The organism is Bradyrhizobium sp. SZCCHNR1002 (assembly GCF_032381435.1).
Classification (GTDB): Bacteria; Pseudomonadota; Alphaproteobacteria; order Rhizobiales; family Xanthobacteraceae; genus Bradyrhizobium; species Bradyrhizobium aeschynomenes.
This window is the reverse complement of the sequence record NZ_JAUHIS010000007.1, coordinates 1-56,350: the sequence shown is the minus strand read 5'-3', so window position 1 is coordinate 56,350 and position 56,350 is coordinate 1. Positions and strand designations below refer to the sequence as shown.

At 65.9% G+C, this 56,350-nt stretch carries 51 protein-coding genes (1 of these 51 cut by a window edge); 18 read left to right on the top strand and 33 right to left on the bottom strand.

Annotation, left to right across the window (positions count from 1 at the left end; translation table 11 throughout):
• Window positions 1-346, bottom strand: partial view of a hypothetical protein gene (locus QX108_RS27710; protein ID WP_315783655.1) — the 5' portion only. 59 nt of this gene lie to the left of the window's left edge; 346 of the gene's 405 nt are visible here — the first part of the coding sequence; it begins with the start codon at window positions 344-346; its stop codon lies beyond the left edge, outside the window.
• Between the two features lie 268 nt (window positions 347-614).
• Between QX108_RS27710 and QX108_RS27705 the strand changes: the two genes are divergently transcribed.
• From QX108_RS27705 to QX108_RS27680, 6 genes are all read left to right on the top strand, one after another.
• On the top strand, window positions 615-1,667 hold the full coding sequence (locus QX108_RS27705) for an ABC transporter substrate-binding protein (protein ID WP_315783653.1): 1,053 nt from the start codon (window positions 615-617) through the stop codon (window positions 1,665-1,667).
• 103 nt (window positions 1,668-1,770) lie between these two features.
• Window positions 1,771-3,561 carry a glucan ABC transporter ATP-binding protein/ permease gene (locus tag QX108_RS27700; protein ID WP_315783651.1) on the top strand — a complete coding sequence of 597 codons (1,791 nt, stop codon included), beginning with the start codon at window positions 1,771-1,773 and terminating at the stop codon, window positions 3,559-3,561.
• A gap of 174 nt (window positions 3,562-3,735) precedes the next feature.
• On the top strand, window positions 3,736-5,169 hold the full coding sequence (locus QX108_RS27695; RefSeq protein WP_315722264.1) for a D-alanyl-D-alanine carboxypeptidase family protein: 1,434 nt from the start codon (window positions 3,736-3,738) through the stop codon (window positions 5,167-5,169).
• Window positions 5,170-5,364: 195 nt separating this feature from the next.
• Entirely contained in the window at window positions 5,365-7,053 is a 1,689-nt protein-coding gene (locus QX108_RS27690) for a long-chain fatty acid--CoA ligase (protein ID WP_315783649.1), read from the top strand.
• A 130-nt stretch (window positions 7,054-7,183) separates the two neighbouring features.
• On the top strand, window positions 7,184-7,669 hold the full coding sequence (locus QX108_RS27685) for a peroxiredoxin (protein ID WP_315783647.1): 486 nt from the start codon (window positions 7,184-7,186) through the stop codon (window positions 7,667-7,669).
• A gap of 266 nt (window positions 7,670-7,935) precedes the next feature.
• Window positions 7,936-9,093, top strand: a complete 1,158-nt coding sequence (locus QX108_RS27680) for an FAD-dependent oxidoreductase (protein WP_315783645.1) — start codon at window positions 7,936-7,938, stop codon at window positions 9,091-9,093.
• Between the two features lie 13 nt (window positions 9,094-9,106).
• On the opposite strand, the gene rnhA is transcribed toward QX108_RS27680, so the two are convergent.
• From rnhA to ispH, 3 genes are all read right to left on the bottom strand, one after another.
• A complete protein-coding gene (rnhA, locus tag QX108_RS27675) occupies window positions 9,107-9,571 on the bottom strand; it encodes a ribonuclease HI (RefSeq protein WP_315722267.1) in 465 nt (154 codons plus the stop codon).
• Window positions 9,568-10,542 (bottom strand): homoserine kinase, encoded by a 975-nt coding sequence (locus QX108_RS27670; RefSeq protein WP_315722268.1) that lies wholly within the window; start codon window positions 10,540-10,542, stop codon window positions 9,568-9,570. The genes rnhA and QX108_RS27670 overlap by 4 nt, the downstream gene beginning before the upstream one ends.
• Before the next feature lie 148 nt (window positions 10,543-10,690).
• Entirely contained in the window at window positions 10,691-11,659 is a 969-nt protein-coding gene (gene ispH / locus QX108_RS27665) for a 4-hydroxy-3-methylbut-2-enyl diphosphate reductase (RefSeq protein WP_172110147.1), read from the bottom strand.
• Window positions 11,660-11,941: 282 nt separating this feature from the next.
• On the opposite strand from ispH, the gene QX108_RS27660 reads away from it, so the two are divergent.
• Window positions 11,942-12,637: a DUF1013 domain-containing protein gene (locus QX108_RS27660; RefSeq protein WP_315722269.1), complete on the top strand. Its 696-nt coding sequence runs from the start codon at window positions 11,942-11,944 to the stop codon at window positions 12,635-12,637.
• 294 nt (window positions 12,638-12,931) lie between these two features.
• On the opposite strand, the gene QX108_RS27655 is transcribed toward QX108_RS27660, so the two are convergent.
• From QX108_RS27655 to QX108_RS27635, 5 genes are all read right to left on the bottom strand, one after another.
• Window positions 12,932-13,663: an OmpW/AlkL family protein gene (locus QX108_RS27655; protein WP_172110149.1), complete on the bottom strand. Its 732-nt coding sequence runs from the start codon at window positions 13,661-13,663 to the stop codon at window positions 12,932-12,934.
• A 193-nt stretch (window positions 13,664-13,856) separates the two neighbouring features.
• Complete coding sequence (locus tag QX108_RS27650) at window positions 13,857-14,129, bottom strand: hypothetical protein (protein ID WP_315722270.1); 273 nt, start codon at window positions 14,127-14,129, stop codon at window positions 13,857-13,859.
• 449 nt (window positions 14,130-14,578) lie between these two features.
• Window positions 14,579-16,483, bottom strand: a complete 1,905-nt coding sequence (locus QX108_RS27645) for a propionyl-CoA synthetase (protein WP_315783641.1) — start codon at window positions 16,481-16,483, stop codon at window positions 14,579-14,581.
• 120 nt (window positions 16,484-16,603) lie between these two features.
• Window positions 16,604-17,962 (bottom strand): tetratricopeptide repeat protein, encoded by a 1,359-nt coding sequence (locus tag QX108_RS27640; RefSeq protein WP_315783639.1) that lies wholly within the window; start codon window positions 17,960-17,962, stop codon window positions 16,604-16,606.
• 125 nt (window positions 17,963-18,087) lie between these two features.
• Complete coding sequence (locus tag QX108_RS27635; RefSeq protein ID WP_315784143.1) at window positions 18,088-18,816, bottom strand: tetratricopeptide repeat protein; 729 nt, start codon at window positions 18,814-18,816, stop codon at window positions 18,088-18,090.
• A gap of 326 nt (window positions 18,817-19,142) precedes the next feature.
• Between QX108_RS27635 and QX108_RS27630 the strand changes: the two genes are divergently transcribed.
• Entirely contained in the window at window positions 19,143-19,913 is a 771-nt protein-coding gene (locus QX108_RS27630) for a hypothetical protein (RefSeq protein WP_315783637.1), read from the top strand.
• A 111-nt stretch (window positions 19,914-20,024) separates the two neighbouring features.
• Here the strand turns inward: QX108_RS27630 and QX108_RS27625 are convergent, their stop codons facing one another.
• From QX108_RS27625 to QX108_RS27605, 5 genes are all read right to left on the bottom strand, one after another.
• The gene (locus QX108_RS27625; RefSeq protein ID WP_315783635.1) at window positions 20,025-20,825 is read right to left on the bottom strand and encodes an SDR family oxidoreductase; all 801 of its coding nucleotides are present in this window, start codon (window positions 20,823-20,825) and stop codon (window positions 20,025-20,027) included.
• Between the two features lie 19 nt (window positions 20,826-20,844).
• Window positions 20,845-21,219, bottom strand: coding sequence for a DUF1850 domain-containing protein (locus tag QX108_RS27620; protein ID WP_172110155.1), 375 nt, complete (start codon window positions 21,217-21,219; stop codon window positions 20,845-20,847).
• Entirely contained in the window at window positions 21,216-23,309 is a 2,094-nt protein-coding gene (locus tag QX108_RS27615; protein WP_315784140.1) for a TRAP transporter permease, read from the bottom strand. The genes QX108_RS27620 and QX108_RS27615 overlap by 4 nt, the downstream gene beginning before the upstream one ends.
• A gap of 157 nt (window positions 23,310-23,466) precedes the next feature.
• Window positions 23,467-24,429: a TAXI family TRAP transporter solute-binding subunit gene (locus tag QX108_RS27610; RefSeq protein WP_172110156.1), complete on the bottom strand. Its 963-nt coding sequence runs from the start codon at window positions 24,427-24,429 to the stop codon at window positions 23,467-23,469.
• Between the two features lie 193 nt (window positions 24,430-24,622).
• A complete protein-coding gene (locus tag QX108_RS27605) occupies window positions 24,623-25,102 on the bottom strand; it encodes a hypothetical protein (RefSeq protein WP_315722275.1) in 480 nt (159 codons plus the stop codon).
• Between the two features lie 177 nt (window positions 25,103-25,279).
• On the opposite strand from QX108_RS27605, the gene QX108_RS27600 reads away from it, so the two are divergent.
• Window positions 25,280-25,582 (top strand): hypothetical protein, encoded by a 303-nt coding sequence (locus QX108_RS27600; protein ID WP_315783633.1) that lies wholly within the window; start codon window positions 25,280-25,282, stop codon window positions 25,580-25,582.
• A 184-nt stretch (window positions 25,583-25,766) separates the two neighbouring features.
• Here the strand turns inward: QX108_RS27600 and QX108_RS27595 are convergent, their stop codons facing one another.
• Entirely contained in the window at window positions 25,767-26,933 is a 1,167-nt protein-coding gene (locus QX108_RS27595; RefSeq protein ID WP_315783631.1) for a hypothetical protein, read from the bottom strand.
• Between the two features lie 25 nt (window positions 26,934-26,958).
• Entirely contained in the window at window positions 26,959-27,588 is a 630-nt protein-coding gene (locus QX108_RS27590) for a CoA pyrophosphatase (protein ID WP_315722277.1), read from the bottom strand.
• A gap of 79 nt (window positions 27,589-27,667) precedes the next feature.
• Here QX108_RS27590 and QX108_RS27585 point away from each other — a divergent pair, with 79 nt between their 5' ends.
• The 3 genes from QX108_RS27585 to QX108_RS27575 all read left to right on the top strand — a co-directional run bounded on the left by QX108_RS27585 (window position 27,668) and on the right by QX108_RS27575 (window position 30,568).
• Entirely contained in the window at window positions 27,668-28,090 is a 423-nt protein-coding gene (locus QX108_RS27585) for a PaaI family thioesterase (RefSeq protein WP_172110161.1), read from the top strand.
• A gap of 152 nt (window positions 28,091-28,242) precedes the next feature.
• The gene (locus QX108_RS27580) at window positions 28,243-29,253 is read left to right on the top strand and encodes an aldo/keto reductase (protein ID WP_315783628.1); all 1,011 of its coding nucleotides are present in this window, start codon (window positions 28,243-28,245) and stop codon (window positions 29,251-29,253) included.
• 1 nt (window position 29,254) lies between these two features.
• Window positions 29,255-30,568, top strand: coding sequence for a tetratricopeptide repeat protein (locus QX108_RS27575; RefSeq protein WP_315783626.1), 1,314 nt, complete (start codon window positions 29,255-29,257; stop codon window positions 30,566-30,568).
• Window positions 30,569-30,574: 6 nt separating this feature from the next.
• Here QX108_RS27575 and QX108_RS27570 read toward each other — a convergent pair whose 3' ends face one another.
• Together QX108_RS27570 and QX108_RS27565 are read right to left on the bottom strand one after the other, a co-directional pair.
• Window positions 30,575-31,540, bottom strand: a complete 966-nt coding sequence (locus QX108_RS27570) for an NAD(P)-dependent oxidoreductase (protein ID WP_315783624.1) — start codon at window positions 31,538-31,540, stop codon at window positions 30,575-30,577.
• Between the two features lie 25 nt (window positions 31,541-31,565).
• Entirely contained in the window at window positions 31,566-32,867 is a 1,302-nt protein-coding gene (locus tag QX108_RS27565; RefSeq protein ID WP_315783622.1) for a Xaa-Pro peptidase family protein, read from the bottom strand.
• 158 nt (window positions 32,868-33,025) lie between these two features.
• Between QX108_RS27565 and QX108_RS27560 the strand changes: the two genes are divergently transcribed.
• Genes QX108_RS27560 through QX108_RS27550 form a run of 3 tightly spaced genes read left to right on the top strand, consistent with a single transcriptional unit; the run spans window position 33,026 to window position 35,673 of the window.
• Complete coding sequence (locus tag QX108_RS27560) at window positions 33,026-34,051, top strand: LacI family DNA-binding transcriptional regulator (protein ID WP_315784137.1); 1,026 nt, start codon at window positions 33,026-33,028, stop codon at window positions 34,049-34,051.
• Window positions 34,052-34,108: 57 nt separating this feature from the next.
• The gene (locus tag QX108_RS27555; protein WP_315722282.1) at window positions 34,109-34,927 is read left to right on the top strand and encodes a CoA transferase subunit A; all 819 of its coding nucleotides are present in this window, start codon (window positions 34,109-34,111) and stop codon (window positions 34,925-34,927) included.
• Entirely contained in the window at window positions 34,924-35,673 is a 750-nt protein-coding gene (locus QX108_RS27550) for a CoA-transferase (RefSeq protein WP_315783620.1), read from the top strand. The genes QX108_RS27555 and QX108_RS27550 overlap by 4 nt, the downstream gene beginning before the upstream one ends.
• A gap of 1 nt (window position 35,674) precedes the next feature.
• Here QX108_RS27550 and QX108_RS27545 read toward each other — a convergent pair whose 3' ends face one another.
• The 11 genes from QX108_RS27545 to QX108_RS27495 form a co-directional block, all read right to left on the bottom strand.
• Window positions 35,675-37,147: a D-aminoacylase gene (locus tag QX108_RS27545; RefSeq protein WP_315783618.1), complete on the bottom strand. Its 1,473-nt coding sequence runs from the start codon at window positions 37,145-37,147 to the stop codon at window positions 35,675-35,677.
• Window positions 37,148-37,370: 223 nt separating this feature from the next.
• Window positions 37,371-38,837, bottom strand: a complete 1,467-nt coding sequence (gene glgA / locus QX108_RS27540; RefSeq protein ID WP_315722285.1) for a glycogen synthase GlgA — start codon at window positions 38,835-38,837, stop codon at window positions 37,371-37,373.
• Entirely contained in the window at window positions 38,834-40,099 is a 1,266-nt protein-coding gene (gene glgC, locus QX108_RS27535; protein ID WP_315722286.1) for a glucose-1-phosphate adenylyltransferase, read from the bottom strand. Before glgC ends, glgA begins: the two co-directional genes overlap by 4 nt.
• Window positions 40,100-40,244: 145 nt before the next feature.
• Window positions 40,245-41,192: a carbohydrate kinase gene (locus QX108_RS27530; protein WP_315784134.1), complete on the bottom strand. Its 948-nt coding sequence runs from the start codon at window positions 41,190-41,192 to the stop codon at window positions 40,245-40,247.
• An 8-nt stretch (window positions 41,193-41,200) separates the two neighbouring features.
• Complete coding sequence (locus QX108_RS27525) at window positions 41,201-42,859, bottom strand: FGGY-family carbohydrate kinase (protein WP_315783616.1); 1,659 nt, start codon at window positions 42,857-42,859, stop codon at window positions 41,201-41,203.
• 29 nt (window positions 42,860-42,888) lie between these two features.
• Window positions 42,889-43,662 (bottom strand): SDR family NAD(P)-dependent oxidoreductase, encoded by a 774-nt coding sequence (locus tag QX108_RS27520; protein WP_315783614.1) that lies wholly within the window; start codon window positions 43,660-43,662, stop codon window positions 42,889-42,891.
• 47 nt (window positions 43,663-43,709) lie between these two features.
• Window positions 43,710-44,717 (bottom strand): ABC transporter ATP-binding protein, encoded by a 1,008-nt coding sequence (locus QX108_RS27515; protein WP_315722289.1) that lies wholly within the window; start codon window positions 44,715-44,717, stop codon window positions 43,710-43,712.
• Between the two features lie 14 nt (window positions 44,718-44,731).
• Entirely contained in the window at window positions 44,732-45,562 is an 831-nt protein-coding gene (locus QX108_RS27510; RefSeq protein WP_315722290.1) for a carbohydrate ABC transporter permease, read from the bottom strand.
• Between the two features lie 4 nt (window positions 45,563-45,566).
• A complete protein-coding gene (locus tag QX108_RS27505) occupies window positions 45,567-46,439 on the bottom strand; it encodes a sugar ABC transporter permease (protein ID WP_315783611.1) in 873 nt (290 codons plus the stop codon).
• A gap of 572 nt (window positions 46,440-47,011) precedes the next feature.
• Window positions 47,012-48,298, bottom strand: a complete 1,287-nt coding sequence (locus QX108_RS27500) for a sugar ABC transporter substrate-binding protein (RefSeq protein ID WP_315784131.1) — start codon at window positions 48,296-48,298, stop codon at window positions 47,012-47,014.
• A gap of 385 nt (window positions 48,299-48,683) precedes the next feature.
• Complete coding sequence (locus QX108_RS27495; RefSeq protein WP_315783609.1) at window positions 48,684-49,634, bottom strand: sugar-binding transcriptional regulator; 951 nt, start codon at window positions 49,632-49,634, stop codon at window positions 48,684-48,686.
• Window positions 49,635-49,946: 312 nt separating this feature from the next.
• Here QX108_RS27495 and QX108_RS27490 point away from each other — a divergent pair, with 312 nt between their 5' ends.
• Window positions 49,947-50,258: a hypothetical protein gene (locus QX108_RS27490; RefSeq protein WP_315783607.1), complete on the top strand. Its 312-nt coding sequence runs from the start codon at window positions 49,947-49,949 to the stop codon at window positions 50,256-50,258.
• Here the strand turns inward: QX108_RS27490 and QX108_RS27485 are convergent.
• Window positions 50,240-51,868, bottom strand: coding sequence for a hypothetical protein (locus QX108_RS27485; protein WP_315783605.1), 1,629 nt, complete (start codon window positions 51,866-51,868; stop codon window positions 50,240-50,242). The genes QX108_RS27490 and QX108_RS27485 overlap by 19 nt on opposite strands.
• Before the next feature lie 239 nt (window positions 51,869-52,107).
• Between QX108_RS27485 and QX108_RS27480 the strand changes: the two genes are divergently transcribed.
• Window positions 52,108-52,518, top strand: a complete 411-nt coding sequence (locus tag QX108_RS27480) for a flagellar basal body rod protein FlgC (protein ID WP_172110181.1) — start codon at window positions 52,108-52,110, stop codon at window positions 52,516-52,518.
• Between the two features lie 65 nt (window positions 52,519-52,583).
• On the opposite strand, the gene QX108_RS27475 is transcribed toward QX108_RS27480, so the two are convergent.
• Window positions 52,584-52,769 (bottom strand): hypothetical protein, encoded by a 186-nt coding sequence (locus tag QX108_RS27475; RefSeq protein ID WP_315722295.1) that lies wholly within the window; start codon window positions 52,767-52,769, stop codon window positions 52,584-52,586.
• A 667-nt stretch (window positions 52,770-53,436) separates the two neighbouring features.
• On the opposite strand from QX108_RS27475, the gene QX108_RS27470 reads away from it, so the two are divergent.
• The gene (locus QX108_RS27470) at window positions 53,437-54,747 is read left to right on the top strand and encodes a hypothetical protein (protein WP_315722296.1); all 1,311 of its coding nucleotides are present in this window, start codon (window positions 53,437-53,439) and stop codon (window positions 54,745-54,747) included.
• 269 nt (window positions 54,748-55,016) lie between these two features.
• Here QX108_RS27470 and QX108_RS27465 read toward each other — a convergent pair whose 3' ends face one another.
• On the bottom strand, window positions 55,017-55,628 hold the full coding sequence (locus QX108_RS27465) for a hypothetical protein (protein WP_315783602.1): 612 nt from the start codon (window positions 55,626-55,628) through the stop codon (window positions 55,017-55,019).
• A gap of 282 nt (window positions 55,629-55,910) precedes the next feature.
• Window positions 55,911-56,350: hypothetical protein (locus QX108_RS27460; RefSeq protein WP_315799616.1), on the bottom strand; the 440-nt coding region annotated here is incomplete at its 5' end.

Genomic DNA, 56,350 nt, shown 5'->3' with positions numbered 1-56,350 from the left:
CCTGGCCATAGCCATAGCCGCCGTAATAGGCCGGGCGGCCGTAGTAGTAGTGGTCCTCGTAATAGGAGCGGCGGTTCTGGGCCGCGGCAATCGCCAGGCCGGTGCCGACGATGCCGGCAAACGCCGCAGCTGCGGCCGCGCCGCCATTGCCGCGATAGTGCCGCCGGCGCGCGCTGACGTCGGTCAGGCCGCCATCATTGGCCGTCTTGGCGACCACGCCCTTATCAGCCGGGGCAGAGCCGGCGAAGGCGAGCGTCGGCTGAACGGCCGTCAAGGTCACCGCGGCCACCGTCGCCAGGACGGTAGCACGGCCAAAGCGTGAAAAACTTCCGCGCTGTGCGATCATGTGGATCCTCCGTACGATCAAATCTCGCGAACCAACTCCTCAACTGGGGTGACAGTTCCCCCGGCGAAACCAGGAGTCGAAGCCGCAAATCGCCGCAGGTCTTGCTCATGGACCGTTCAGATTCGATCGGACATGATCAGGCGCCCGCCGGCCCCAGCGCTCCGTCACGAAATTGACACGCGGGAGGCCGTGAACTGATTAGGATACCGGCGAGACAACGCCGGTGTAACCTCGGACGATGTGACCTCGTGCCTTCCTGCGTGACCTGATGCGTATGCGACGACCCGTCACCCTGCTCGCCCTGGCGCTGCTCGCAGCGGTCGTGGCACCTGCGTGTCTGTCGCAGAAGGCGTCCGCCGAGGAGACCAAGCGTGCCGTCGCCGTCATGTTCGCGCTCGACCGTCCGATCGACGGCAGCATGGCGCCAATCGTGCTCGCCGCCAGCCGCGGATTGTTCGGCACCGAGGGTGTGACCGTCACGACGACGATCGCCAAGGGCTCGCCTGATGCGATCGCCCGCGTCGCCGCGGGCGAGGCCGACATGGCGCTCGCCGACATCAACGAGCTGATCCGCTATCGCGACACCCAGGGCAGCCAGCCGGTGAAGGCCGTCTTCGTGCTGTTCAACAAGGCGCCCTACGCCATCATCGCCCGCAAGAGCCGCGGCATCAACGGGCTCGCCGACCTCGAGGGCAAGACGCTCGGTGTGGCCGAGGGCGACCTCTCGATCCGGCTTTGGCCGGCGGTCGTCAAGCACAACCACCTCAAGTCCGAGACGATCAAGCTGTCGCGTGTCGGCGCGGCCGTGCGCGAGCCGATCCTGTCGGCCGGCCAGGTCGATGCCGTCAGCGGATTTTCCTACCTCTCGGCGCTCAATCTGCGCGACCGCGGCGTACCCGCCGCCGATCTCGCGGTGCTGCGCTTCGCCGATTATGGCTGCGAGGCCTATGGCCACGCCGTGATCGTCAGTCCAGGCTTTGCCGCCAAGCAGCCCGCGGCCGTGAAAGGCTTTCTGCGGGCGCTGACCTCCAGCCTGCAGCTCGCGATCAAGGACCCTGCCGGCGCCGTCGCCGACGTGGTGGGCCGGATGGACGATGGTTCGCGCGAGTTGGAGCTGGAGCGGCTACAGACGGTGCTCGCCGACAACGTGCTGACCTCGGACGTCCGCCGCGACGGCATCGGCGGCATCGATCCCGCCCGCTTCGAGCGGGCCCTCGACCAGCTCGCGCTGGATGGCAAATTTCGCCACAAGCGGCCTCTGCCTGCGGACATCTTCGACGACGGCTTCCTGCCCCCCGCCGACAGCCGCCTCGTCAACTGAGCGCTCGCCGCAGCAGCCTTTCCCTTGCTAACATGCGCCCGCGCGCCAGCCGGCGCGATTCCACCTCTGCCGACACAAACACTGCCGACACAAAGCGCCCGCCATGTCCTTGCTCCGTATCTATGCCCGCGTGCTCCAGCTGCTCGGAAAGGAGGCGCGGCTGGGCTGGATCGTCGCAGTCGCCAACCTCGCCCTCGCGGTGGCGCAGTTTGCCGAGCCCGTGCTGTTCGGGCGGATTGTCGATTCGCTGTCGAGCAACGCCTCGACCAGCACCGCCTGGCCGCTGCTCGCGGCGTGGGCGGCGTTCGGGCTGTTCACGATCGGCGCCAGCGCGTGGGTCGCGCTTCAGGCCGACCGGCTCGCCCACCGCCAACGCCATGCGGTGCTGACCAGCTATTTCGAGCACATCCTGCAGCTGCCGCTGACGTTCCATTCCGGCACGCATTCCGGCCGGCTGATGAAGGTCATGATCAACGGCACCGATGCGCTGTGGAAGCTGTGGCTGTCGTTCTTCCGCGAGCATTTTGCAGCGATCATGTCGGTGCTCGTGCTGCTGCCGCTGTCGCTGTACCTGAACTGGCGGCTCGCGATTCTGCTGTTCGTGCTGTGCGTGGTGTTCACGGTTCTCACGACCCTCGTCGTGCGCAAGACCTACGGCATGCAGAGCGAGGTCGAGGAGCACTACAGCGATCTCTCGGCGCGCGCCTCCGACGCGCTCGGCAATGTCGCGCTGGTGCAGAGCTTCGTCAGGATCGATGCCGAGGTGCAGGGCCTGCGCACGGTCGCCGGACAGTTGCTGTCGGTGCAGATGCCGGTGCTCGGCTGGTGGGCGCTGGTGACGGTCATCACCCGTGCCTCGACCACCATCACCGTGCTCGCGATCTTCACGCTCGGCATCGCCCTGCATCAGGCCGGGCTGACCTCCGTGGGCGAGATCGTGATGTTCGTGTCGTTCGCGACGATGCTGATCCAGAAGCTGGAGCAGGTCGTGTCCTTCATCAACAACGTGTTCATGGAGGCGCCGCGGCTGGCCGAGTTCTTCACCGTGCTCGATGCCGTGCCGGCCGTCCGCGACAGACCCGACGCGATCGAGGTCAGCCGCCTGTCGGGCCTCGTCGAATTCAACGACGTGTCGTTCTCCTATGACGGCAAGCGCCCGGCCGTGGAGGATCTCACCTTCACCGCGCTCCCCGGCCAGACCATCGCGCTGGTCGGCCCGACCGGTGCCGGCAAGTCGACGGCGATCGCGTTGTTACATCGCGCGTTCGATCCGCAGTCCGGCTTCATCAAGATCGACGGCATGGACGTGCGCGGATTGAAGCTGGCGGCCTTGCGCCGGAACATCGGCGTCGTGTTCCAGGAGGCGCTGCTGTTCAATCGCTCGATCCGCGAGAACCTGCTGGTCGGCAAGCCCGACGCGACCGACGAGGAGCTGCGCACCGCCGCCGCCCGGGCCCAGGCGCTCGACTTCATCGATCGCGCCGAGCAGGGATTCGAGACCAATGCCGGCGAGCGCGGCCGCATGCTGTCGGGTGGCGAGCGCCAGCGGCTGTCGATCGCGCGCGCGCTGCTGAAGGATCCGCCGATCCTGATTCTCGACGAGGCGACCTCCGCGCTCGATGCCGTCACCGAGGCCAAGCTGAATGCCGCGCTCGACGAGGTGATGAAGGGGCGCACGACCTTCGTGATCGCGCACCGGCTTTCGACCATCCGCAACGCGACGCGCATCCTGGTATTCGAGAACGGGCGTGTGATCGAAAGTGGAACGTTCGATGAACTCGTCAGCAAGGGCGGACACTTTGCGGAACTCGCAAAAGCCCAGTTCATGGTGCAAGAGAAGGCTCGTGCGACTCTCCCCGCGTCGGACGGTGACGAGACCACCGTCAAGGCCTGATCGCGGGACGCTTTCATCGTGGAATTGAATGGCTCGCCCCTGTTCTGGAGCGTCGAGCCGGTATAGGTTCGCGGCCTGCCGCAACCGCAGCGGCGCCGGACACGCTTGAAACCCGTAAGCCCGTTTGCCCACCTCACGACGCGAGGCGGGTTCTCAAAGGACCGGACCAGACCAGTGCAGACGCTTCGCCTGTTGTTCCGCAATGCCCCGATCAAGATCGTTGCTCTCGCCGCTGCGCTCGTGCTTGCGCCTCGCTTGGCCGGCGCAGAAGCGCTGCTGCTCGTCGAAGCCGATACCGGAAAGGTGCTGGAGGCGCAGAACGCGACCTATCCGTGGTACCCGGCCTCCGTCACCAAGCTGATGACGGCCTATGTGACGCTGAAGGCCGTGAAGGACGGCAAGGCCTCGCTCGACACGCTGCTGACGGTCTCGCCGACCGCAGCGTCGCAGTCGCCGTCGAAGATGGGCTACCGGCCGGGCACGCAGGTCACGGTCGACAATGCGCTGAAGATGATGCTGGTGAAGTCGGCCAACGACATGGCGGTGGTGCTGGCGGAAGGCATCGGCGGCTCGATCGACGGCTTCTCGATCATGATGAACGAGACTGCGCAGAAGCTCGGCATGACCCAGACGAGCTACGTCAATCCGAACGGCCTGCCCGCCGATGGCCAGATCACCTCGGCGCGCGACCTCGCGATCCTGGCGCGCGCCATCATCCGCGATCTGCCGGAATACGAGTACTTCGTCCACATCCCCTCGATCCGCTATGGCCGCCGCGTCGTACAGAACTTCAACCGGCTGATCGGGCGCTATCCGGGTGCGGACGGCTTCAAGACCGGATTCATCTGCGCCTCCGGCTATAATCTGGTCGCCTCCGCCACCCGCAACGGCAAGCGCCTGATCGCGGTCGTGCTCGGCGCCAGCTCGGGCCAGATGCGCGCCGTGCGCGCGATCCAGATGCTGGATCGCGGCTTCAACACCAACCAGCTCACCTGGCTGAAGGCGCCGCTCGGCAATGTCGAGCAGCTCGTTCCGGTCGCCGCCACCCCGCCGAATCTGCGCGACGACATGTGCAATGGCCGGCGGCATCGCCCTGCGAGCGATGATGACGGCGAGGAGACGATCGCGGGGGCCGAAGGTGAAGCCACCGGCGGCACGCTGCTCGCCGGACTGCAGGCTCCGGCGCTGAAGCCGTCGGAGATCCTGGCGGCGGCGCCGGTGCCGTCCGAGCCGGTGCTCGTCTATACCGGCCCGACCCGCACCGGTGCGGCCCTCATCGCCGCCGTGGCGGCGGACGCCGATGCCCAGGCTTCGGCGAGACACCGCGGCAAGAAGGCGCATGCCGCTGCCAAGAAGGACGCCAAGCCCGCAACCCGGACCGCGGCCAAGAGCGACGGCGACGCCAAGGCCGGATCCAAGACGGCCGCCAAGCCCGGTGACGCGAAGGTGTCCGACGCCAAGCCAGCTGCCGCGCGCCCCGTCGCAGCCAAGCACGAAGCTGCCCCGAAATCAGCGGAAAAACCTGGATCCGACGCCGCCAAGCCCGGCAAGCCCAAGGCCGCCGCCAAGCCCAAGACCGCCGGCAAGCCGGCGCCAAAGGACGGCTGATACTGCGCCGCACGCCGGGCGGTTTAGCCGTCCATCGCCAGCGTCCGCAGCCTTTACCCTGCCTCTTTCGTCTACGCCCCGGCCGCTTGCCTTGCTCGGCCGGAAATTCGATATTGGCCGCCGAATGCCGCCCGGCTCTGACCGGAGCCGCAGACACGTCAAGCGACCATAAGAGACGATCAGAGAGGAAGGTTCATGGAGCGCATCTGGCTCAAGCACTACCCAGCCGGCGTTCCCGCCGACATCGATCCCAGCAAATACCAATCGCTGGTGGATCTGCTGGAGGAAAGCTTCAAGACGTTCGCTGACCGCCGCGCCTTCATCTGCATGGACAAGGCGATCAGCTACCGCGAGCTCGACGACATGTCGATCGCGATGGGCGCCTACCTGCAGGGCCTGGGGCTCGCCAAGGGCGCGCGCGTCGCGTTGATGATGCCGAACGTGCTGCAATACCCGATCGCGATCTCGGCCGTGCTGCGCGCGGGCTACACCGTCGTCAACGTCAACCCGCTCTACACGCCGCGCGAGCTGGAGCACCAGCTCAAGGACTCCGGCGCCGAGGCGATCATCGTGCTGGAGAACTTCGCTCACACGGTGCAGCAGGTGGTGGGGCACACCAGCGTCAAGCACATCGTCATCGCCAGCATGGGCGACCTGCTCGGCTTCAAGGGCGTCATCGTCAATCTTGTCGTCCGGCGCCTGAAGAAGATGGTGCCGGCGTTCTCGCTGCCGGGCGCGGTGCCCTTCAACGAAGCGCTGGCCGCCGGCCGCAGCAAGCGCTTCCAGAAGCCTGCGATCGGCCCCGACGACGTCGCCTTCCTGCAATATACCGGCGGCACCACCGGCGTCTCCAAAGGCGCCACGTTGCTCCATCGCAACGTCGTCGCCAACGTGCTGCAGAACGACGCCTGGCTGCAGCCGGTCATGGACCGGCCGCCGCATGTGGATCAGCTGCTGATCGTCTGCGCGCTGCCGCTCTACCACATCTTCGCGCTGACCTGCTGCTTCCTGCTCGCGGTGCGCGCCGGCGGCGCCAATCTGCTGATCCCCAATCCGCGCGACATTCCCGGCTTCATCAAGGAGCTGATGAAGTACCAGGTCAACACCTTCCCGGCGGTCAACACGCTGTACAACGGCCTGCTGCACCATCCTGATTTCAAGAAGCTCGACTTCTCCAAGCTGAAGGTCTCCAACGGCGGCGGCATGGCCGTGCAGCGCCCTGTGGCCGAGCATTGGAAGCAGGTGACGGGCTGCAGCATCGCCGAGGGCTACGGCCTGTCGGAGACCGCGCCGGTGCTGACCTGCAACGTGCCGACCTCGACGGAATTCACCGGCACGATCGGCCTGCCGCTGCCGTCGACCTGGCTGTCGATCCGCGACGACGACGGCAACGAGGTCCCGCTGGGACAGCCCGGCGAGATCTGCGCCAAGGGCCCGCAAGTGATGGCGGGCTACTGGAATCGTCCCGACGAGACCGCCAAGGTGATGACGGCGGACGGCTTCTTCCGCACCGGCGACGTCGGCATCATGGCCGCGGACGGCTCGGTCAAGATCGTGGACCGCAAGAAGGACATGATCCTGGTCTCCGGCTTCAACGTCTATCCGAACGAGGTCGAAGAGGTCATCGCCACCCATCCGGGCGTGCTGGAGACCGCCGTGATCGGCCTGCCGGACGAGAAGACCGGCGAGGTCGTCAAGGCGTTCATCGTCAGGAAGGATCCCAACCTCACGCCCGAGGACATCATCAAGCACTGCCACGAACAGCTGACCAACTACAAGGTGCCGAAGCTGATCGAGTTCAGGACCGAGCTGCCGAAGACCAATGTCGGCAAGATCCTGCGCCGGCAGCTGCGCGACGAGAAGAAGTCAGCCGCAGCAGCTTGAGACCATTGTCGCGGCAATGCCGGGCGTGCGATGACGGACACGTGAACACGGCGGACCGTTGCCGTTTGTGGCCCGCCGAATAGTGTGGTGCGTCTCGCGCACCACACATCCAGGGGAAGGAGTATTTCAAATGACCATTCAGGTAGGCGACAAGCTGCCGGCGGCTCAGTTCCGCGTCATGACCGGCGAAGGCCCGCAGGTCAAAACCACCGACGACATCTTCAAGGGCAAGAAGGTGGCGCTGTTCGCGGTGCCCGGCGCCTACACCGGCACCTGCCACAAGATGCATCTGCCCAGCATCTTCCTCAACGCCTATGCGATGAAGGACAAGGGCGTGGACACCATCGCGATCGTCTCGGTCAACGATGCCTTCGTCATGAACGCCTGGAAGCGCGACACCGACCAGCGCGACGAAGCCGTGTTCCTGGCCGACGGCAATGCCGAATTCACCAAGGCCATCGGCATGGAACTCGACGCCTCCGGCGCCGGCCTCGGCATCCGCTCCAAGCGCTACTCGATGCTGGTCGAGGACGGCAAGGTGACGAAGCTCAACCTCGAAGCCGCCCCCGGCAAGGTCGAGGTCTCCGGCGGCGACACGCTGCTCGGGCAGCTGTGATCCTGCTTTCCTGACCTGATCCGAAAGCCCGCGGCGCCCCCGCGGGCTTTTTTTCTCTGCTTGGATCGAGCCGGCGTCTACCACGAGAAGAGCACGGCAGCCGTCGCGGCGCCAATCTTCGATGAACAAAAGCCGCTCGGACGCGTTGTAGGCCCCGGTTCTTGGAACAAGGGGAGGCCAGCATCTTCAGCGAGCAGACCGAGCAACTGGCGCAGGAAGATGTCCGCAGCGCGCGCCCGCCATGGGCGGCTGCACCTTCGTTTCCGATGGCCGCCGTCGTTTCAAACTTCCGCTGCGACGTTCTGATCATTGGCGCCGGGATTACCGGCGCGATGATGGCCGAACGGCTGACCCGCCAAGGCCGGGACGTCGTCGTGATGGATCGCGAAAAGCCCTGCCGCGGCAGTACGGCTGCCAGCACGGCCATGCTGTTGTGGGAGATCGACCGTTCGTTGAGCGAGCTGTCGGTGATGATCGGATTCGAGCGCGCTGCGCGATGCTATCAGGCCAGTCTGCGGGCGGTGAACGAATTGATGCGCCTGGTCGGGGAGCGCAGGCTGCCTGGCGAGCTGCGGCCGAGACAATCGCTCTATCTTGCGCGAGAGGATGATTCCCGCTCGCTGCGGGAAGAACTGGAGCAACGCGTTCGGGCTGGCCTTCCCGGCACATTTCTCGATCACCGAACCCTGCTCGAGAATTTCGGGTTTGCCCGCGCCGGGGCGATCCTGTCTCCCGGCGCAGCCGAAGCCGATCCGGTCAAGCTCGCAAGCGGTCTGCTGTCCCTCGCGCTGTCGCAGGGCGCGCGGCTGGTCCATGGTAATGCGGTCGCCTTTGACAGCGGCAGGGCAAGTGCCACGGTCGGCCTCGACAGTGGACATGAGATCGAAGCCCGTCACATCGTCCTGGCGACAGGATATGCGATGCCCGCAATCATCCAGCCGACGATCCATCGCGTCGCGTCGAGCTGGGCCGTCGCCACCAAGCCGCAGCCACAAAATCTCTGGCGAGACGACGTGCTGATCTGGGAGAGCAGCGAGGACTATCACTATGGCCGGACCACGGCTGACGGGCGCATCATCTTCGGGGGAGAGGATGATGAGGAGCTCATCGAGCCCGAAGCGCGCGACCGCGCCATTCCGGACAAGTCGCGGCGGCTCGCCGCAGAACTCTCGGCGCTGTGGCCGCGCGCGATCGTCGATTTCGACTATCAGTGGTCCGGAACGTTTGATACGACCGATGACGGGCTGCCTCTGATCGGCCCTGTTCCGCGCGTTCCCAACATCTATGCAGCCTATGGATACGGCGGCAACGGGATCACCTTCAGCTATCTCGCCTCCGAGCTGATCGCTGCCTTGATCGAGGGCCGTAGTTCACCGCTCCTGGAAGATTTTGCCATCGAGCGGAGTTCGCCCGGGCATCCGTGATTGCGCCGCAACGTCAACCGCGCACGTTCTTCTGCATCCGCGCCATCGCCACGCCGTCGCGCGCCAATTGATCGGCGCGTTCGTTCTCGGGGTGGCCGGCGTGGCCCTTCACCCAGTGCCAATTGACCTTGTGCGGCTTCAGCGCGGCATCGAGGCGCTGCCACAGCTCGGCGTTCTTGACCGGCTTCTTGTCGGCGGTCTTCCAGCCGTTGCGCTTCCAGCCGTGGATCCAGCCGGTGATGCCCTGACGGACATATTGGCTGTCGGTGTAGAGCTCGACCTGGCACGACTTCTTCAGCGCCTCCAGCGCCGAGATCGCCGCCATCAGCTCCATGCGGTTGTTGGTGGTGTGCGGCTCGCCGCCCTTCAGCTCTTTTTCCTTGTCGCCGAAGCGAAGAATCGCGCCCCAGCCGCCCGGCCCCGGATTTCCCGAGCAGGCGCCATCGGTGTAGATGCTGACGACCGGGTGCTCACTCACGCGGCAGCTCCTCCAACGCCATAGTCGCGCACGCTGGTCACCGCTTGGTGGAAGCGCAGCTTGCGGACATATTCGAGCGGGTCCTTCGGCTTCACCAGCGCGCCTGCGGGCACGTTCAACCAGTCGACCAGGCGTGTCAGCAGGAAACGGATGGCGGCGCCGCGCGCCAGCAAGGGCAGCGCCTCCAGCTCGGCGTCCGATAGCGGCCGCGCGCGGCCATAGGCATTGAAGAAGGCGCGCGCCTTGGTGACGTTGAGCGAATGATCGGCCTCGAAGCACCAGGCGTTGAGGCAGATCGCGACGTCATAGGCGAGGATGTCATTGCAGGAGAACGGGAAGTCGATCAGCCCGGACAGCTTGTCACCGAGGAAGAACACGTTGTCCGGAAACAGGTCGGCATGGATGACGCCTTCCGGCAGGTGGGTCGGCCAGGAGCGCTCGAGATGGCCGAGCTCGGTCGAGAGCAGCACCGAGAGACCGGCCTGCACCGTGTCGGCGCGATCGGCCGCCTGGGCGAACAGCGACTTCCAGCCGGACACCGAGAGCGGGTTCTTGCGCACCAGCGGGAAATCACGGCCGGCCAGATGCATCCGCGCCAGCGCTTCGCCAACACCGGCGCAATGCGTAACGTTCGGCTTGCGCGGCCACATCCCTTCCAGGAAGTTGATGATCGCCGCCGGCCGGCCCGACAGACTCGAACAGACCGCGCCGTCGCGGTTGCGCGCCGGCTGCGGGCAGCTGACGCCGCGCTCGGCGAGATGCGCCATCAGGCCGAGGAAGTACGGCAAATCGTCCACCGCCACGCGCTTCTCGTAGAGCGTGAGGATGTAGGAGCCCTTGGTGGTGTGGAGCAGGAAGTTGGAGTTTTCGACGCCTTCGGCGATGCCCTTGTAGGAGAGCAGCTCGCCGATGTCATAGGTCTTGAGGAAGTCCGCAAGCTCGTCGGCGGCGACATCGGTGTAGACCGCCATGCGCTATCCCAGTGATCGAAGTTCGCCTGCCCCCGCCTCTCCGATGCGAACTTCGTCATCGAACAGGCCCGTTGCGCCCTTCATCGCGCATGCGGGCGCCGCGTTCAAGGCCAACGGGCCGTCGAGGGCGGAAAAGACGGCGCCCGATTTACTCGGCCGCAGCTTCCGGCCGCAGCGAGCGCGGCAGCGGGAAGAACTCGTTCTCCTCGGCAGCCGAAACGGTCTCGACGTGGAGCACGTAGCGCTCGGCGAAGGCGCCCATGATCTCCTCGACGATCACCTCGGGCGCCGAGGCGCCGGCGGTGATGCCGAGGCTCTTGATGCCCTCGAAGCGGGCCCAGTCGATGTCGGAGGCGCGCTGGGCCAGCACGGCGATCGGGCAGCCTTCGCGCTCGGCGACCTCGCGCAGGCGCTGCGAGTTCGACGAGTTCGGCGCGCCGACCACGATCAGCGCGTCGACCACCGGCGCCACCTTCTTAACCGCCAGCTGGCGGTTGGTGGTGGCGTAGCAGATGTCTTCCTTGTGCGGGCCCGAGATGTTCGGGAAGCGGCCCTTGAGCACCGCCACGATGTCGGCGGTGTCGTCGATCGACAGCGTGGTCTGGGTCACGAAGGCGAGGTTGTTCGGGTCCTTCGGCGTGAAGGTCGCCGCGTCCTCGGCGGTCTCGATCAGGGTCACGGCGCCCGCAGGCAGCTGACCGACAGTTCCGACCACCTCGGGATGGTGGGAATGGCCGATCAGCAGGATCTCGCGGCCACGCTTGAAGTGGATGGCGGCTTCGCGATGGACCTTGGTGACCAGCGGACAGGTCGCGTCCAGGGAGAAGAAATTGCGCGCCTGGGCCTCGGCTGGAACCGATTTCGGCACGCCATGGGCCGAGAACACCACCGGTGCGTTGGTACTGTCAGGAATTTCCGCCAGCTCCTCGACGAAAATCGCCCCCTTGGTCTTCAGGCTGTCGACGACGTATTTGTTGTGCACGATCTCGTGGCGGACATAGACCGGGGCGCCATAGATGGCGAGCGCCCGTTCCACCGTGTCGATGGCGCGGACCACGCCGGCGCAGAAGCCGCGGGGCGAGCAAAGCACGATTTTGAGGTCTGGTTTGGCTGCCATCGGGTGATCTGACATGGGCTGATCTATTGGCCTGATCTGTGCGGGCTTGTTGCGGCGACCGGAAAACCCCGGGCCGGCATGCGGGGACGGTCGAGACGTCACGGCTTGAGCTAGAGCTCGTTTGGGTAGGACTTGGGACTGCTTTCGAGCGCTGTCAAGGCCGTTCTGGTGAGGCCATTGCGCCCCGCCCCCGGGACGGCTTATATAGGGCCAATTCCCGTCATCGTCGATGACCGCAGGTTTCGCCTCCGAAGAGTGGGCGGAGCACAAAGGAGATTTGCCATGAGCAACGCCCCGCTGATGCCGAAGGCAACGGCCGTGTGGCTGGTCGACAATACCGCTCTGACCTTCGACCAGGTCGCCGATTTTACCAAGATGCACCCGCTGGAGGTGCGCGCCATCGCCGACGGCGACGCCGCCCAGGGGATCAAGGGCATGGACCCGATCTCGACCGGCCAGCTCACCCGCGAGGAGATCGAGAAGGCCGAGCGCGACCCGAATTACCGCCTGCGGCTGCAGGAGAGCAAGGTCGTGCTGCCGCCGCAGCCCAAGCGCAAGGGCCCGCGCTATACCCCCGTGTCGCGCCGCCACGAGCGCCCGAGCGCCATCCTGTGGCTGGTGCGGAACCATCCCGAGCTCAAGGACGCTTCGATCATGCGCCTGGTCGGCACCACCAAGAGCACCATCGCCAGCGTGCGCGACCGGACCCATTGGAACGCGCAGACGCTGACGCCGATGGACCCGGTGACGCTGGGCCTGTGCTCGCAGATCGAGCTCGATTTCGAGGTGCAGCGCGCCGCCAAGGAGAAGCCGCTCGACGCCAATTACAGCGGCGCCACCCTGCTGCCGGCCTCCGAGACCACCCGCAAGGACGAGTACGAGCCTGCGGGGCGCGACGAGGACGACCTCAACGTCGACGCCGTGTTCGCCAAGCTCAAGACCATCGGCGGCAAGAAGCAGGACGAGGACGAGGAATAGGACGCGCGCGTCGTTTTCTCAGGTCAATTCGCGGCCGCCCGCTCCAACAACAGCGTCGTCCCGGCGAACGCCGGGACCCATAACCACCGGCTTGCGTGACGGCCCGAGCTGGCTGTGACCCAGTGTTCCTGCCTCACTCCCGCTGCGGAGTATGGGTCCCGGCGTTCGCCGGGACGACGGCGGTGGGAAGGCGCGAGACTCGCGACAAGCGAAGCTTCGCGACAAACAAATCTCCCCAAAAAAATGGCGCCGGAAGTTCCGGCGCCATGGCAAGTCAGGGAGGAACGCAACAAATCAGAACTTGTAGGTGATGCCGGCGCCGACCAGCCACGGGTCGATGTTGGCGCGGCCGGTGACGGGAATCGCGCCGTTGACGGTCGCCGAGTAGTTCGGCTGCAGCCACAGCTTCTTGACGTCGACGTTGAAGCCCCAGTGCTTGTCGAGCATGTAGTCGAAGCCGAACTGGACCGCGGCGCCCCACTGGTTCGAGATGTGCAGGTTGGTGACGGCGAGGCCGTTGAACACCTGATTGGCCGCGCTCTGGTTGAAGAACACCGTGTAGTTCACGCCGGCGCCGACATACGGCTTGAACGCGCCGAAATCGGTGAAGTGATATTGCAGTGTGAGGGTCGGCGGCAGCAGCCAGGCCTTGCCGACATTGAGACCGTCCAGCGTGCCGGTGCCGCTGATCGAGTGACGCGTGACGCCGAGGATCAGCTCGGCGGCGATGTTCCTGGTGAAGAAGTAGCTGATGTCGAGCTCGGGCACGACCTGGTTGGAGATCTTCAGGCCTGAATTCGGCGACGACAGCGCTGGCACGCCGGTGACGTTGACGGTCGAGCCGCCGGCATCTGGCAGCACGCCCAGCGCGCGAACGCGGATCATCCAGGGATTCCAGGCTTCGACCACCGGCGCCTTCGTATAGACCGGCGCCGCCGGCAGGTCGGCTGCTTGCGCGGAGCTCATGGCTCCGCAGACCGCCGCCAGCACCAGCAGCGACGACGAGAGTTGGAATGTTCTATTCATCGAGGTCCCCATAGCCACACTTGAGCTACACTTCCGCTTGATCCGCGCAGCAAAGCCGCGCCTTGCGGTCACAGATGTGGCAGGGACGCCATCGGGTTGGATTTGATCTCAATCAATCGGCATTGTTGCAGCGCCGATGTCACGCAACTGTTGCAGTGAAGTCACGCGCCATGAGAGGCGCTTGCACTTGCGCTCAGGGGCGGTCGGGATGGTTCATCATGTATTCGCCGAGATCGCGCTGGCGACGGTCGGCACGCGCCTCGGCGCGCTGCCGCTGCACGTCGCGATCCTTGCGGCAGGCGACATATTCCGCCGATCCCGGCGCGACCTTGCCGCCGGCCTGGCAGACCGCATCGTCGTCGTCATTGCCGAGCGCCACTGCGGGACCCTGATTGCGCGAGGCGCAGGCCGTGAGTGAAAGCACGGCCATCAGCACCAGGGCCAAGCGGGCGGAGGTCTGTCGCATCGAATGGTCCATTCTCGTCATTGGCAGGCCGTTGCTTGACGGCAATGGACGCCCGGGTCAAGCCCGGTGCGGCAATCGCCTTTCACGTTACGTAGAAGCCTCTGCGTGCCGATGCACGGTGGACACGCGTCTGCATAAAGAATCACGCTGTCGTCCCGGCCTTGAGCCGGCACCCATACCCCCAGGGAGCTTTTTGAGGCACGCTGGCAATTGGCTTTGTGCTCATCACGACCGCTGCGGAGTATGGGTCCCGGATCGGCGCCGCAACGCGCTTTGCGCGTCGCGGCTTGTCCGGGACGACGGCGGTGGGGGAGGCGGGCGTCTCGAAGGACGAGGCCACAGCTTGGGCCTCATGGTTCGAGACACGTCGCAAGGGCGACGCTCCTCACCATGAGGGCAGGTGTCGAATCGGTGCTGCACATTGAGCAGCGTCCTCACGCAGGCAAACACTACACCCGGCTCTTCAGCGCCTCGCCGATCTCCTCGAGCACCTTGGGATCCTCGATCGTGGCCGGCATGCTCCACTGCTCGCCGTCGGCGATCTTCTTGATCGTGCCGCGCAGGATCTTGCCGGAGCGCGTCTTCGGCAGCCGGCCGACGGTGATCGCGAGCTTGAACGCTGCGACCGGACCGAGCTTGTCACGCACCAGCGCAACGATCTCCTTCTCGATCACCGAGGGGCTGCGTGACACACCGGCCTTGAGCACCAGGAAACCACAGGGCACCTCGCCCTTGATCGCGTCCTTGATGCCGAGCACGGCGCATTCGGCGACATCGGGATGGGAGGCCAGGATCTCCTCCATGCCGCCGGTCGAGAGCCGGTGGCCGGCGACGTTGATGATGTCGTCGGTGCGGCCCATCACGAAGACATAGCCGTCCTCGTCCTTGAAGCCGGCATCCGAGGTCTTGTAGTAGCCGGGGAACTCGCTGAGATAGGATTCCTTGAAGCGATCCTCCTGCTGCCACAGGGTCGGCAGGCAGCCCGGCGGCATCGGCAGCTTGATCACGATCGAGCCCATTGTATTCGCCGGAACGGGCTTCGCCGCCTCGTCGACGATGTCGACCTGATAGCCGGGCATCGGTACCGTCGGCGAGCCGTGCTTGACGGGCAAGAGGCCGAGGCCGACCGGATTGCCGGCGATGCACCAGCCGGTTTCGGTCTGCCACCAATGGTCGATCACCGGCACCTTGAGCTGCTGCTCGGCCCATTCCACCGTCGGCGGGTCGGCGCGTTCGCCGGCCAGGAACAGCGTGCGGAACTGCGACAGATCGTATTTGCGCAGGAAGGCGCCCTCCGGGTCATCCTTGCGGATGGCGCGAAACGCGGTCGGCGCGGTGAACAGTGCGACAGCCTTGTGCTGGCTGATGACACGCCAGAACGCGCCGGCATCCGGCGTGCCGACCGGTTTGCCTTCGTACATCACCGAGGTCGCGCCATGGATCAGCGGGCCGTAGATGATGTAGCTATGACCGACCACCCAGCCGATGTCCGAGGCGCACCACCACACCTCGCCCGGCTTGATGCCGTACAGGTTCTCCATCGACCATTTCAGCGCGACCAGATGCCCGCCATTGTCGCGCACCACGCCCTTCGGCTTGCCGGTCGTGCCGGACGTGTAGAGGATGTAGAGCGGATCGGTCGCCAGCACCGGCACGCAAGAAGCGAGCTTGCCGTTGACGAGCGCGGATTTGCGGAGCGCCGCCCAGTCATAGTCCCGGCCGGGCTTGAGCTCGCAGACATGCTCGGGCCGCTGCAGGATGATGCAGGCCTTGGGCCTGTTGTCGGCCAGCTCGATCGCCTGGTCGAGCAGCGGCTTGTACTGCACGATGCGGCCGGGCTCGATTCCGCAGCTCGCCGACAGCACGAGCTTCGGCGTCGCATCGTCGATGCGGGTTGCGAGCTCCTTGGCCGCGAAGCCGCCGAACACCACCGAATGCACGGCGCCGATGCGCGCGCAGGCGAGCATCGCGACCATCGCCTCGGGCACCATCGGCATGTAGAGGATGACGCGGTCGCCCTTGCCGACGCCGAAATCCTGCATGATGGCGGCGAGCGTCTGCACCTCCTTCAGCATCTCGGCGTAGGTGATCCTGGTGACGGAGTTCGTCAGCGGCGAATCATGAATCAGCGCCAACTGGTCACCGCGGCCGGCGGCGACGTGGCGGTCGAGCGCGTTATAACAGGTGTTGACGACGGCCCCGGCAAACCAGCGGCCATAGGCGCCCATCGAAGGATCGAAGATCTGCTTGGCCGGCTCGATCCAGTCGATCGCGCGGGCGGCCTCGGCCCAGAACCCTTCAGGGTCCTGCAGCGACCGGGCATGGACCTCGTGATAGCGGCTCGCAGCGCTCATGACGTCTCCCCAACTGTGTTTATTCCCGACTATTGTCACGGGACAAAGCGACAGTTCAAGCGGTCATGAATTGATCCAGATCAGGCGCAACCTGGGGTCACCGTCATTTTCCCGGCCAGATCAATGCGCTGCCTCGCGCAATGCGCCCAGACGGCGCTGCAGGGCTAGACGAAGGTCGTAGCCGGGCCTGCCGAAGCGGGCGTTCCGCTCGGCGATGAAGTCGCGTTGCGAGCTGCGCAGCTCGGCGGCGGTGCGGCCGCGCGAGGACTTCAGCAGCCGGGCGTAGCTTTCGGAAACGCCGAGATCCAGCACGGAAAGCTGGGGGTCCGCACAGATGACCTTCTCGACCTCGCGCACGGCGGTGGCGCAATCGAACGACGGGCCGCTGCGCTCCGACGGTGCGTTCAACGGACGCGGCGGCTCGGCGCCGAACTTCTTGATCTCGGCGATCATGATGCGACGGCCGTTGGCTGCGTTCTCGTTGCCGGGATCGAGGCGCAGCGCGGCTTCGTAGTCGGCCAGCGCTTTCGCCCGCTCACCCATCTTCTTGAAAAGCACCGCGCGGTTGTTGTAGGTGAGCGCAAAGCCGGGATCGAGACGCAGCGCGGCGTCGTAGTCGTTGAGGGCCGAGCCGAGCTCGTTCTTGAACTGATAGGCATCGCCGCGGTTGGTCAGGAAGTTGGGGCGCGGCTGCAGCCTGATCGCCTGATCATAGTCGGCGATCGCCTTGTCGTAGTCCTTCGTGGCGGCGTAGGTGAGGCCGCGATTGTCGTAATACTCCGGTACTTTCGGATCGCGTCGTATGGCCTCGCTGTCATCGGCGAGCGCCTTGTCCATCTCGCCGAGCTTCTTGTAGGCCGCACCGCGATTGGTGAAGGTGCGCGGACGGTCCGGATCGAGGCGGATGGCCTCGTCGTAGTCACGCACGGCTTTCTCGTTGTCGCCGCGCAGATAGAAGGCCACGCCGCGATCGGCATAGGCCTGCGCAAAATCCGGCTTCAGCCGGATGGCCTGATCATAGTCGGCCAGTGCGCGATCGAGCCGGCGCTGGCCGGTATAGACGATGCCGCGCAGCTCATAGGCTTCCGCATCATCGGGATCGAGCGAGATCGCCATGCTCAGATCCGCCGCGGCCTTGCCGGCATCACCGCCGGCCTCGCGCATGAGATCACCCCGCAGCCGATAGGCACGCGCATTCTTGCCGTCCAGCGCGATGGCGCGGTCGAGGTCCTTCAGAGCCTGGGTCAATCCACCGGAGGTGCGGGCATGCGCGTCGGCGCGCGCGACGAGCGCGATGGATTGATCCTTCGAGTTCGCAGCCTGCGCGATCGCGGCGGTGCAGACGCTGATCAGCTCGGATGGCGGCGCCTTGCTGCCCGAGGCGCAATCGGTGTCGGCGGCCGACGCCGGCATGGCTCCGAAGCTGAGGACAATTCCGGCTGCGAGACGGAGCGCGCGGTAAGATGAGCGGGGGGACATCGAATGAACGAGAGCGTGCATCGGCGTGGGCTCGGCTTTGTCTGCGATCGGAGCGGGTTGAGAGACGCAGGTCTCTCCCATTGTCGCCTTTCGCCGGAACCCGGTTCAAGCCGTGCGGTCGATGGTTAACGGCCGTCCGCTCCATTGAGCCGCCGCAGGCGCTCCTGCATCGCCCTCTTGAGATCATAGCCGGGCCGACCGAAGGCGGCGTTGCGCCGCGCGATGAAGGCGTCCTGCTCGCGCTGCAAAGCGCGTATCGCGGCCGGCCGTGTTGCCGCGTGAACGATCCGGGCCTGCGAGGCATCGATCTCCCGATCGAGGTTGGCGAGTTCGGGATCGGCGCAGATCGCCTTCTCGACGGCACGCCGCGCCGTCGCGCAATTGAAGCTCGGCCGTCCCGCCACCGCCATCTGTGCGCCGAGACGCTCGAGCTCGAGGGCGAGCGCATGGTAGTTGCTGCGCGCACTGGCGTGCTCGGGGTTCAGCCGCAGCGCCGCGGCGAAATCTGCCAGCGCCTTCGGACGATCGCCGTTCTTCCGATGCAGCTCACCGCGCGCATTGAAGATGTTGGCGAGCGCCGGATCGAGCTGCAGGGCGATGTCGTAGTCCGCGATGGCGCGATTGGTCTCGCCACGGGTGATGAAGATCGAGGCCCTCGCGATCAGCGCATTGATGCGATCACTTTTGGTCGCCTTGCCATTGTCGATGACCGCGTTGCATTCGGTGATCACCTTGTCCGCGTCATGTGCCTCGGACGCTGCGAGGCAGGCGCCTGCGTCGGCGACCGGCTCTTTGCCGGGCTCTGCGGCCCCCAGCGCATGCGCCGGGGTCACGGCCAGCCAGCCCAGCACCACGAGCACGGCAACAGAACCCGACCTGAGCCGGTGAACGGCTCTGGCAGCCGAGGAGGCGGACTCAGACAAGGCAAGCGCTTCTCTCAAAGGGGCGGCAATCGAGGTCAAATCCACGGGACATCCAACTATACAGCGGCGGCCCCGCCGCGACAGTCCTCTCCTGCAAGCAGCCCACGCCGAATCCTGCGCCGTCGCCGGAACCGACCGCCAGAATTGACGTGCAATTGAACGTCCTGCATGTCGCGCTCGCGGAGGTGGGACGGAGGCACCAAGGGCCGTACGAGCCGCCGCTTGAACCTCCTGCGGTTCCCGTAGACAGAATTCCCATGACGATTTTGACAGAGCATTCGCGCGCACGCGGCGTCATTGCGTCCCCGGCGCGCTATTTTTATTTCAACATGGCCCTGGCCTGCATGGCCACGGCGTTTCTCGGCTTCGTACCGACCTACTGGCTGCCGCTGGCGCGTGGTGCGTTCTCCGGTTCGCCCGTGGTTCATTTCCACGGCTTCCTGTTCTTCAGCTGGACCCTATACTTCGCGCTGCAGAGCTGGCTCGCTGCATCGGGCCGCACGGCCTGGCACCGCTCGTTCGGCATCGTCGGCGTGTCGCTCGCCACGGCGATGACGATTTTCGGCTTCCTCGTGGCGGTGGAAGCAATGAAGCGATCCGCCGCGATCGGGCAGACCGACGCAGGCATCGCCTTTTCGATCGTGCCGCTGAGCGGAATCGCCTTCTTCGCAACCGTCTTCGCGGCCGCCGTGATGCAAGCCAGGAAGCCGGAAATCCACAAGCGGCTGATGCTGCTCGCCGGCATCTCGCTGCTCGACGCCGCCGTCGCGCGCTGGTTTCTCACCTTCCTCGCGCCGCCCGGCCCACTCGGCCCGCCGCCGGTGTTCGTCACCATCCCGCCGGCCTTCGTCGCCTATCTGCTGCTCGTCGTCGCGATCGTCTACGACCGCCGTACATTCGGGCGCGTCCATCCGGTCTACCTTTATGGCGGGCTGGCGCTGATCGCGGTGAAGCTTCTCAATTGGCCGATCAGCATGACCTCGGCATGGCATGCGATCGCGGGCGGCATGCTGGCGATGGCGCAGTAGCCGCGCAATCGATCCCTCCTCCTGATTGCGAGGCGCCGGAGGCGACGAGCAATCCAGGGCCGCATTGACGCCCTGGATTGCTTCGCTTCGCGCGCAATGACGCGGAGACACCTAACTCCGGCAGGTCAATCCGCCATCGACCACCAGCATGATGCCGGTGACGTATTTCGATTCGTCGGAGGCGAGGAACAGCGCGGCATTGGCGACGTCGAAGGCGTCGCCCATATGGCCCATCGGCACCTGCGCATCGCGCTTCTTCCACATCTCCTCGACGTCGCCCTTGGCGTAGCTCGCAGCTAAGCCCGCGGAATGCTCGACCATCGGCGTCTTCATCAGGCCGGGCAGGATCGCGTTGACGCGGACGTGCTTGGGCGCGAACTCGACCGCGGTGGTGCGCGTCATCTGGTTCATCGCCGCCTTGCTGGCGCCGTAGCTGACATAGGAGATGCCGACCTGGCGGATCGAGGCCACCGAGGAGATATTGATGATGGAGCCGCCGCCCTGCGCGGTCATGACGGGAATGACGTGCTTCATGGCGAGATAGGCGCTCTTCAGGTTGACCGCGAACACGCGGTCCCACTCGGCCTCCTCGACGTCCACGACGCTGCCCATCTCGGCAATGCCGACATTGTTGTCGAGCACGTCGATCCGGCCATAGGCCGCCATGCAGGCCTTGACCATCGCCTCGACCTCGGCAGCCTTCGAGACATCGGCGGTGAATGCTTCGGCCCGGCCACCCTCACCGGTGATGATCGCCGCCGTTTCAGCCGCAGCTTCCCTGTTGCGGTCGACGCAGAATACTTTCGCGCCGTGACGCGCAAAGGTGACCGCCGTCGCCTTGCCGTTGCCCCAGCCCGGCCCGATCGAGCCGGCGCCCACCACCAGCGCCACCTTGCCCTCGAGACGTCCCATCGCGTTCTCCCGTTGCTTGTTATTCGCTGCAGGCGCTCATCGTGATCGTGGCGGCGCCGATGTCACGACCGAAGATATCCGAGATCGTCCGGCATTGCCCCTCGGCGCAGATCCGCCATTCGCCGGCGGCTCCGGAATTGCCGAGCACGATCCGCTGCAGCGGCGCGCGCTGTAGCTGCCATTGGAACCAGCCGTCGACCAGCCGCGCCTCGGGCGGCGGCTCCATGCCTGCGCCGGAGCCCTTGACACGCGCCTGCACCAACGCGAGGCCCTCAGGCGTCACCCGCCAGTCCTCCTGCCATGCCGTCTTCTCGACCGAATGGGTCCAGGCCAAGGTGAAGCCGGCCAACGCCAGCGCCTTCACCATGCCCGATGACGCCAGACAGAGGCTCAAGCGGAAGCCACCACGGCCGACGGCGGCCGCTGCCGCCACTGCCACGCCACAATCGCCACCGCCAGCACGAAGCCCACCACGTCGCTGTAGGGGAATTCGCCGAGCAGGCAGACCGATGCGATGAACGCCAGCAGGCGCTCGATCACGGTCATGCGCGTGAACAGGAAGCCGATCGCGACCATGCCGAACAGCGCGATCGCGACCAGCGCTTTCACGCCTGCATACGCGACCGCGCCGGCGAAGCCGAGATGCGCTTCCATCGGGTCGCCGGGTTGCAGCATCAGCGCGGGCGAATAGACGAACAGGAAGGGTATGACGTAGCCGGCGAGCGCGATCCGCATGGCCTCCCAGCCGATCTTGTCCGGGTTCTCCTTGGCGATCGGCGCGGCGGCCAGCGCCGCCAGCGCCACCGGCGGCGAAAGATCGGCCATGATGCCGTAATAGAACGCGAACATGTGGCTCGCGATCAGCGGCACGCCGAGCTTGGCCAGCGCAGGCGCGGCGAGGGCTGCGGTGATGATATAGGTCGGAATGGTCGGAATGCCGGTGCCGAGCAGGATCGACAGCAGCATGGTCATGATCAGCGCCGCGAACAGGCTGGTCTTGCCGAGGCCGATCACCCAACTGCCGAAGATCGATCCGACGCCGGTCTGGGTCATCATGCCGATGATGACGCCGACGATGGCGCAGGCCATGCCGACGGTCAGCGCGGACTTGGCGCTTTCGGCCAGCGAGTCGCGGCACGCATGCAGGGTGCCCATGCCGCCGCGCACGAAGCCGGTGATGACGACCAGCGCGAGGACCACGGAGGCGACCGGAACGATCTGCAGACCGTTGCGCGACAGCGCACCGACCACGAGCGCAAGCCCGATCCAGAACACGTAGCGCAACACCTGGTTGGAGAAGCCCATCGTGATCGAGGTGCCCAGGATCAGCGCCACCGTGAGCGCAAGGCCCATCGAGCCCGCATAGAGCGGCGTGAAGCCTTCGAACAGCATGTAGACCAGCGCGGCCAGCGGCAGCACGAGATACCAGCGCGCCACCAGTGCCTTCCAGGCGCTCGGAATCTCCGACGGCTTCATGCCGGTCAGGCCGTGCTTGCCGGCCTCCAGATGCACCATCCAGAACGCCGAAGCGAAGTAGAGAATGGCTGGGATCACCGCAGCCTTGACGATGACCGAGTAGTCGACGCCCAGCGTCTCGGCCATGATGAAGGCGACCGCGCCCATGACCGGCGGCATGATCTGGCCGCCCATCGACGCTGTCGCCTCGACGCCAGCCGCGAAGGCGCGGCGGTAGCCGAACCGGATCATCAGGGGAATCGTGAACTGGCCGACGGTGACGACGTTGGCGACACCGGAGCCCGAAATCGTGCCCATCATGCCCGAGGCGAACACCGCGACCTTGGCCGGACCGCCGCGGGTGCGGCCGAACAGGCCGAGCGACACATCGGTGAACAGCTGGATCATGCCGGCATGCTCGAGGAACGAGCCAAACAGAATGAACAGAAAGATGTAGGTCGCCGAGACGTAGATCGGCACGCCGTAGAAGCCCTCGGTGCCGAACGACAGATGCGTGATGATCTGGTCGAAGTCGTAGCCGCGGTGGTTGAGCGGCGCCGGCAGATACTGGCCGAAGAACCAGTACAGCAGGCAGACGCCGCACATCAGCGGCAGCGCCAGCCCCATCAGCCGGCGCGTGCCCTCGAAGATCAGCACGGCCAGCAGCGTTCCGACCACGAGATCCGCACGGGTCGGATCGCCGTCGCGCGCGATCAGGTCCGCGTAGAAGATCCACTGATAGAGCCCGCACAGGAAGCCGACGGCGCCGATGGCCCACCCCACGATGCGCCCCGCATCGGTCTTGGCGGTGAAGTTGCCGATCAGGCCGAAGGTGAGCAGCAGCAGGAAGCCGACATGAACGCCCCGCACGACCTGGCTCGGCAGATAATTGAAGGCGGCGACGTAGAGCTGGAACACCGCGAAGGCCAGGCCGATGCCGTAGGCGAGATAGCCCCAGCGACCCGGACCGAAGCCTTCGGGAAAGCCGTGCTCGAAATTGTCGAACTCGACCTTGACCGGCGTTTCCATGTTCACGGCTTCAATCGTCATGATCCCCCCACGCCCCATCAGGCGCTGCCGACCATGGCCGCAACCACCTGAACGATAAACTGCGCGGGAGGGTCTCCCGCGCAGCCGACTGCGAATGCCCGGGCTGCGAGGCAGGCCGGGCGATCGACGCCCTCCCCTACTTGAGGACGCCCTTCTCCTTGTAGTAGCGGATCGCGCCCGGATGCAGCGGAACCGGGCCTTCCTGCGCCGCCGTCTCGAGCTTGATCTCCTTGCCGGCGGCGTGCGCATTGACGAGCTCGGGCAGCGACTCGAAGATCAGCTTGGTCATCTGATAGGCGAGGTCGTCTGAGACCGCCGAGCTGGTGACAAGATAGTTGATCACGGCGGCGGTCGGCACGTCCTTGTCCTGGCCGGTATAGGTGTTGGCCGGAATGGTCGCGGCCACGAACGGGGGGCCGATCTTGTCCACGACCTCCTTCGGCACCGACACCACCGTGATCGGCGACGAGGTCGAAAGGTCCTTCAGCGAAGCGACGCCGAGCCCGGCCGATTGCAGCGTTGCACCCAGCTGCCGGTTCTTCATCAGATCGACGGATTCGGCGAACGGCAGATACTCCACCTTGCCGAGATCCTTGTAGCTCATGCCGGCTGCGGCGAGGATCGCGCGCGAGTTCAGCTCGGTGCCGGATTTCGGCGCGCCGACCGAGAGGCTCTTGCCCTTCAGATCAGCCAGCGTCTTGATGCCGGACTCGGCGGTTGCCACGATCTGGATGTAGTTCGGATAGATCGCGCCGATCGTGCGAAGCTTGTCCAGCTTGGTCTTGAAGCCGGCCTCCTCCTCGCCGTTCCAGGCCGATTTCAGCGAGTCGCCGAGGGCGAAGGCAAGCTCGCCACGGCCCTGCTGCAGCAGGATCAGGTTCTCGACCGAGGCTTTGGTGGCCTGGACCTGGGTCTTCACGTTCGGGATCTTGTCACCGTAGATCTTTCCGATCGCGACGCCCAGCGGATAATAGACGCCCGAAGTGCCGCCGGTCAGCACGTTGATGAAGCTCTGCGCATGTGCCGCGGGAGCTGCCAGCAGGCAGGCGGCGGCCAGGAACGATCCAGTTGCAGCGCATAAGAATTTCGAGAAATGCATGTATCCTCCCATTGATTTTACCGGCAAATTGGACGGATGCGGGCGCTGGGTCAACCCATCCGAAAGAAGGGCCGACCGCAACGTCCTCTTCCAGAGCCGCAGGACCGGGAGCAACGCGGCCACGCTCCCAACCTGGCATTGACGGTGTCGGACGACTGCACCTCAAGTGCGGCCACCGACACCACGCCGCGGCTCACTGGAAGGTCATGTCGAGGCATTTGGAGATGTCCGAGCCCAACCCGGACGAGATCGTGATGCAGCCGCGCACCTTCTGCTGCGTCGCGTCTGCCACCCAGATCGAATAGCCGCCATTTCCAAAGAAGGAATTGGTGTTTGCCGGCTCGGTCTCGGTGGCATCGAATTCGTATTTCGAGTCGGTGTCGAACACCCGCGGCTTCCTGGTGCAGCCACCATCGGCCTGGACGTTGATGACCTCCTTGTTGTCGCGGGTCAGTGACAGCGACACCTGGCAGCGAAAATACTCCGACGTCTTCACATTGAAGAGGTAGGCGTAGGACTTGCAGACGGCTGTGTTCAGCTTGCCGGCGGAGAGACCGCGGCTGCAGGCGATGCGCTGGTTGTTGGACAGCTTGAAGTCGTCGGCCCGCGCGGCGGATGCCAACGTCACCAGTGACAGCGCCGTAAACCAACCGATCTTCGTGGCGAGGCTCATCCGAATCATCCCCAAAGTGTTTTATTGGCCTATGCTTCTAAACCACGCTGCAGGATAATCACGAGATCAGCGAATGGAAAATCCGTAAGCGATCACATGCGCTGCGAACGGGCGACGTCGACGCCTTCGCTAGCGTTCGCGATTTGTTCGAACGATCGAGAATTGGAGGAGGAGGATATGAGCAGCCCGTTTCTGAAAGCCCTTATTGCACTCGGCGCGGTGTGCGCGCTGACCAGCGTCAGCCGCGCGGCCCCTCCCGAGCCGTGGGAGCTGAAGCCCACCATGGGCTACGCCTATGGCAAGGACGGCAAGACGCTCGCCTACAAGATGGGCACCAAGAACGCCGACATGCTGCTGAAGGGCGCCAAGAAGGTGCCAAAGGGAACGCTGTTCTTCGTCGGCCAGAACGGCCAGCTCTACATGCGGACGGCCCCCTATCTCGAAGGCGACGGCAGCTTCTCGTTCGGGGCGGACGAGTGAGCGCGAATCGTCAACGCCGTCGTCCCGGCGAAAGCCGGGACCCATAAACACCGTCCTCGCTTATCGGGTACGCTGGAGCAACGTTCGTCACAATCACAACGTCCTGAGATTCTGGGTCCCGGCTTTCGCCGGGACGACGCTGGGGCGTGCATCGCGCATCCGAACGATGCGCCAGGCGAGCCCCTCAGAACGCAGCCGCCAGCTCCTTGGCGCCGGGGAGATTGCTCAGCGAATCCATTCTGGCATCGGTGACCGCGAGCAGCTTCGCCACGGTGTTGTGGCGGACGGCGACGGGATTGCGCTCATAACCGCCGCGCTGGAAGAAGTTCGCGGTCGGGACCTGGTCGCGCATGTCCAGCGGCATCGTCACCATGTCGAAGCCGGTGCCGTCGCCGGTCAGGTTCATCATCTCGAGCTCGGCGGCCGAGAGCGGCCTCGTGTAGCCCTTGGCGCGCGCGAACAGCACCGACGTCAACAGCTTGTGCGTCTGCAGCATCGGCCCGACGTCGATATCCAGCACCATCGCATGCATCGCCCAGCCCTGCGGGGTATTGCCGATCTTCTCATGCGCCGACCATTCGTCCGGCACCGAGCGCGCGATCGCGACCATCTTCTTCAGGACGGCCAGCTTGTGCTCCATCGCACCGCGCGCCGGGCCCGACGTGTGCGCGACGCGCTCGCCGAGCAGACGGATGAACAGCGGCCCCTGCTCCGCCAGCAGCTCGACGCTGTTGGTCGTCAGCAGCTGATTGTAGCCGATCGCGGTCGAAATCGCCCGGTTGCCCTTGAAGCCCGATTGCGAGTCGTGCTTGCCGTTACCCCCGGTCTCGAAGGCATAGACGCGCACCGCCTGTTCCCGCGTGAGCCCGGCGGCGGCAGCGAAGCGTGCGTAGGCACGCTTGAAATCGATGTCGTTGTTCGGTCGCTGCGGCGACCATTGGAAATGCTCCTGCGCCGCCTTCACGAGGTCGGCGACGACAGGGATGTATTTGCGCTCCCGCGGCTCGCCTTCAGGCTCCGGCTCCGGATTCACGGGCCGCTTCGGACCGCTATAGACCGGCGGCTGCTCCAGCACATAATCGTCGAGCCCGATCGGCTGCCGGTCGCGACGCTTGGCGTTGCGCGTCCGGCGCTTGTCGGAGATCGCCTTCCAATAGGCTCCCGCCTCCTGGTCGAACGCGGCGCGGGCCTGCTGATATTCAGCGAGCTTGCGCTGGTACTCCGCAATCGCCGCGGGCGAGGCCATCTGGGCCAGCGCATCGCGCGGTGCTGCCGCGGGGCCGGGTTCCGCCAGCAGGGACGAGGCGCCTGCGACAATTAAGGCGAGCGTGCGAATCGGCTGATGAAGCATGTGGCCCTTGTAGCCGAAACGGCGGCTACTTCCAGGCAAACACCGGCTGTTCCAGCTCGTGGACGCGCGTGTCGCGGCCGGCCAGCACCTCGCGGAACTGATAGATCATGGCAGCGGTCGGCGCGTGAATCAGGCCCTCGCGGGCATGAAACCTGATCACGCGCCGCGTGCTCTCGGGGATCACGGTGAAATCGAACGCGTCGTCCGCCGCGATCGCATCGAGGCCGATTCGATGCACCGAGGCGACCTCGTCCGGATTCGGCCGGAGCGTGCGGCCATTCGCCGCCCATACGATGACGGGGGTAATCAGATAGCCCGACCGCGTCGGATAGTCGTCGAGCAGGCCGAGCACAGCGTCGGGCGCCAGCATCAGACCGAGCTCTTCCGCCAGTTCGCGCAAGGCCGCCTCCACCGGCGTCTCGCCGGCATCACAACGCCCGCCCGGCAGCGCCCATTGCCCGCCATGGCTGCGCAGGCCCGCGGCACGCAGGGTGAGCAGCAGCGCCGTGGTCCCGGTCTCGTGCTCCGGGGCGAGCGCGATCACCACGGCCGCAGGCTTCAGCGAGACCATCGGCTCCGCCGGGTCCCGTCGCACGAAATCGGCGCAACGGCTTGCGATTTTCCGCCTTGTGGCATCGTCGAACGGCATGGCCATGCAACTTGACTACACCAGGCCGGCGACCGATGAAACGGCCCGCAAGCCGAAGTGGCCAGGACAGGGAAGGTCGACAGAGATGACGAAATCAGCCGCGGCCCGGATGACAGCTGACGGCTGGGAGATCGTCGACACCTCGGGCTTCCTGCACCTGATCGGACCGCTGTGGCAGCGCGTCGTCGATGGCGTTCACGAATACGCCATCGTCACCGAGGACAAGCACCACAATCGTCGCGGCCTGGTCCAGGGGGGCGTGATCATGACGTTGGCGGACCGCAGCTGCGGCATGACGGCCCGCTATGCCGCCGGCAAGGAGCACATGGCGACGATCCAGTTCGATACGCATTTCGTCGAGTCCGGGAAGATCGGCGAGACGCTGGTGTCTCGGCCGCACGTGGTGCGGATCACACGCAGCCTGGTGTTCATCACCACCGAGGTCACCGCTGCTGACCGCGTGATCGCGATGGCCTCCGGCGTGTTCAAGATCTTGAGGAGCGAGTAGGCTTCTCCGCCGTCATTGCGAGCGCAGTGCGGAGCGAAGCAATGCTGAATCGCGCGCGCAGCCCTGGATTGCTTCGCTGCGCTCGCAATGACGCGCGGGGCGAGCTATCGTCCCTCAAATCCATGCTCGCTTATGGCAGGAATGAGGCTTCAATGAACTATCGCCAGCTCGGCCGTTCCGGCCTGAAAGTGTCGCCGATCTGCCTGGGCACGATGATGTTCGGCGGTCCTGCCGACGAGCCGACATCCGCCCGCATCATCAGCAAGGCGCGGGACGCCGGCATCAATTTCATCGACACCGCCGACGCCTACAACAAGGGCGCCTCGGAGGAGGTGGTCGGCCGCGCCATCGCGGGGGAGCGCGACCGCTGGATCGTCGCGACGAAGCTGGCCAATCCGATGGGCGATGATCCCAACCGCGCCGGCCTGTCGCGGCGCTGGGTGCTGCAGGCGGCCGAGGAGAGCCTCAAGCGCCTCGGCACCGGGCACATCGACATCTACTACCTGCACAAGGAGGATCACGCGACGCCGCTGGAGGAGACCGTGCGCGCGATCGGCGACCTCATGCGTGCCGGCAAGATCCGCTATTTCGGCGTCTCCAACTACCGCGCCTGGCGGCTCGCCGAGATCTGCAATCTCTGCGATGCCATGGGCATCGACCGCCCCGTGGTCAGCCAGCCCTACTACAACGCGATGAACCGGATGCCCGAGGTCGAGCACCTGCCCGCTTGCGGCTATTACGGCCTCGGCGTCGTCCCCTACAGCCCTTTGGCGCGCGGCGTGCTGACTGGGAAGTACAGCCCCGATGCGCCGCCCGACAAGGAGACGCGGGCGGGCCGCAACGACACGAGAATGATGCAGACCGAATGGCGGCCGGAATCCTTGAAGCTGGCGCAGGAGATCAAGCGCCACGCCGAGGCCAAGGGTTTTGCCCCCGGCCAGTTCGCCGTCGCCTGGGTGCTCAACTCGGCCTTCATCAGCTCGGTCATCGCCGGCCCCCGCACCGAGGCGCAATGGGACGACTACGTCCGGGCGCTGGACTATCCGTTTGCCGCCGACGACGAGGCGCTGATCGAGCGCCTGGTCGTGACCGGCCACGCCTCGACGCCCGGCTACAACGACCCGGCCTATCCGATCGAGGGCCGCAGGGCACGGGTGGGCTGAGATGGAGGAGGATCGCTACGGCCTGCCGCTGTCGACCGCCTCCGCCGAGGCGGCCGCCGCTTATCGCGAGGGCATGGATCTGCTGCTCGCCTTCTGGCCCGGCGCGATTGATGCCTTCGAGCGCGCGATCATGCTCGATCCGGATTTCGCGCTGGCGCACGCGGCCCGCGCGCGCATCCATGCCATCTATCAGCAGCGCGAGCCGGCGCTGCAGACCATCAAGCGCGCCCGCGACCTCGCGACCGCGAACGGTACGGCGCGCGAGCGGGGCCATATTGCGACTTTGGCGCTCGTCATCGAAGGCCGCGGCGCGGACGCGATGACCGCGACGCTGGCGCATCTGGCGAGCTGGCCGCGCGATGCCATGATCATGGCGCTGCCGCTCGGCGCGTTCGGCCTGCTCGCCTTCTCCGGCCGCGCCGATCACGACGCCGCCCGCCGCGACCTCTGCGACCGCTTTGCCGAAGCCTATGGCGAGGACTGGTGGTTCATGTCCAACCACGGCTGGGCACTGACCGAGGCCGGCGAGCCGGCGAAGGGCCGCGCCGTCACCGAGCGCAGCTTCGCGCTGCGCCGGCACAATGCCTACGCTGTGCATGCGCTGCTGCATGCGATGTTCGAGGACGGCGCGCTGGATGAGGCGGATGCCCTCGTCGAGGGGTGGATCGGCGACTACGACCGCACCGGCATGCTGCACGGTCACATCTGCTGGCACCAGGCGCTGGGCGCGCTGGATCGCGGCGATGCGGAGAAGGCGTTGGCGGTCTACACGGACGTGCTGGTGCCGACGATGGACACGGCGCCGCCGCTCAACACGCTGTCCGACTGCGCCTCTCTGCTCTGGCGATTGACGGCGGAACAGCAGCCGGTGCCGCCCAACGCATGGGCCGAGACGGCCGCTTATGCGAGCAATCGCTTCACGAGCTCGAGTCTCGCCTTCGTCGAGATGCACCTCGTGATGATCGCCGCCGCGACGCATGACGGCGCCGCTCTCAAGGGGCGCCTGGCCGCGATGGAGCGGCGGCTGGCGGAAGGCAAGCTCCCCGCAGGCCGCATCGTTCCGCACATGCTGCGCGGCCTGCGGGCCTTCGCCGACGGCAACTGGCGCGGCTGCACCCGCGAGCTCGCACCCGTGATGGGAGATCTCGCCCGCATCGGCGGCAGCCACGCCCAGCGCGAGGTGATCGAGGACACCTACATCCTGGCGCTGATCCGCAGCGGCGCGCTGGCGCAGGCCCGTGACGTGCTGGACGCCCGCCTGCACCGTCGTCCCTCAGCGCGCGATGCGCGCTGGCGGGCGCTCGCCGGCAACTGAGCGGCCTTACCCCTCCGTCTCCAGGCCGGTCGGCATCGGCACGTTCTCCGGCGCAAGCTTGAGGCCGGCGGCAAGCGCCACGGTCTCCAGCAGCGCGGCAAAGTCCTTCTCCAGATAGGCGGCGGGATCTGGCTGCAGCGAGGCGGCGCCGACATGGGCCTGCAGTGCCTCGCGGGTCGCAGCGGTCACCGGCATCGCAACGTCGAGCTGGCGCGCCGCCGACAGGCCGAGGTCGAGATCCTTGCGAAGCAGCGGCGGCGTGAAGGTCGTGGTCCAGTCAAGATTGACCAGCGCATTGCTCTTGTACCTGGTGAAGGTGGAGCCCATCACGCTCGCGTTCATGAAGTTCAGGAACGCGTGGCGCGGCACGCCGGCCTTCTGCGCCAGGATGGTGATCTCGGCGAGGTTCTGGATCACGACCCCGAGGAACACGTTGTGCGCGATCTTGCAGATTCGCGCCAGCTCGCCCTCGCCGACATAGGACACGCCGGAGACGGCGATCTTCGCGAGATAAGGCTCGATGATGTCGAACGCGGGCTTCGGTCCGGAGACCACCGACGACAGCTTGCCGGCCTTGACGCATTTGCCGTTGCCCGACACCGGCGCGCGCACGAACTCGCAGCCGAGCCGGTTCAATTTCGCAGCGATCGCCTCCGATTGCTCGATGCCGATCGATGAGCAGTCGACGAGGAATTTCGGACGCGGCCCGTCGCGCGAGGCGACGAGGCCGTTGTCGCCGAAATACACCTGCTCGAGATCCTTGCCGGTCGACACCATGGTGAACACGATATCGCATCCCGCAAGATCGCCCGGATGGTCGACGATGACACCGCCCTTCGCCGCCAGCGGCTCGGCCTTGGCGCGCGTACGGTTGAAGATCGACACCTTGTGGCCGGCCTTGAGCAGGCGCTCGGCCATCGGATAGCCCATGCGCCCCATGCCGATCCAGCCGAGCGAATGCGTCGCTGCCATCTGCGTTACTCCCTCTCAAATTCGCTCAGTAGCGGTTGGCGATCGGCAGCTCTTCCGCGGGAAACAGCGTGATCACCTGGCAGCCCTTGTCGGTGACGACGACCTCCTCCTCGATGCGCGCGGCGGAGAAGCCGTCGGTGGCCGGACAATAGGTCTCCAGCGCGAACACCATGCCGGTCTTGATCTCCATCGGATTGTCCAGCGACACCAGGCGCGAGATGATCGGCCGCTCGTGCAGCGCAAGACCGAGGCCGTGGCCGAATTGCAGGCCGAACGCCGCCATCTCCGAGGGAAAGCCGAACTCCTCGGCCTTCGGCCAGACCTTGGCGACGGTGTCGGTTGACACGCCCGGCTTGATCAGCGCAATCGCATTGTCGAGCCATTCGCGGCATTGCTTATAGGCATCGTGCTGCGCCGGCGTGGCGCGGCCGACGTTGAATGTGCGGTAGTAGCAGGTGCGATAGCCCTGATAGGACTGCAGGATGTCGAAGAAGGCCTGATCGCCGGGGCGCAGGATCCGGTCGGTGAAATTATGCGGATGCGGATTGCAGCGCTCGCCGGAGATGGCGTTGATCGCCTCGACGTCGTCGGAGCCCATCTCGTAGAGCATCTTATTGGCGAGCGCGACGATGTCGTTCTCGCGTACGCCCGGCTTCAGGTTCTCGTAGATCGAATGATAGACGCCGTCGACCATAGCCGCGGCCTGGTTGAGCAGCATGATCTCGTCGATGTTCTTGATCTCGCGGGCGTCCAGCATCACCTGCTGGCCGTCGACCACCTTCATGCCGGCCTTCTGCAACTCGAAGAACATGGCGGTCTCGGCGAGGTCGACGCCGACCGGCATGTCGGCGACGCCGGCGGCGCGCAACAGGCTCATGACCTCCTCGGCATGCGCCTTCATCAGCCCGACGGCCGGCGGCACCGTGCCGCGCATGCCCAGCATGCCGGCCCGGCAGTTCTCGGGCGCCAGCCAGTCGCAGAACATGCGGTGATGCACGGCGGCCGAGCCGAAATCCCATACGATCGGCTCGCCATCGCCGGCCAGCAGCGCGAAACGACACAGCTTGTCGCGCTCCCACTCGCCGATCTTGGTGCCCGAGACGTAGCGGATGTTGTTGACGTCGAACAGCAGCAACGCGCCGCAGCCCGAGTTCTTCAGGGCCATTCGCGCCCGGGCCAGCCGGTATCGCCTGAGACGATCGAAATCGACACGGCGCTCGAAGTCGACCGAGACGTGGCCATGCGAGGGAATCGCGCGGCTCCAGCGCCAATGCGGATCGAGATGCTCGGGGCTGACCAGATGCGGCTTCAGCGCGCTCGCTGTCATGTGGACGTTTCCCTGTGGGCTATTGCAATCGATTGCAGAGCCGGATTTATTGCACACACGTTAAGGGTGTCAAGGTAGGATCGGGCCAAAACGTCGCTGCGCTGCGACATCGGGGGCTGGACATGAAGCGGACGTTGCAATCGACGGTGGGCCGGCGCATGGCGGCAGCGTCGCGCCCAACGATCAAGGACGTTGCCGCCCGTTGCGGCGTGCACCCCTCGACGGTCTCGCGCGCCCTGAGCCCCGCGATGAAGCACCTCGTCGCCGACGATGTCGCCGACCGGATCAAGGCCGCCGCCAACGCGCTCGGCTACCGGCTCAACATGGCCGCCAAGGGCCTTCGCACCGGACGCAGCGGTCTGATCGGCGTGCTCGCCCCCGATATCGCCGACCCCGGCTTTCCGCCGGTGCTGTCCGGCATCACCGATCATCTCAATGCCGAAGGCTATGCGACGATTGTCGTCGACGTCGGCAGCAACGGCTCGGAGCAGGATCTCGTCGACCGTCTGATCGCCCGTGGCGTCGATGGCCTGGTGCTGGCGACGGTCACCTTGCACGACGAAGTCGTGAAGCATTGCCTTGATGCGGCGCTGCCGGTCGTGCTGGTCAATCGCGTCGATGCCGCCGGGCAGCTGCCTTCGGCCGCCAGTGATGATGCGGCGGGCATGCGTCTGGCTGTCGAGCATCTCGTCGCGCTCGGCCATCAGCGTATCGGTCATGTCGCGGGCCCGCAGCACGTCTCGACCGGCGCCCGCCGGCGCGCCGGCTTCGAGGCCAGCGTCCGCGACGCCGGCCTGTCCGCCCGCCACACGCCGGTCGAGACGGTCGAGGCCTATACGCGGGCGGCGGGCCGCGAGGCTGCGCTGCGCCTGCTCGCTCGCCGCATCAGGCCGACCGCCATCGTCGCCGCCAATGACCTGCTGGCGCTCGGCGTCTATGACGCGCTGGCCGTGCGCGGCCTCGCCTGCCCCCACGACGTCTCCGTCGTCGGTCACAACGACATGCCGTTCGTCGACATGGTCGCGCCGCCGCTCACCACCATACGTATCGCGCAGCGCGACATGGGCGAAGCCGCAGCGCGGCTGCTGCTGGCACGGATTGCCGGTCCCGAGGCGGCAAGCGAGCACATCGTGCTCGCGCCGCAGCTGATCATCCGGGGGTCGACCATCGCATGTGGCCACTGACAGCTCCGCGAAGCACGGCTACATTCGACGTCGAAGCAACAACAGGAGGACACGCCGATGACCGAGATGGTCGGCTTGCAGGCGCTCGTTGCGTCGATTGAACCGGGCCAGTCGGTGACGATCCCGGTGGACCGTGCCGGCGTCTCGATGGCCGCGACAGCAGCGATGATCGAGGCCGGCCTGACCGGGCTGCACCTGGTCTGCGTGCCGATCAGCGGGCTGCAGGCCGATCTGCTGATCGGCGCAGGCGTGGCGTCATCGGTCGAAACCAGCGCCGTCTCGCTCGGCGAAGCCGGCGGCGCGCCACGCTTCGCAGCGGCCATCCGCGCCGGCAGCATCAGGCTGCGCGACGCCACCTGCCCCGCGATCCATGCCGGCCTGTTGGCCGCGCAAAAAGGCGTGCCGTTCATGCCGATCGCCGGCATCATCGGCAGCGACCTGCTCGAGGTCCGTCCCGACTGGAAGGTGATCGACAGCCCGGTTGGCGAGCCCGGCAAGGTGGTGGTGGTGCCCGCGATCACGCCCGATGTCGCGCTGTTCCACGCGCCCGAAGCCGACCGCTTCGGCAATGTCCGCATCGGCCGCTATCGCGAGCTCGCGACCATGGCCTACGCCGCAAGGCGCACGCTGGTCACCGTTGAGCGCATCGTCGAGCGCGACCTGATGGCGACCGAGGATACCGCCGCCGGCGTGCTGCCGGCGCTCTATGTCGATGCGATCGCGGTCGCCGAGAACGGCGCCTGGCCGCTGCCGCTGTGGGACGAGTACGAGACGGATGGGGCCGAGCTTGCGCGCTACGCCGCGATGGCGCGCACGGACGAGGGGTTTCGCGCCTATCTCTCCGCCTTCCTGAGCCGCAGCAAGCAGGTGGCATGACCATGCAGGACGATCGCGCACGGAAAGAGCTGCTGATCACCGTCATCGCCGGGCTGCTCGACGGCATCCGCCATGTCGCCGTCGGCGCCTCCTCGCCAATTCCGGCCGCGGGCGCGATGCTGCTGCGGGCGCGCAACGAACAACAGGGCAAGCCGCCGGTGCGCATCTCGATCCTCGGCTCGAGCCGGCACAACTTCTTCACCAATGGCGGCGTCGAGCTGTTCGACTGCGCCGCGCAGGGCCGCGTCGATGCGTTCTTCCTCGGCGGCGGCCAGATCGACGGCGCGGGCAACATCAACCTGGTCGGCACCGGCGACTATCCACGCATGGACGTCCGCTGGCCGGGCTCGTTCGGCTCGGCCTATCTGTACCACCTCGTCCCGCGCGTGATCCTGTTCCGCGAGGAGCATTCGCCGCGCGTGCTGGTGCCGAAGGTGGATTTCGTCAGCGCTGCGGCAACGACGCCGGAGGTGAAGCGGCGCGGCGGCCCACACGCGCTGCTGACGAACCTCGCGCTGTTCGATTTCGACCGCGAGCGCGGCGGCTTCCGGCTGCGCTCGGTGCATCCCGGCTACTCCGCCGAGGACGTGCGCGACCGAACCGGTTTCGACTACGAGGTGCCCGAGATCGTGCCGCCGACCCCCATGCCCGACCGCGCGACGGTCGAGCTGATCCGCGGCCGGATCGTCGACGAGCTCGCCGAATGCTATCCGGAATTCGCGCGATCGATGGCCGCGGCGGCTTAGCTCACTGCACCTCCGCGCGCGTGATCACCTGGCCGGCACGCGCGTTCTGGTGCGCGCCCTGCCACCACGTCAGCGCGCCATTGACGATGACGGCCTCGATGCCGGCGGCGGGCACGCAGGGCTCATCATAGGTCGCGCTGTCGCGCACGCTGGCGGCATCGAAGATCGTGATGTCCGCGTGATTGCCGACCGCGAGCGTGCCGCGGCCCTGGATGCCGAAATTCTGCGCGGTCAAGCCGCTCATCTTCCACACCGCGGTCTCCAGCGAGAACAGCGCAAGCTCGCGGCAGTAATAGCCGAGCACGCGCGGGAACGTGCCCCAGAGGCGCGGATGCGGCCGCTCGCCGAATGGCAGGCCGTCGGAGCCGATCATGGTCGGCTCGAAGGCGAGGATGGTCTGCACGTCGGCCTCGTCCATCGCGAAATAGATCGCCGACGCCGGTTGCAGCCGCTTCGCCGCTTCCAGCCGATCGACGCCCCAGGCGGCGGCGATGTCGGCCAGATCGCGGCCCGCGACCTCGGGATGCGGGCCGGACGCCGCGACGACGACCCTGACCTGCAGCTTGGCCGGATCGGTGTGCAGCATCGTGGAGGAGGCATTGTAGGGGTAACAGTCGAGCGCGACGCATTGGCAGCTCATCGCCTTCGTGATCAGCGGCAGCGTTTCCTTGGTGCGGCCGAAATTGGCGGGTCCCACCACCTTGTGATGCGAGATCACGACCTGGACGTCGAGCGCCTTGCCGATCGCAAAGCTCTCCTCCAGCGATTTGACGACGTCGTCCGCCTCGTTGCGCATATGCGTCGCATAGACGCCGCCGCTGCCGGTGAGCGGACGGCAGACCGCGATGATCTCCTCGGTCGGCGCCGCCTCGGCCGGCGGATAGAACGTCCCTGTCGAGACGCCGATGGCGCCGGCATCGAGCGCCTCCTGCACAGAAGCGCGCATCTCGACGATCTCGGCTTCGGTCGCCGCGCGGCCGAGATCGCTCACGACCGACGCACGCAAGGAGGTGTGGCCGACCATCGGTGCGACATTCACGGCCGACGGCGCCGCGCGCAGAGCGGCAACGTAGTCGGCGAACGCGGCATATTCGACCACCTTCTCGCCGCCCGGCGACAGCAGGCCGAGCGGCATCGGGCGCGGCGAGCCTGGCTTCAGCGGCGCGATGCTGACGCCGCAATTGCCGGTGACGACCGAGGTGACCCCCTGCGAGATCTTGCAGGTCATGCCGGGATCGACCAGCACGGCGCTGTCGTCGTGCGTATGCGAGTCGATGAAGCCCGGCGCAACGATCCGGCCGGTGGCATCGATTGCCCGCACCGCGGTCCGGCCATCGAGATCCCCGATGGCGACGATGCGGCCGTCCTTGATGCCGACATCCGCGTCGAACCGCGGCGCCCGTGTGCCGTCGATGACGATGCCGTTGCGGATGATGAGATCGAGGGAATCGATTGGAGGCATGGTGTCGGTCATGGGGTCTCGCGGAAAGCTGTAGAAGGCTGCCGAGACTATCCGCATGCTGTCCCGATGCGTCCAGCGCGATCCACATGAGCCGCACGCTTGGCTGGGCTGCCTGAATGGCGGTTGGAGCCCGACGCTCGGGCCACACACGGTGCGCTCCCTCTCCTCGTTCGTACGGGGAGTGGGATGGCGGGCACGAACGGCGAGGTAAGGGCCGGGCCAGCCGAACGACGTGTCACCCCGCCGGTCGCCGTTGCGCGACGATCTGCCGGTACAGATCGGCATATCGGCCGGCGCGGTGCCGCCACGACACGTCGGTCAGCATCGCGTTGAGCTGCATGCGGGTCCAGTTCGAGGCGTTGCTGCGGGCGGCGTAGAACGCGGCGGCGGCGCGGCGAAGGGTCTGGTCGAGTGCTTCGGCGGTCACGGATGCGAACTTGAACCCGGTCGCGGCCATGCCGGCCTCGGTCTCGTCGATCACGGTGTCGGCAAGGCCGCCGACGGCGGTCACGATCGGCAGCGCGCCGTAGCGCAGGGCGCAGAGCTGGGTCAGGCCGCACGGCTCGAACCGGGAGGGCACGACCAGCGCATCGCAGCCGGCCTGGATGAGATGTGCGAGGCTCTCGTCATAGCCGATGACGACGCCGATCTGTCCGGGATGGCGCGCCGCCGCGGCGCGGAATGCCTCGCGCAGCTCGGCGTCGCCATCGCCGAGCAGCGCCAGCTGGATGCCGCTGCTCGTGACGGTGGGCAGGCAGGCCAGCAGGAGGTCGAGGCCCTTCTGCGAGGTCAAGCGGCTGACGACCCCGAGCAGGAACGTCTCGGGGGCCACCTGCAATCCCATCCGTGTCTGCAGCGCAGCCTTGTTGGGCGCGCGCGCCTCGATTCGCTCGATGCCGAAATGCGATGGGATGGCCGGATCGCTGCCGGGATCCCACACCGCCGTGTCGATCCCGTTGAGAATGCCCACGAGATCGGACGCACGCTGGCGCAGCAGGCCGCCGAGGCCCATGCCCTGCTCGTCGCTCTGGATCTCCCGTGCATAGGTCGGCGACACCGTCGTGATCTTGTCGGCAAATTGCAGCCCCGCCTTGAGGAAGCTGATGTCGCCGTAATATTCGAGGCCGTAGATCGAGAACGCTTCCGGCGGCAATCCGAGCGGCACCAGCAGATGGCGCGGAAAGCGGCCCTGGAACGCCAGATTGTGCACGGTCATGACCGTGCCGGGATGCGGCCGGTGGCTGTAGAGCAGATAGGCCGGCACCAGCCCGGCCTGCCAGTCGTGACCGTGAACGACATCGGGCACGAAGCCCGGCACCGTGCCGAGCCCGATATAGGAGGCCGCCCGTGCCAGCGCCGCGAAGCGGAAGGCGTTGTCGGGCCAATCCTTGCCGTCGGGCCCGAGATACGGATTGCCCTCGCGGTCATACAGATGCGGCGCGTCGAGCACGAACAGATCGAGCGCGCCATGGCTGCCGCCGAGCAGCCGGGCGTTGCCGCCGAAGAAGTTCGGCAGCGAGCTGATCTCGCTGACCTGCTCCAGCGCCGCCATGACCGCGGGATAGCCGGGGATCAGCGTGCGGACCTCGATGTCCTCGGCCATCAGGGCCCATGGCAGCGCGCCGACGACGTCGGCGAGACCGCCGGTCTTGACGATGGGATAGACCTCAGACGCAACCGACAGAACGCGCAGCGGCGTCATGAATTGAGCCCGTCGATCATCGGCTGGGTGATCAAGGTGACGCCGCTCTCCGTGGTCCTGAACCGCTTGGCATCGAATTCCGGGTCCTCGCCGACCACGAGCCCTTCCGGAATCTGCACACCGCGGTCGACCACGACGTTGGTCAGCCGCGCGTGGCGGGCGACGTTGACGTAAGGCAGCAGCACCGCGTTCTGCAGCTTGGCGTAGGAATGCAGGTGAGCCCCGGTGAACAGCAGCGAGCGCTGCACCTGCGCGCCTGAGACGATGCAGCCGCCGGAGACCAGCGAGCACGTCGCCTCGCCCCGGCGTCCGTCGACGTCGTGAACGAACTTGGCTGGCGGCGTGATCTCCGAATAGGTCCAGATCGGCCACGAGCGGTCATAGAGATCGAGCTCCGGGACGACGTCCGTCAGGTCGAGATTGGCGGCCCAATAGGCGTCGACCGTTCCGACATCGCGCCAGTAGCTGCGCGGATCATGGCCGGCGCGGACGCAGGAGCGCGTGAACTGGTGCGCGACCGCACGGCCGTTCTTGACGATATGGGGAATGATGTCGCGGCCGAAATCATGGTTGGAGTTCGGATCGGCGGCGTCGCGCTTCAATTCATCGAACAGGAATTTGGCGTCGAAGACATAGATGCCCATGCTCGCGAGCGACATGTCCGGTTTGCCGGGAATCGGCGGCGGATCGGCGGGCTTCTCGATGAAGTCCCGGATGGTCTCGTCCTCGTTGATGTGGATGATGCCGAAGCCCGAGGACTCCGCCCGCGGCGTTTCCAGGCAGCCCACGGTGACGTCGGCGCGCTGGTCGACATGCTGCTGCAGCATCAGCTCGTAATCCATCTTGTAGATGTGATCACCGGCGAGCACGACGATGTATTTCGTATTGTAGGTCTCGAGAATGTCGATGTTCTGGTACACGGCATCGGCCGTTCCGACGTACCACATCGTCTCCGAGACGCGCTGGCTCGCGGGAAGGATGTCGAAGCTCTCGTTGCGCTCGGGGCGGAAGAAGTTCCAGCCCATCTGCAAGTGCCGGATCAGGCTGTGCGCCTTGTATTGCGTCGCCACCGCAATGCGCCTGATGCCGGAATTGACGGCGTTCGACAGCGCGAAGTCGATGATGCGCGACTTGCCGCCGAAATAGACGGCGGGCTTGGCGCGCCGGTCGGTGAGCTCGAGCAGGCGGCTGCCGCGCCCGCCTGCCAATACGAAGGCCAGCGCATGACGGGACAGCGGCTCGGTCCTGGCGGCGGGTGCCATAGTTCTCCTCCCTGCAACTCGTTGTCGCGTCATGATTTCCGCGGCCCGGTCAACGATGGCTCGCAATCGCGCCCCCGTCGCCCGGTACTCACATATGACGGGGGAACAGCCAACCAGTTCCCAATGACGAGTGCAATGGGGTGCTTCAGCCCAGACGATCCCAGGTTGCAGCCATGTCGTCCCACCGTGGCGGGTCGGCGCCCTCGCGGGTGCAGGTCACGGCGGCGCAGGCCCCGGCAAAGGCGAGCGCCTTGCGCAACTCGGCGTGATCCAATGCGCGCAAGGCGTCCCGGCCGATGCGGCCGAGCTTGCGCAGCGCGAACAGCATGCCGGCCTGGAACGTGTCGCCGGCGCCGATCGTGTCGACCACCTCGACCGTCGGCGCCGCGACCTCCACCGCGCCGGCCTGCGCATGCCAGCCGAGCGCGCCCTTGGGACCGCGGGTCACGACCACCAGGCTGGTGCCGCGGGCCAGCAGCGCCGCGGCTCGCGCGGCGTAATCGTCGTGGCCGTGCAGATAGTCGAAGTCGACATCGGACATCTTGATCAGGTCGGCGCTCGCGGCGAACTCATCCATCTGGAGCCGATAGGCGGCCTTGTCGGTCACGAGGTTGGGCCGGCAGTTCGGGTCGAACGAGATCGTCACCTTGCCCTGCGTAGCGGCGATCATTGCGCGGGTCTCTCGCGCGCCCTGGTCGTGGATCAGCGTCGTCGAGCCCACATGGATGGCGCCGATGTCGTTGAACGGAATGCTGCCGGGCCGGAACGTCCATTTCCGCGCGGCGGTCTCGGCGTCGTAGAAGGCGTATTGGGCCTCGCGGCCGACATGGCGCACGAACGCCAGCGTAGTCTGATCGGGGCTGCGCGTGGCGTAGCCGAGATCGACGTTCGAGGCCTGCGCATGCGCGGCGACCATCGTGCCGAACAGGTCGGTCGAGATGCCGCCGACGAAACCGGTGGGCGCGCCCAGCCGGGCCAGCCCGACTGCGACGTTGAGGCACGAGCCGCCGACCACCGGCCGCAGCACATCGCGTCCATCGGCCGATCTTGCCGGCACGAAATCGATCAACGCATCGCCGCAGCTCAGGATCATGGTCATGGTCATGCCTCCCCACCGGCGCCATCACCGCCCTCATGCATCACGGAACGGCTGTCGCGATCAAGCGTCCGCAGCAGGGCATGGATGCGGCGCTTGCGGCGATGGAAGTCGGCAATGCTCCGCGCGGTCGGATCGCTGAGCCGGCCGAGCGATGACATCGAGGCCATCGTCTCACCGATCGAGCGGAAGGCGCCGCTGGCGACCGCGCCCAGCATGGCCGCGCCGAGCAGCACCGGCTCCTGCGTCCCCGGAAGCGCTACGGTCAGCCCGGTCGTATCGGCCATGATCTGGCGCACCAGCGGGCTGCGCGAGGCGCCGCCGGCCATCACCAAGGTCCGGCTGCCGACGCCATGGGCCGCGAAGGCATCGATCACGTCGGCGAGACCATAGGCGAGACCGCACAACCCCGCGACGAACAGCCGTTCCATGGCGCCGATATCGGCATCGAGATCGAGCCCGGCAATCACGGCGCGTGAATCCGGGTCGGCGTAGGGCGAGCGGTTGCCGAGAAACTCAGGGAGGATATGGACCTCACGCGCGAGCAGCGCCGCCGCGCCCGCGTCCGGCGTGCGCGCCATGATCCGCTTCTCCAGGAAGCTGATCAGATCGAGTCCCTCGGTGCGTGCTGCCGCGGTCGCCTCCGCAAACGCCGGGTGCGAGCGAAGAAGATGATCGATCGCGGCGCCCGCGGCCGACTGGCCGCCCTCGTTGAGCCAGAAGCCCGGGACCATCCCCTGAAAATAAGGACCCCATACGCCGGGCACGAAGGACGGCGCCCGCGTCGTCGCCATGATGCAGGCCGACGTCCCCATGATGTAGGCGAGGCGATCGCTGACATCGACGTCGCCGCCGTCGGCCGCGCGGCCGCCGATCGCGCCGATGCCGCCGGCATGGGCGTCGATCAGCGCGGCGCCGACAGGCGTGCCAGGCGGGAGCCCGAGTTCAGCCGCAGCGTCCGGCGACAGCCCACGACCGAGCGGCGTGCCAGGCGCGACGATGCCGGTGCCGATCCGCGCATAGTCCTCAGAGACGAAATCCTCGAGGCCAATGCGGCGGAAATACTCCGCGCTCCAGCGCGTCTCATGCGCCAGGTAGTTCCACTTGCAGGTGACCGTGCACATCGAGCGCGCCGTCGAGCCCGTCGCGCGCCAGGTGAGGAAGTCGGCGAGATCGAAGAAGTGCCCCGCGGCGTCAAAGCTCGTCCGCAGATGCCGCTTCAGCCAGAGCAGCTTCGGCATCTCCATCTCCGGCGAGATCGAGCCGCCGACATAGCGCAGCACCTCGTCCTCGGTCGCATTGATGTCCCGCGCCTCGGCCAGCGCGCGATGGTCCATCCAGACGATGACGTTGCGGGCGGGATCGCCGGAGCCGCTGACGGTGAGCGGCGTCCCCTGGCGGTCGAGCACGACCAGCGAGCAGGTCGCGTCGAAGCCGATGCCCTTGACCAGCTCGGGCGCGATCGCCGCTTCCGACACGGCGGCTTTGACCGAGGCACAGCAGGCGCGCCAGATGTCGTCGGAGGATTGCTCGACGACGTCACCGGCCTCGTGCCAGGTCTGGATCGGATGCCGCGCCGCCGCGAGCAGTCGGCCGTTGGAATCGAAGATCCCGGCGCGCGTGCTGGTTGTGCCGACATCGACACCGATGAACGCCTGCCGCATGTTTCGCTCCCGTCAGATTTGACGCGAGCTTACCAGCAAGTGTAGCCGCCATCGACAACGACGACGCTCCCGGTCATCAAACTTGCCGCCTCCGAGGCGAGAAACAGCACCACCGAGGCGATCTCCTCGACCTGCCCCATCCGTCCCATCGGGGTTCCGCCGATCCAGGCGTCGTACATGCGCGGGTTGCTCTTCACGAAGGCGTTGAGCGGCGTCTCGATATAGGTCGGCGCCACCGCGTTGACGCGGACGCCGCGCGCGCCCCATTCCGCCGCCAGCGACTTGGTGAGATGGTGCACCGCAGCCTTGGAGGCGTTGTAGAAGCACTGCTCCTGCGGCTTGTTGACGATGAAGCCGGACATCGAGCCGATGTTGACGATGGTGCCGCTCTTGGCCGCCAGCATGTGCTTGCCGAACGCACGGCAGCACCAGAAGGTGCCGTTGAGATTGACGTCGAGCACGTTGAGCCAGTGCTCGTCGGTGACGGTCTCGGCCGGTGTCTCGCTGCGGGCGATGCCGGCATTGTTGACGAGGATGTCGACCTTGCCGCGCCGCGCCACGAGATCGTCGGCGGTCTGCGTCACCTGGGCCGAATTGGTCACGTCCATCAGCGCGGTCTCGGTGTCGAACCCCCTCGCCTTCATCGCGGCCTGCGCATCGGCTGCCGCTTTGGCATCACGGTCGGCGATCACGACATGCGCGCCCGCCTCCGCCAGTGCCTCGACGCAGGCCAGGCCGATGCCCTGCGCACCGCCGGTGATCAGCGCGGTCTTGCCGTTCAGCTTGAATTTTTCCAGATACATCGTCGTCGTCCGTGGTTGTCGTTGACGCCCGGAGGGGACGTCACCTCTCATGCGAAGATGGAGTTGCCGCTCTCGTCGAAGCGATAGATCCGGCTCGGCTCCGGCCGCAGCGTCACGGCATCGCCGGCGCTCAGACGCTTCTCGCCGACGCAGCGCACGGTCAGCGTGCCCAGCGGGCCGGCGTCGACATAAAGGAACGTGTCGCTGCCGAGATGCTCGGCGATCAGCACCTTGCCGCGCCAGCCTTCGCCGCCGTCATCGACGATCGCGATATGCTCCGGCCGCACACCGATCGTAGTGGCGCCGCGCTGCGCGGCTTCTTCCCCGCCGATGAAGTTCATCTTCGGCGAGCCGATGAAGCCGGCGACGAACAGGTTGGCCGGGCGCTGATACAGCTCGATCGGCGAGCCATATTGCTCGATGCGGCCGGCGTTCAGCACCACGATCTTGTCGGCCATGGTCATGGCCTCGACCTGGTCGTGGGTGACATAGATCGCGGTGGTGCCGAGCTGCTTCTGCAGCCGCGTCACTTCCAGCCGCATCTGCACGCGCAGCGCGGCATCGAGATTGGACAGCGGTTCGTCGAACAGGAACGCCTTCGGCTCGCGCACGATGGCGCGGCCGATGGCGACGCGCTGGCGCTGGCCGCCGGACAGCTCGCGCGGCTTGCGGTCGAGATAGGGCGTGAGGTTCAAGGTCGCCGCCGCGGCCTCGACCTTCTGGTTGATCTCGGCCTTGGGCAGCCCGGCCATCTTCAGACCGAAGGCGATGTTGCCGCGCACGCTCATATGCGGATACAGCGCATAGGATTGGAACACCATCGACAGGCCACGCTTGGCCGGGGGCACGTCGACCACATTGTTGCCGTCGATCAGGATGCGACCGCCGGAGACGTCCTCAAGCCCCGCGATCAATCGAAGCAGCGTGGTCTTGCCGCAGCCGGAGGGCCCGACGAACACCACGAAGGCGCCGTCGGGGATGTCGAGATCGGCGCCCTTGATGATGTGGACCGGCCCGAACGATTTCTGCACACCTTCCAGCGTGATCCGTCCCATGATCAGCCCTTTCGTTACTTCACTGCGCCGAAGGTCAGCCCGCGCACGAGCTGCTTCTGGCTGAACCAGCCGATGATCAGGATCGGCGCGATCGCAAGCGTCGAGGCCGCCGACAGCCGCGCCCAGAACAGGCCTTCGGGGCTTGAATAGGAGGCGATGAAGGTCGTCAGCGGCGCCGCCTCGAGCGTCGACAGATTCAAGGTCCAGAACGCCTCGTTCCAGGCGAGGATCAGATTGAGCAGCAGCGTCGACGCGAGCCCGGGGATCGCCATCGGCGTCAGCACATAGATCAGCTCGCGCCCGATCGTGGCGCCGTCCATCCGCGCGGCTTCGAGGATGTCCTTGGGGATCTCCTTGAAGTAGGTGAACAGCATCCAGATCACGATCGGCAGATTGCCGAGACACAGGATGAAGACCAGCCCGGTGCGGGTGTCGAGCAGGCCGAGGTTCTTGTAGATGAGATAGATCGGCACGAGCACGCCGACCGGCGGCATCATCTTGGTCGAGAGCATCCAGAGCAGGATGTCCTTGGTCCGCTTGGTCGGCGAGAACGCCATCGACCAGGCCGCGGGAATCGCGATCAGCATCGCAATCAAGGTCGAGCCGCCGGCGACGATCAGCGAGTTCAGCGCGTGGTGCAGGTAGTCGCTGCGCTCCTGCACGGTCACGTAGTTCTCGGTGGTCCAGTGGAAGAACAGGAACGAGGGCGGCGTCGCGAACGCCTCCAGCTCGGTCTTGAAGCTCGCCAGCACCATCCACAGGATCGGAAAGAAGATCACGAAGCCGGCCAGCCAGGCGCCGACCGTTGAGATCACGACGTGACGTCCGGTGACCTTGCGCGCCATGCTCTCAGGCCTCCAGATTGCGGCCGACGATGCGGACCAGGAAGAAGGCGACGATGTTGGCGATGACCACGGCGACGAGGCCGCCGGCCGAGGCCGTGCCGACGTCGAACTGGATCAGCGCCTGCGAATAGACCAGGAAGGCGATGTTGGTGGTCTGCAGCCCCGGCCCGCCGCCGGTGGTGACGAAGATTTCGGCGAACACGGTGAGCAGGAAGATGGTCTCGATCAGGATCACCACCGTGATCGGGCGCGCCAGATGCGGCAGCGTCAGGTAGATGAAGCGCGACAGCGCACTGGCGCCGTCCATCTCGGCCGCCTCCTTCTGCTCCTCGTCGAGCGACTGCAGCGCGGTCAAGAGGATCAGCGTCGCGAACGGCAGCCACTGCCAGGCGACGATGAAGATCACCGCGAGCAGCGGCGCGTCGGTGAACCAGTCGATCGGCGTCATGCCGAGCGAGGTCGCGATCCACGCGAACAGGCCGGACACCGGGTGCATCAAGAGGTTCTTCCACACCAGCGCGCTGACGGTGGGCATCACGAAGAACGGCGCGATCACCATCAGCCGGATGACGTTGCGGCCGATCACCGGCTGGTCGAGCAGGATCGCCAGGGGAATGCCGAGGCCGATGGTGAGCAGCAGCACGGAGCCGACCAGGACGAGCGTGTTCCGCAGCGAGGCGAGGAAGGCGGGGTCGGTGAGGAAGTACTCGAAATTCTCCAGGCCGACGAAGCTCTCGGAGCCGGGATCGAGCAGGCTGTAGTGCAGGGTGGAGAAATAGACCGTCAGCGCCAGCGGCACGATCATCCAGATGAACAACAGAATGACCGCCGGCGACATCAGCGCCCGGGCGAGCAGTTGAGTTTGTCGGGTGGCCATAGGTCGTCCTTGCTCGATGGTCGCCGCCGTCATTGCGAGCGAAGCGACGCAATCCAGGGGCGTCGACGGGACTCTGGATTGCTTCGTCGCTTCGCTCCTCGTATTGACGAGCTGATAGCTCCCGGGCGCAACAAAACAACTCTCACAGTAACGCTCGAACACGATGCCGGTGATTGTGCCCTCTCCCCTTGTGGGAGAGGGCATGTAGGAAAGTGCAGCAAGCTCGGTTGGGTGAGGGGTCTCTCTCAACGAGCTCCGCTTGCGGAAGCATACCCCTCACCCAACCGCATATGTGGACCGGCCAGTGATGCCCTCTCCCACAAGGGGAGAGGGCGCAGTCATGGGCACCTGCTCATTCTCCAATGTTCAGGATCCGTAGGGTGGGCAAAGGCGCGGGGCGCCGTGCCCACCGTCTTCACCGTGGCCGTGGCGCGGTGAGCACACTGCGCTTTGCCCACCCGTACGGACCTTAAGTGTACGGGAGAGAAAATGCGGCCATCCCTTGTGGGGAGGGATGGCCGCCAGTGATCAGCTCGGGAGGAGTTTCGTGTCGAGCTGATGACCTTGCGCGCCTATTTGATGTAGCCGGCGCGCTTCATCTCGCGTTCGGTGGCGGACTGTGCCGCTGCGAGCGCCGCATCGACGGTCATCGAGCCCGCGAGCGCCGCCGAGAACTGCTGACCGACAGCAGTGCCGATGCCCTGGAATTCAGGAATGGCGGCGTATTGCACGCCGACATAGGGCACCGGCTTCACCGTCGGATGGCTGGGATCAGCCGCGTCGATCGAGGCGAGCGTGATCTTCGCGAACGGCGCGACCTTCAGGTACTCCTCGTTCTTGTACAGCGAGGTGCGCGTGCCCGGCGGCACGTTGGACCAACCTTCCTTCGAGGCGACGAGCTTGGTGTAGTCCTTGCTGGTCGCCCAGGCGATGAACTTCTCGGCCGCCTCCGTCTTCTTTGAGCCGGCGGGGATCGCGAGATTCCAGGCCCACAGCCAGTTGGCGTTCTTGCCGAGGCCGGTGTTCGGCGCCAGCGCGAAGCCGACCTTGTCGGCGACCTTGGACTCCTTCGGATTGGTCACGAACGAGGCCGCGACCGTGGCGTCGATCCACATCGCGCATTTGCCGGAGTTGAACAGCGCGAGGTTCTCGTTGAAGCCGTTGGAGCTGGCGCCGGGAGGGCCGGCCTCCTTCATCAGATCGACATAGGTCGACAGCGTCTTCTTCCATTCCGGCGTGTTGAACTGCGGTTGCCATTTCTCGTCGAACCAGCGCGCGCCGAACGAGTTCGACATCGCGGTGAGGAACGCCATGTTCTCGCCCCAGCCGGCCTTGCCGCGCAGGCAGATGCCGAACGTGCCGGCCTGCTTGTCGGTCAGCTTCTTGGCGGCGTCGATGACGAAGTCCCAGGTCGGGCTCTCCGGCATCTTCAGCCCGGCCTTCTCGAACAGATCGGTGCGGTACATCACCATCGAGCTCTCGCCGTAGAACGGCGCGGCGTAGAGCTTGCCGTCGACGGACACCGCGTCCTTGATCTTGGGCAGGATGTCGCCCGCGTCGTAGTCCGCGCCGAGCTTGTCGAGCGGCACCAGCCAGTTCTTCTTGGCCCAGATCGGCACCTCGTAGGTGCCGATGGTGAGGATATCGAACTGGCCGCCCTTGGTGGCGATGTCGGTGGTGACGCGCTGGCGCAGCACGTTCTCCTCCAAGGTCACCCACTTCACCTGGATATCGGGGTTGGCCTTGGTGAATTCGCCGGTCAGGCCCTGCATCCGGATCATGTCGCCATTGTTGACGGTGGCGATGGTCAGGGTGGTCTCGGCCGACGCGGGCGCAGTGGTCAGCATCGCGGCGCCCATCAGGGCGGCAAGCGTGCGCGTGCGAGTGAAGATGGTCCTCACGGTCTCCTCCCATTCCCGCGGGTCTTGAACATATGCTCACGGGCTGAGCTGATGTTCACAACACTGCTCATGCTTTGTCAAGCATGCGCCGGCGCCCACAGGTTGTGCAGCGCATGATCAAATCTCCCTGAGATTGAAGCGCCGTCGAGATCGCGCGTCTCTCGCCCCGCGTCGTTCCGGGGCGCGCGCAAGCGCGAGCGCGGAACCCATCCCCACAGGAAGAGGTTCGGGGCACGCTCGTGGTGAGCATCTCGTCCCGAAACGTGAGCCTGGGGTTATGGATTCCGGGCTCATTCGCTGGCGCGAATGCCCCGGAATGACGAGAGGAGAGAGTGAGGCAACCTCAAGCCAGAATGGCGCGTGCCGTGGCCTCGTCGGTGATGAGGCCGTTGATCAGCCGGCCGGTCAGCGCGGCGCGGATCGCCGCGATCTTCGCAGGTCCCAGCGCCGCCGCGATGGTCATCGCGCGGGCCGGCACCTCCGGCGGAATGCTGGTGAGCCTGCGGTTGGTGCCGCCGTCGATCAGCCGGCCCTTGGCGTCGTAAGCCCAGCCGGTGATCTCGCCGACGGCCCCGAGCCGCATCATCTCGGTGAGCTCGTCGCGGGTGACGAAGCCGTCGACATGCATCTGCGCCTTCTGGTCCATCTGACCGATGCCGACCAGCTTGAGATCGGCCTTGTCGGCCACCGCCTTGACCTTGGCGATGGCATCGAGCCGGACCATGCGGTCGCGCTCGTCCTCGCTGCCCATCAGGAACGGCAGCGGCATCGGGTAGTGCCGCGCGCCGGTGCGGTCGGCGAGCCGGCCGACCGTGTCGAAGAAGCTCGCGGAGCCGTCGGCCAGGATGTTGCCGACCAGCGACACGATCTGATGCTCGGGACGATCGACCGGCGTGACCCGCTCGACGGCGGCGCGCACCGCGCGCCCGGTGCCGAGCGCGATGATGACCGGCGTCTCCGCGCGCAACGTCGTTTCCAGCAGATTGGCGCAGCGCTCGGCAATCCCCGCGGCGCCCGTCGGCGCCGCCGGATCGGTCGGCACCACCTCGCAATGCACCAGCGCGAAACGCTCCTTCAGCTGGCCGGCGAGCGCCATGCAGGAGGCGATCGGGTGCTCGAGCCGGAACGTGATCAGCCGCTCGGCGAGACACAGCGACACCAGCCGCTGCGCCGATGCGCGCGACACCTGCAGCATCCGGGCGATCTCGTCCTGGGTATGACCGGCGATGAAATACAGCCAGCCGGCGCGGGCGGCGTCGTCGAGCCGGGATTTGTCGCTGTCGCTGGCCGCCATGACGCCGAGCGGTCTCCTTCCAGACATTCTTACCCGCCGCGCGAGCGTGGCGGGCATTATGACATGGCCATCGAGGCCTCGGGAACGGACGCACCCCCGCCATCCCCAGGCGAGCCTGCCGTGCCCCCATCGACCAGATCATATGCTCTGACGATGGGCAATAGCTCGGCCCCTTCGCTCCGCCGGAAGATCATCGCTCTCCGGAACTGGATCCTCCAAAGAGCCATGGAGGGCGGGACCCTCGCCTGCCGCACATCGGCTGCGCGTCATCAGGGGGATGTGGAGCGCTGCACAACCGCCTAGCTGCAAGCCATGGCTTCATCCCGCATCGTCCGGCCGCCTCGCCCTGCTCCCGTCTTCGTCTGCCGCAAATGCCTGAAGCGCAGCGATGATGCGAAGGACATCAGGAAGGAGATCAAGCGGGCGATGAAGCGCGCGGCCCCGGCGCGCGGCAAGCCTGCCCGCACCATCATGACCAGCTGCTTCGGCCTGTGCCCGAAGCGGGCGGTGGTGATCACCGCCGGCGTGCGCGCCGCGCGGGGCGAATATGTGCTGGTCTCCCAGGCCGGCGAGGTGGCAGGTGCCCTGTCGCTCCTGCACGATGATCAGAACGGATCGTCCTGAAGCTCGTCGTCATCGTCCTCCCGCGCCAGGCACGCCACCGTCCGCTCGGCGATGTTGCGCATCAGCCCGATCTCCCTGAGGTCATGCCCATCGAGCACGGCGCGCGCGATCACGGCGAGATCGGCCCAGCCGAGCCATTCGTCGCGCGCCCCCTCGCGCATCCACAGCGCCGTCATCACGAACAGCTCCGCCCAGCGCGCCCGCTGCGCGCCGATGGCGCCGTCGTTCTGCAAAAGCTTGGCGGGCAGCGCCTCGCGCGCCCGTCGGCTGGCGCTCTTCACCTTCTGCTCCAGCTCGGCATCGTCCTCGAACCAGGAATCCTCGATGCCGTCGAGCTCGACGATGTCGCCGCTGTCGGCCAGGGCCATCGCGACGTCTTCGGCATCGCGCAGATCGTCAGGCAGATCGGCGATCAGCTCGTTCAGGAGCTCGCGAGAATCGATCCAGGCCGGCTGCCATTCGGCGCCGCCGATCGTCTCGGCGACCTGCAACAGCCCCGCCGGCGGCACCTCGCCGCGCTTGACGGTGAGCCCGAGATGGTGACCGACCATGCGGTCGACGAAGGCCCGGCTGACGTCCAGCAGCGGCCCATGCGCCGCGAGGCCCGCCATGATCTCCTTGACCGCCTCGCGCGGTTGCGGATCGCTGGTCATCGCCTCGGAGATGCCGTCGCGGGTGAAGATCGTCATGATCCGCTGCGTCTTGCGGTCGACGGGTGACACCGCCAGCAACAGCTGCGTGCCGGCGCCGTCGGTTGCACTGGACTTGAGCTTGTCGACCGCGCTTTTTGCCCAGGGCGCGCAGTCCACGCCGGCCGCGCGGGCCTTCTGGACGATCGCGTCGACGCCGGCGCGCTCGCGCTCCGGCCGCCAGTTGCGCATCGCGATCACACGGCGGAGGTCGACGGGCGACAACGTCGCAGCCTGCTCCAGCAGCGCCGCCGCCGCGGCCTTGCGCACCGCCGCGCTGCCGTTCTGCAGGAACAGCACCGCGGCCGCACGCGCATCCGCCTGATCGTTCTGCGCCAGATGGGTGGCCAGCGCGATCTTGGCATCGTCGGGCATGAGATGCGCGCCCTCGGCGAAGGCGGACACCATCTGGAACGGATCGCCGTCGCAGGCCTCGAGGATGTCCTCGAGCACCGAGACGATGTCGCCCGGCAGCACATCGTCCTCCTCCTCGTCGCCGAGTTCGGCCGAGACTGCGATGAGCTCCGGGGATGCGGCGATTCCGGCCTGCTGCAGCGCGCCGCCGAGATAAGCGAGCAAGGTGCCCTCGATCTCCCCGGCCTCGGCCTTCGCCGCCAGATCGGACTGGAAGCGCGCGATCAGCTCGGCCGCATCCTTGGCGCCGCGCTTCGCCCGCTCGTTCAGGCCGGAGAGCAGCATCTGCAGCATGAACAGATATCCGATGCCGAGCGCTTCGTCGTCGCCGGCCGGCGGCATGTGGCGGCACACGCCCTCGGCCGCCGCGGAGATCTCGGTGGAATGGGTCAGCAGGAAGCGCTCGAGCTCCGGCGTCGGCTGCGGCAGCCGCCCTTTGGCAAACCCGGCCGCGAGCTTCCTGGCATGGTCATCGAGACCGGCTGGCTTCGCGCCTGATTTGGCCATCGGCAATCTCCTTGAGCTCGCGCATTTTACGCCAAAGGCGGCCGGTCGAAAGCGCCGCCCCAAGCAATCCACCGTGAAGACGAGGCGGCTGCCCTTGACGGGGCGACCGCGTGATGTGAGCGGCCGGGCCATGGTGAACGAAGCCTTGCCCCGGTCATTCGAATGCCATCACGGGTGTTGACGCTTGCTTCGCAGGCCCCGGGCTTAGCTGCCACGTCGTCCTCGTCAGCAAGCGCGCCATGAGCCCCACCGCCACCATCGCAGTCTCCGGCATGAATGCGGCCTCGCGGCGGCTCGAAGTGTCCGCCTCGAACGTCGCCAATGCCCGGAGCACGGGCGCGCTGCCCAATGCCGACGGCACGCTGCCGGCCGGCGCGCCGAAGGCCTATGTCCCGCTCGAGCTGGTGCAGAGCGACGTCGCCGGCGGCGGCACGCAGACGACCATCACCCGGTCGAGCTCCGGGACCTCCGCGAGCTACGATCCCTCCGCGCCGTTCGCCAACAAGGACGGCCTCGTCGCCGCGCCCAATGTCGACCTCGCGCAGGAGATGATCAGCCAGCTCGTCGCCAAATACAGCTTCGCCGCCAATGCCCGCGTGCTGAAGGTGAGCGACGAGATGAGCCGGACCGTGATCGACATGAAGGTGTGAGCTTCACACCCCGGTCGGCCAACGGCCGCAGATCCATCGCCGCACGCCCCGAGGCGGGGCGCGGCTCAGCGCGCGAGCACCGCAATCAGCCAGTGGATCAGCGTCGCACCGCCGACCGGCGCCATCACGAGCAGGATCATGTTGAAGCCGAGCAGCGCGAGCAGCAGCCGCTCGCCGCGCGGCGACAGCCGCCGCTTCGGCGGCTCCGGCTTCGGATCACCAGGCCAATAGCCGGGCAGGTCGACGAACATGGGACCTCCAATCGTCCCTCAACGCAGCAGCGCCTGGGACGACCAGCCGCGATGCACACCCCGCCGCGAGCCTAGCATGCCGATCCAACGATCGCGAGCTGCGCGGGCTCAGCCGGTCTGCTGCTGCGGCGCCGCGAGCACCTGCGGCGCGACCGCCGCATGCCGCTGGGCGCCTCGGCCTGCCGCGACAGCAGCGCATTGCCTGCGGGCAGGAACACGCCATCACCGAGACCGACGCCGCGAAAGACGCGCGGGACCCACCTTCCTCCATCCTCCTAAGATCACTGGTGCCACCGCAGCGACGGCAAGTTCTGTGCACTCTCACCGTCATTCGATGCGGCGTTCCAAGACCACATGGTAATACGTTGACGCGCAATCGCTCTGCGGGCCGACAGAGAGGTCCCGAGTAACATCAGTCCGCCAAGTCGGCGCCTGACCGGCCGGCTCGTTTGCCGGGATGGGCCTCGGCTCGCCGGAGGCCTCGGCGCCTTTTGCCGAGTTCAGTCCAGTCCAGCAGCGTCACCGCAATTCCCCGGTCGCTGAGTCCTTGAACCTTGAGTATGCTCTTCGCGACCGCAGCGCCGGTCGGTGCAACGTTTCGACGGCCGCAATATGCGATCGACTCGATGCGGCGCCTGGCGAGGATCACGGACGTGGGTGGCTGGTCATGACCGACGATCAATCCCTTGCGATGCTGGAGCGCTTCTCGCGTCTCATAGGCGGCCACCACACGGTGGCGAGTCCGGAGCTGACGCCCATCTATGAGGAGATCGCTTCGATCGGCCACCGGAGCTTTCTCGCCCCGCGCTGGAAGTCTGTCGACTGGCGAACGGTCGAGATCCCGAGGGGCCTTTCCTTTCGCGTCGCGTACAATCCGAAGGTCACGGTCAACGGCTGCATCCTGAAGACAGAAACGCCGAATGCGTTCGCGTCCAGGATCGACGCGGAATACTGCATCGGACTGTCGCCTTCTCTCCAATCCTTGTTCTCCGAACTTGCGGTCGCGCTGTGGTCCAATCCTGCGTTCTTCCCCGAGGTCGGTGAGATCGACCGGCTGCCATCGTTTCATTATCCCGGAGAGTTCACGCCGTTGGGCTTTTCCTTCATTTTGGGGAGCAAGCTGGATGGACGCGTGCCCTTCATCCGGCCGTCCGTGCTCGCCGAGCGGGAGCAATGGTCTTCGGAGATCCGTCGGCTGACGAAGGCAGCACAGAACATGTGTGAGGGCAGGACGTATTTCGCGCAGCACACGATTCGCGCCGCGCTGCGCTTTGTATGGTGGCACGAACTCGGGCACGTCGTTCACGGCCACTGCGATTTTCTGCGAGACGCCGCGCGCATCGACCGGTACGGCGCCGTCGACTACAATTCAGCGTTCCCCGCCGGTGATCCCGGCATGAACCTTCTGCTGCAGTATATGGAGTACGAGGCCGACGGCTACGCGGCCAACCAGATGGTCCATCAGACGCTGGACCGCTTGCTCGTATCGCTGCTGATCGAGAGCGCGGACGCGACCGCCACCGCGGAGTACGAGTTGTTGTGCGAGCTGATGGGAGCGATGCTGGTCTTCTACTCGCTCGGCAATCTCGGGTTCCTGACCAATCCGCGATTGGAAAGCGAGGAGCAGGAGCCGTTCCTGAGTTCGCATCCGCCCTATTTCGTCCGGCTGATGACGGTCGCGGGCTCCCTCGGCGTGTATCTGGAACGTACAAAAACGGAAGCGCGGCGCTTCAGGCATGCTGATGGCCACCTCGTCGTGCCGCGCCCGGAACAACTGGAGCATGTTGCGGACCGCGTGCGTGCCGCGCTGGGACGGATCGTCCAGAACCTTCGCAACATCCATCCCTCTCTGCACAATTTTTGCCTGGGATTGAGCGCTGAGGCCAGCGAGATGGCGACGGACTATCTGCAGAGTTGCGAACGGGCGACCGGCTTCTATGAGCAACTGAACGGCTACCGCCTGATCGGCAAGGCCTGAGGAGCAGTGCGGCCACCTGTTCTCGACCAACGGCGACCTAGCTGCCCATCGCCGAGAGTTGCGGTACAAGCGGCTGCACTCGGCGCTCGGCTATCGATCTCCCCTTGAGTTCGAAGCCGCCTTCACGCAAGACAACACACGATGAACTTCACCCTCTGTCACGGAAATTGTCGTGTCTCACTTGAGGGGTGCAGTCCGGCACTGTCACCGTAATTTCCTCAAAGTGGGCAGCGACTAGTGCACTGTAATCCCTGAGTCCGAACTCACTTCTACTGTTCGCTCGCGCGCTTCTCCCAGTCGGGACCGCATTCTGCATCAGCACAGTTATGTCTCTCGCAGTAGGCACCATTGATCCGGATTGGTTGCCCCCTCGGAAAATCCTTTGCGTCAAGCGGGGGAATGATGGCTGAATAGCAGTACTCAGTCAAATGTCGATCACCAAAAACGTCTTTGTACTTGATGACGCCGAGTGCGCCGACTGGCGCCTTCCTGCCGCTCAATGGCGTCAAATTCAACGGTCCAATGATCATCATTCCTGACGCCATTTGTGATCGCGGACCAATTACCCCCTGCGCAAAGCTTAGTCTGTACGGATTTCTTTGGTCGAACGTTTCACTAGTCACGAAATTACCGATCACTATATCCATCGAGAACTTGAGTTCGCTGGTCGGCGTATTCCCCAAGTTCTCGATAACTGGATTAATCAGCCACCTGGGAGTCTCTTCATCGTTTGGCCCCTTTCCGCCGTAGGTGATCAGTTGAAGGCTGTTCGACAGCACAAAAGCGCGACTTTGCGCGCTGTAGGCCCTTCTGGCTGCGCTATACTGAAGAAATGCAACTAGCGCGCTCGAAATCGCGACAGTAAGAGTTGCAATACTCAATAGTAGTGGAGCTTTTCCATTTTTTGGTTCCGATGCTAGTCTTTTAGGACGGCGCTTTGATGAAATACGTTTGGTTGCACTCCAAGCTGAGCCAGATCGGCAAATAGGCATCTCGCTAGGTCCGCTTCTCGTTAGAGCCCGGCATTGCGGTACAGTGCATAAGACCGACCGGGCCGCAATAAGACGCTCAGCAACCGCAGTGTAGGGATACCCTCCAAATAGATCAATCCAATGCTTTAGAAGAGCCGGCTCAAAGGAATCGACCGAACCCAATTGCACTGCTCAACTTTTCGGATCGTCCTTAAGACCCAGCTTGGTCTTCACAACCTCCATATCGTCCGCGTAATACTTCTTTGCGCATTCGGCGTTGTAGGACACCACGCGGGCATTGTGGCCATCTTGGTCGGCCTGTCCCCGATCAACGTTCGCGTTGTGCTTGGCAATGCGCGCCCGCATGAGGGTCAGCTTGGCATTGTAGGCGTTGACGCTGGCTTCGGAATAGCGGTCAACTACGTCCTTCTGGATGGCAAGCAACTGTTGCGCCCGGCTAATAGCCGCGCTTTCAGTATTGATGGCATCGGATAGCGCGTTGAGATAATCTGATGATTTATCGAGCTCTTGAGCAATGCCTATACATTTCTCGATTTGCTCTACCGTAAGCGTATCGGAGCCGTAGGTCTTGATCCCACCGTAGGCATGCGCTCCGGCGTGGACCCCGGCAC

What these genes read in the sequence shown, in the direction of transcription:
- QX108_RS27645 (WP_315783641.1), bottom strand. Translation starts at nt 16,483, where the DNA reads ATGAGCGCTGCGAGCCGCTATCACGAGGTCCATGCCCGGTCGCTGCAG.
- QX108_RS27670 (WP_315722268.1), bottom strand. Translation starts at nt 10,542, where the DNA reads ATGGCGGTCTACACCGATGTCGCCGCCGACGAGCTTGCGGACTTCCTC.
- QX108_RS27560 (WP_315784137.1), top strand. Translation starts at nt 33,026, where the DNA reads ATGGCGGCAGCGTCGCGCCCAACGATCAAGGACGTTGCCGCCCGTTGC.
- QX108_RS27480 (WP_172110181.1), top strand. Translation starts at nt 52,108, where the DNA reads ATGAGCCCCACCGCCACCATCGCAGTCTCCGGCATGAATGCGGCCTCG.
- QX108_RS27615 (WP_315784140.1), bottom strand. Translation starts at nt 23,309, where the DNA reads ATGGAAACGCCGGTCAAGGTCGAGTTCGACAATTTCGAGCACGGCTTT.
- QX108_RS27505 (WP_315783611.1), bottom strand. Translation starts at nt 46,439, where the DNA reads ATGGCCACCCGACAAACTCAACTGCTCGCCCGGGCGCTGATGTCGCCG.
- QX108_RS27490 (WP_315783607.1), top strand. Translation starts at nt 49,947, where the DNA reads ATGGCTTCATCCCGCATCGTCCGGCCGCCTCGCCCTGCTCCCGTCTTC.
- QX108_RS27520 (WP_315783614.1), bottom strand. Translation starts at nt 43,662, where the DNA reads ATGTATCTGGAAAAATTCAAGCTGAACGGCAAGACCGCGCTGATCACC.
- QX108_RS27530 (WP_315784134.1), bottom strand. Translation starts at nt 41,192, where the DNA reads ATGATCCTGAGCTGCGGCGATGCGTTGATCGATTTCGTGCCGGCAAGA.
- QX108_RS27565 (WP_315783622.1), bottom strand. Translation starts at nt 32,867, where the DNA reads ATGACAGCGAGCGCGCTGAAGCCGCATCTGGTCAGCCCCGAGCATCTC.
- QX108_RS27705 (WP_315783653.1), top strand. Translation starts at nt 615, where the DNA reads ATGCGTATGCGACGACCCGTCACCCTGCTCGCCCTGGCGCTGCTCGCA.
- QX108_RS27555 (WP_315722282.1), top strand. Translation starts at nt 34,109, where the DNA reads ATGACCGAGATGGTCGGCTTGCAGGCGCTCGTTGCGTCGATTGAACCG.
- QX108_RS27630 (WP_315783637.1), top strand. Translation starts at nt 19,143, where the DNA reads ATGACGATTTTGACAGAGCATTCGCGCGCACGCGGCGTCATTGCGTCC.
- QX108_RS27600 (WP_315783633.1), top strand. Translation starts at nt 25,280, where the DNA reads ATGAGCAGCCCGTTTCTGAAAGCCCTTATTGCACTCGGCGCGGTGTGC.
- QX108_RS27605 (WP_315722275.1), bottom strand. Translation starts at nt 25,102, where the DNA reads ATGAGCCTCGCCACGAAGATCGGTTGGTTTACGGCGCTGTCACTGGTG.
- QX108_RS27595 (WP_315783631.1), bottom strand. Translation starts at nt 26,933, where the DNA reads ATGCTTCATCAGCCGATTCGCACGCTCGCCTTAATTGTCGCAGGCGCC.
- QX108_RS27545 (WP_315783618.1), bottom strand. Translation starts at nt 37,147, where the DNA reads ATGACCGACACCATGCCTCCAATCGATTCCCTCGATCTCATCATCCGC.
- QX108_RS27590 (WP_315722277.1), bottom strand. Translation starts at nt 27,588, where the DNA reads ATGGCCATGCCGTTCGACGATGCCACAAGGCGGAAAATCGCAAGCCGT.
- QX108_RS27485 (WP_315783605.1), bottom strand. Translation starts at nt 51,868, where the DNA reads ATGGCCAAATCAGGCGCGAAGCCAGCCGGTCTCGATGACCATGCCAGG.
- QX108_RS27475 (WP_315722295.1), bottom strand. Translation starts at nt 52,769, where the DNA reads ATGTTCGTCGACCTGCCCGGCTATTGGCCTGGTGATCCGAAGCCGGAG.
- QX108_RS27660 (WP_315722269.1), top strand. Translation starts at nt 11,942, where the DNA reads ATGAGCAACGCCCCGCTGATGCCGAAGGCAACGGCCGTGTGGCTGGTC.
- ispH (WP_172110147.1), bottom strand. Translation starts at nt 11,659, where the DNA reads ATGGCAGCCAAACCAGACCTCAAAATCGTGCTTTGCTCGCCCCGCGGC.
- glgA (WP_315722285.1), bottom strand. Translation starts at nt 38,837, where the DNA reads ATGACGCCGCTGCGCGTTCTGTCGGTTGCGTCTGAGGTCTATCCCATC.
- QX108_RS27650 (WP_315722270.1), bottom strand. Translation starts at nt 14,129, where the DNA reads ATGCGACAGACCTCCGCCCGCTTGGCCCTGGTGCTGATGGCCGTGCTT.
- QX108_RS27625 (WP_315783635.1), bottom strand. Translation starts at nt 20,825, where the DNA reads ATGGGACGTCTCGAGGGCAAGGTGGCGCTGGTGGTGGGCGCCGGCTCG.
- QX108_RS27470 (WP_315722296.1), top strand. Translation starts at nt 53,437, where the DNA reads ATGACCGACGATCAATCCCTTGCGATGCTGGAGCGCTTCTCGCGTCTC.
- QX108_RS27700 (WP_315783651.1), top strand. Translation starts at nt 1,771, where the DNA reads ATGTCCTTGCTCCGTATCTATGCCCGCGTGCTCCAGCTGCTCGGAAAG.
- QX108_RS27680 (WP_315783645.1), top strand. Translation starts at nt 7,936, where the DNA reads ATGGCCGCCGTCGTTTCAAACTTCCGCTGCGACGTTCTGATCATTGGC.
- QX108_RS27640 (WP_315783639.1), bottom strand. Translation starts at nt 17,962, where the DNA reads ATGTCCCCCCGCTCATCTTACCGCGCGCTCCGTCTCGCAGCCGGAATT.
- QX108_RS27550 (WP_315783620.1), top strand. Translation starts at nt 34,924, where the DNA reads ATGACCATGCAGGACGATCGCGCACGGAAAGAGCTGCTGATCACCGTC.
- QX108_RS27525 (WP_315783616.1), bottom strand. Translation starts at nt 42,859, where the DNA reads ATGCGGCAGGCGTTCATCGGTGTCGATGTCGGCACAACCAGCACGCGC.
- glgC (WP_315722286.1), bottom strand. Translation starts at nt 40,099, where the DNA reads ATGGCACCCGCCGCCAGGACCGAGCCGCTGTCCCGTCATGCGCTGGCC.
- QX108_RS27500 (WP_315784131.1), bottom strand. Translation starts at nt 48,298, where the DNA reads ATGGGCGCCGCGATGCTGACCACTGCGCCCGCGTCGGCCGAGACCACC.
- QX108_RS27610 (WP_172110156.1), bottom strand. Translation starts at nt 24,429, where the DNA reads ATGCATTTCTCGAAATTCTTATGCGCTGCAACTGGATCGTTCCTGGCC.
- QX108_RS27685 (WP_315783647.1), top strand. Translation starts at nt 7,184, where the DNA reads ATGACCATTCAGGTAGGCGACAAGCTGCCGGCGGCTCAGTTCCGCGTC.
- QX108_RS27655 (WP_172110149.1), bottom strand. Translation starts at nt 13,663, where the DNA reads ATGAATAGAACATTCCAACTCTCGTCGTCGCTGCTGGTGCTGGCGGCG.
- QX108_RS27585 (WP_172110161.1), top strand. Translation starts at nt 27,668, where the DNA reads ATGACGAAATCAGCCGCGGCCCGGATGACAGCTGACGGCTGGGAGATC.
- QX108_RS27580 (WP_315783628.1), top strand. Translation starts at nt 28,243, where the DNA reads ATGAACTATCGCCAGCTCGGCCGTTCCGGCCTGAAAGTGTCGCCGATC.
- QX108_RS27575 (WP_315783626.1), top strand. Translation starts at nt 29,255, where the DNA reads ATGGAGGAGGATCGCTACGGCCTGCCGCTGTCGACCGCCTCCGCCGAG.
- QX108_RS27570 (WP_315783624.1), bottom strand. Translation starts at nt 31,540, where the DNA reads ATGGCAGCGACGCATTCGCTCGGCTGGATCGGCATGGGGCGCATGGGC.
- QX108_RS27515 (WP_315722289.1), bottom strand. Translation starts at nt 44,717, where the DNA reads ATGGGACGGATCACGCTGGAAGGTGTGCAGAAATCGTTCGGGCCGGTC.
- QX108_RS27495 (WP_315783609.1), bottom strand. Translation starts at nt 49,634, where the DNA reads ATGGCGGCCAGCGACAGCGACAAATCCCGGCTCGACGACGCCGCCCGC.
- QX108_RS27690 (WP_315783649.1), top strand. Translation starts at nt 5,365, where the DNA reads ATGGAGCGCATCTGGCTCAAGCACTACCCAGCCGGCGTTCCCGCCGAC.
- QX108_RS27510 (WP_315722290.1), bottom strand. Translation starts at nt 45,562, where the DNA reads ATGGCGCGCAAGGTCACCGGACGTCACGTCGTGATCTCAACGGTCGGC.